We start from the raw sequence: 57,671 nt of genomic DNA, 5'->3' as shown, positions 1-57,671 counted from the left end.
ATGGTAAAGTAATCAACACCCTGTTCTGCTTGTTCAATCAAGGTATCGCGGAAAATCTCCCACGTTAGGTCTTCAGCCACACCGTTTACTTTTTCAAGCGCTTGGTAAATTGGTACGGTGCCAATTGGTACTGGTGAGTTACGTACCACCCACTCACGAGTTTCGTGAATATAGCGACCCGTTGATAAATCCATTACCGTGTCAGCGCCCCAACGAGTAGACCACACCATTTTTTCGACTTCTTCTTCGATTGATGAAGTCACAGACGAATTACCAATATTCGCGTTCACTTTAACTAAAAAGTTTCGGCCAATGATCATCGGCTCGGTTTCTGGGTGGTTAATATTGTTAGGAAGCACAGCGCGGCCTCGAGCAATTTCATCACGCACAAATTCAGGGGTAATAAAATCAGGAATGCTAGCACCAAACGATTCGCCTTTGTGCTGGGCTGCAAGTAACTCTTCACGAATTTTAGCGCGACCCATGTTTTCACGGATTGCCACATATTCCATTTCAGGCGTCACGATGCCTTGTCGCGCATAATGCATTTGCGTGACGTTTTTACCTGCTTTTGCACGGCGGATTTTTGGTAAGTGCTCAAAGCGGATATGATCTAATCCTTCATCAGCCATACGCTGTTGAGAAAATTGTGAAGTCACTGAGTCTAAAATTTCAGTATCGCCGCGGCTTTCAATCCACTTTTCACGGTATTTCTCAAGACCCTTGCGCACATCGAGTTTAAAATCCGGATCAGTGTATGGGCCTGATGTATCGTAAACACGAATTGGCGCGTTAGGCTCAAATACGGGATTCTCTTCAGTACCACCGATGAAGGTATCGCTGAGGGTGATTTCACGCATCCCTACTCGCACATTATCTTGCGTGCCTTCTACATAAACTTTATGAGAATTAGGAAACGGTTGGCCCGTTAAGTTATAAATATACTCTGATGCAGCCGCACGAACTTCGCGGCGAGATGGTTTCGTTGTTGTGTTTGACATGACTTACCTCATTGCTTTAAGGGTTGTCTTGTCAGATATTGCAAGTGCAATAGAGAGTGGCAAACGCCATTGGATCGTTAGTAAGTTAAATGCTTACCAGTGCAGCCTGTGCCGCTTATGCCCCAAAATTTGGCGCACAAGCGCCTAGTGAGGCAGCTTGTTCCCTACGCAGGTGTTAGCCTGATCAGGTTCACGGATCCCGCTTTCGCGATCTCAGCCTTGTTAAAGGCACTCCGACAAGTTTAAATTCGTTATTTTTTATTAACGCAATGAGTGTACGTTAGTTAAAAATTTGCTGCAAGCACATGCGCTTTAGTTTTTGGCAATAAAGGTAAAGCGATGCGTACCTTGCAAAGTCAGTTGCTCACCTTCAAGCTTAATGGCTGCACCTTCTCTTAACGCGGTTAACAAACTACGTTCGAGTTCATCGGCTTTCTCACCGCATGATTTACGTGTCATGCCTAGCTTGTTTACTACAATTGAATCATCGTCAGTTAGAACTGCTTCGCCAAAAAATTTATTACAGCCAGCAAAGCCATTTATTTGCATTGCTTCAATAAATCGCATTGATGCACTTTGCGACATATCAAGACTTAAGCCATTCACCTTTGATAGCTGCCACTGAGTATATTTTAATTGTTCACTTGTGACTGTACTGGTTGATGAACACCCTAAACAAAATAATACAAACAAAAGTGGTACGGCTAAACGCTTCATATTTTTTACAATTCAAATTCCAATACCATAATAGTAACAATATTTGACTGCTTTGATCGTTAAAAAAACATGTTTTATCTGTAAAAAATTGTTCTAAGCCCCATTTTTTTGAAACACTCTCGCTTACTTGAATAAGTTATCGACTTCTTCTGGTAAAAAAGGACGACCTTTTTCATTTACCGACGTACCAATCACTAACGCTTGTAGCATCACTTTATCGTCATGTTTGCGATACACCGTTTGCCTAAACGCAAACTTTAAACGGCTGATACGCTCAGGCTCAACGGCCACGTAAAATTCATCACCCGGCACAAGTGATGCCTTATAATCCATTTCGCTGCGAAGCACCACAAGGTTAACTTTTTCTCTTGCTAGCTTTGCAAAGTCGATACCTTGAGCATGTAAAAATTCATGGCGAGCATGTTCTAAGTAATTAAAATAAACACTGTTATTTACAATACCTTGTAAATCACACTCATAATCACGCACTTTAAAGTCGACTTTAAAGGTCATAGTCGTATTCCTAATCAATTTACGTATAATTGCCTGCGTTTATACCATAAAAATTGATTTTATAGCCATTTGGCTAGCTAGGTTGCTAGAATAGCAGTCCCGAAAATGGAGTTAAGAATCCACATGAAACGACGTTTATCATTATTATCTGCTGCCATCCTGCCTTTATTTGCAGCATCTTCGATTGCCTACGCTGAAGATGGTGAGTTGGAAACGATTGTAGTTACCGGTGATTTCAAAAAAGAAAGCATTCAAACATTAAGTGCCAGTGCTAGTTTGTTTTCAGACCATGAAATCAATCAACGCGGTGCAAAGTTTTTAGATGAGATGCTTGCTAGTGCAGCGAATGTAAACTTTACCTCAGGGGCTTCTCGTGGTCGTTTCGTGCAAATTCGTGGTGTAGGTTTACGCTCACAGTTTGTAGACCCAATTAATCCTTCGGTTGGCTTAGTGATCGACGGCATCAACTACTCTGGTTTAGGTGGCAGTTCACTGTTATTTGATATCGACCAGGTAGAGATTTATCGCGGCCCACAAGGAACTCGCTTTGGTGCTGATGCCTTAGCTGGCATGATTCAAATGGAATCTGCAACACCTACTCTTGACCCAAGTGTGAAAGTACAATTAGGTGCGGGCAACTACAACAGCTATGAAGCAGGTATTGCCGCAGGTACGGGTATTACCGACGACACAGCAGTACGCGCCAGTATTTATCAACGTGAGTCTGATGGCTATGTTGAAAACCGTTATTTAGGCGAAGATACCCAACAACAAGATGAGCTCGTTTCTCGCTTTAAATTACACAGCCAATTGACCGATCACCTACGTACTGAACTGAGCGTTCATTACATTGATATTAATAACGGCTATGATGCCTTCACCTTGGATAACAGCCGTTACAGTGTGGCTGATGAACCAGGCCAAGATAACCAAGAAAGCATTGCAGTTGGCCTTGCCAACATTTACACCGGCTTCGATTGGTTTGATGTTAGCCTAAACCTTTCAGGTATCGACAGCGAGCTGCTATACAGCTACGACGAAGACTGGGTGTGTAATGATGAAGATCAACCAGAGTTATGTGCTGCAGGCTTGCATGAATGGGGCTATAGCTCAACAGATGCTTACTTTCGCGATCGTCAAGATCAAGCAGCCGAGCTGCAATTTAGCGGTAAGTCTGGTGAGTGGGTTGCCGGTATTTACTACCAAGGCCGCGAAGTTGATTTAGAACGCCAATACACTTGGCTGGCGCAACCATTTACCTCAAATTATGAAACCAGTAATATTGCAGCGTATGGCCAACTAGCAACACCTATTGGTCCAAAAACAACCTTAATTACGGGTTTGCGTGTTGAGCAGTATCAAGGCGACTACACCGACAACAACGGTTTTATTGAAGAAACTGATGATGTCATGGTGGGCGGTAAGCTTGCACTTGAATACCAAGTGATTGATCGCACCATGATCTACACCAGCATTACTCGTGGCTATAAGGCCGGCGGTATTAATTCTGAAGCGTTAGCAAAAGCAAAAGATGAAGGCTTAAACCTAGATGCTGATTTCTTTGCTAATCACACATCATTTGCCCCTGAATACCTTTGGAGCGGTGAGTTTGGTGTGAAAGGAAGCTCTTTGGACGATAAGTTTGTGTTACGTCTTGCCGCTTTCTACATGTACCGCGAAGATATGCAGTTAAAATCGTGGCAGGTTGAAGGTCAAAAATTCACAGGCTATATCGATAATGCCAGCTCTGGTGAAAACTACGGTTTAGAAATTGAAGGTAGCTTCCAAGCCACTGACAATTTACTACTTACGGGTAGTGCAGGTTATTTACATACCGAAATCAATGACTTTGTTGCGCAATCAGGCCTTGATCAAGATGGCCGTGACCAAGCACAAGCACCTAAATACCAATATGCATTCACTGCGCGTTATAACTTTACACCAGCACTTTACGCATCAATTGGTGTAGAGGGCAAAGACGATTATTACTTCTCTGACAGCCATAACTCACAAGCACCAAGCACCAACTTGGTAAATGCTTCGTTTGGTTATGAAAGTGATAATTGGAGCATTAATGCATGGGCACGTAACTTATTTGATGAAGACGTACCAACTCGTGGCTTTGAGTTTGGTAACGACCCATTAGATGGTTACACCACTCATACTTACACCCAACTTGGCGAACCAATGGTTGCCGGTGTGACATTTATTTACGAGCTATAAGCAATTGAGTGCTAGGTTTTCACCTAGCACCCAGCACCTTGAGCCTTGAGCCTTGAGCCTTGAGCCTTGAGCCTTGAGCCTTGAGCCTTGAGCCTTGAGCCTTGAGCCTAGAGCCTAGAGTCTAGAGCCAAATCAGTTAAGCCCTTTCAACATCAAAGGCAAGTACGTCTTTAATCTTTTGCTTATTCGTTGCCAGCATAATGAGTCGATCAATACCCAATGCGACACCCGCACATTGTGGCAAACCATGCTCTAGAGCAGCTATTAAACGCTCATCCATTGGCACTTGCTTTAAGCCATTTGCTTCACGGTACTGATTATCTTCACTAAAACGAGCTGCTTGCTCTTTGCCATTGGTCAGCTCATTAAAGCCGTTTGCCAGTTCCATATTTTTAAAATATAACTCAAAGCGCCCTGCTACTCGCTCATCGTGCTGACAAATTTGTGCAAGAGCTGCTTGCGAAGCTGGAAAATGATAAACGAAACAAGGCTTTTCTTGGCCAATAGTTGGCTCTACCTTCATACAAAATAATAGCTGTAACAAGGTATCGCGATGTGTTTCATTCGCGGCAATATCGGCAAAGCCTTGCTCTGTTGCTAGTTGCTGCAATGTGCTGATATCAGCAGTTAAAGGGTCTACACCTAAGGCGTTCATAAAGGCTTGCTGATAAGTTAGTCGCTCTGCGCTTTCTACGCCAAGCACCAATTGCATAAGCTCATCCATTTCATCCATAAGCGCAAATTCATCAAAACCCGGACGATACCACTCAAGCATCGTAAATTCAGGGTTATGATGGCTACCCGCCTCTTCATTTCGAAAGGCTTTGCACAGCTGGAAAATAGCCCCAGAGCCCGCAGCAAGTAAACGCTTCATGGCAAACTCTGGTGACGTTTGCAAATACAGTGGTAAGCCACCAGCATGACCTGGGCCAACAAACTCGGTACTAAATGTCGCTAAATGCACGTCGGTTACACTGGCTGCACTTAGGCTTGGTGTTTCAACCTCCATAACATCTCGTGCATAAAAGAACTCGCGAATACGGCGAATGATGGCGGCACGGTGGCGTAAAGTTTCAATATCGGCGCTTGGTTGCCAAAGGGCTTTAGACATAAACTGTTTCTCAAAAAAAATCCCAGCAGAAGCTGGGATTTTATAATAAATTGCTTAACAAAGCCTATTACTTAACGCGGCTCACGTATTCACCGCTACGTGTATCAACCTTGATCACTTCACCGATTTGTACGAATAGAGGAACACGAACAACAGCACCAGTGCTTAATGTTGCTGGTTTACCGCCAGTACCTGCTGTATCACCTTTTAGACCTGGATCTGTGTCAGTGATTTCTAGTTCAACAAAGTTTGGTGGAGTAACGGCGATTGGGTTACCGTTCCAAAGCGTGATTGTACATACGTCATTTTCAACTAACCATTTAGCGTTGTCGCCAAGTGCTTTTTCGTCAGCAGCGATTTGCTCAAATGTTTCGTTGTTCATGAAATGCCAGAACTCACCGTCAGTATATAGATACGCTAAATCGGTATCCATTACGTCTGCACCTTCAACGGTCTCACCTGACTTGAACGTTTTTTCTAGTACTTTACCTGTGATAAGTTTACGAATACGAACACGGTTAAACGCCTGGCCTTTACCTGGTTTTACCATTTCATTTTCTAAGATGCTGCAAGGTTCGCCGTCTAACATAATTTTTAGGCCGCCCTTGAACTCATTGGTGCTATAATTCGCCATCGTTTCCTCTGTCTAAATAATTTCGAGTAATCTACGTGTCAATGATACAAAGAAATGAAGTAAATTTGCATAAAAACTGGCAAAAAGAATTGGCAAATGTTGTCACTTGTCCTGAACGCTTGCTAGAAATGCTAGGATTATCAAGCAAAGTAGACGAAAAAGACCTCAAAGCACGCAGTCTTTTTCCTGTCCGCGTGCCGCTGCCTTTTATCAAAAAAATGCGTTATGGCGACATAAACGACCCTCTTTTGCTGCAAGTGATGCCTCGCCATCAAGAATTTTTAGCAAAAACAGGTTACGACAAAGACCCCTTAAAAGAGCAAGATAACAACCAACCGGGTTTGTTACACAAGTATCGCTCTCGCGTTTTAGTGATGTTTAAAACCGGTTGTGCGGTAAATTGTCGCTATTGTTTTAGGCGCCATTTCCCGTATCAAGAAAACCAATTAAACAAACGCAGCTTGATTGATGCGCTGGCTTATATAAAAGCCGACAGCAATATTAACGAAGTCATTTTAAGTGGCGGCGACCCTTTAATGGCCAAAGACGATGCCGTTAGTTGGTTTATGGATGAGTTAGAGCAGCTACCGCAAATTAAACGCCTACGTATTCACAGCCGCTTACCTGTGGTGATCCCTGCAAGAATTACCGATGAGCTATGTGCACGCTTTGCTGCATCATCGTTAAAAGTGGTGTTTATAAACCATATCAATCACGCCAACGAAATTGATGATGACTTTAAAGCGGCTATGCAAAAATTAAAAGCTGTGGGTGTTACCTTATTAAATCAAGCGGTGTTACTAAAAGATGTGAATGACTCTGTTGAGTCGCAAGTTGCGCTAAGTGAGGCTCTGTTCGAGGCCGATATATTACCTTACTACTTACATCTACTAGATAAAGTGGAGGGTGCCAGCCACTTTGATATAGCTGAGAGTCAGGCACGAGAAATCGTTACGGCTATGCTGGCAGCATTGCCGGGGTTCTTGGTTCCTAAGCTGGTACGCGAGATCGGCGGCGAAAAAAGTAAAACGCCAATCGATCTAAGGGCGTGTTGACCTTTATTGATTGAAATTTGTTCACTCTAGGGGCGATTTAATCGCGGCGCGAGATTTGTAACCTAGTGGGCTAAGTAAAAATCGAGTAACAAAGAGTTAATCGCCCCTAGGAAGAACCCGAAGGGCAGCGCGTGTTTGGCATTAATGCTGCAAAATCAATCATAAAGGGTCAACACGCCCTATCTAGTTAAACGTATACGTTAACGTTATTACCTAGTGTCGCAGTTACCGACTTAGCAGGTGTTTGCGCTGCTGCACTCGATGTGGCTGCACCTTCGATTAGCGCTAGAGCTGCTGCACCTTCTGCTTTTTGCTGTTTTTTAGCAAGTGACGCGCTGTAAACTTCGGCGCTTTCGCCACCGCCACTCATCGCTGGTAAGCTTGATCCTGATATATTCATAGTTCATTACCTGACTTTTTAAGACAATCCACGTACTATATCGGCATTGCAGTCTAAAGCTTTAGGAAAAAAATGGATTCAATTATAGAACAGCTAAATGCTAACCTAAAAATCGTTTACCGTCAGGCACTTGATGCCGATAAAAAATTAGATGACTTACAGCAGCAAGGGCACGGCAAATTCACAGCCTTATTTGCAAAAGATGCTGGCTTTGATTTTGAAGCAAAACGTTTTAAACCTTACGTTCTCGATGTTGCTGCTGATGTAGAAAGCTTAAGCAACGACGGTATGGACGAAGAAAAACTGAAAAAAACCGTTATCAAACTGCAACAGCTATTACAACTGTTAGCGACGTTTAAGTAAACTAACGGAAAAGTGATAGTGGCTCTTTAGCCATAAGTTTAACAATGAGTATATTCATCGTTAAAACTCATATAGTTAATTTTGGCAGCGCTTTTATATCTTGTTAATTATGCAAACAAAAGCAAAAACACTCGATATAAAGTTGCTGCCATAAAAGCGTATTTATTCAGCTGAGTCAATTGACGGAAGCAGTTTATCCTCAAACCACTCGGCTATCAGTTTATTATCGTAATAGTATGAATCTTTGTAACGCATTACGATACCATCTAGATAGCTCATATCTTTAAGTTTCAAGTTGCTATCTTGGCTAACAACTTTTCCATCATTACTCTTAACTGTGTAATTTAAGGTAATTTTAGGTGAGTATGTAGATGACATTACGCGAGGTTCGGTACTATTGCCATTGCCATTACCTAACAGTACTTCACCAGCAAGATCTAAATCTGTTACCTCAACAGAAAAAACATAACCATCAGGTAATTTACTTGCTAATTTTCTAAACGTTTTTTCGTGGTTACGCTTAACGCTGTTATAGTAATTTTCTTTTTTCCAGTTACTCCCTGGGCGCACATCACTGTATTCATCAAAATTTTGCCATTTTACTTCGGCTTCACCAGAGTAGGCAAAAGCAGGTAAAAGTAAACAAGTTACAAGTAAAGCTTTATTGATCTTAATCATTCCATTTCTCCATAGGTTTCAAACTATTACATAATCAACATTTATAAAATGTATAGTGTAAACACCAAGTAAAAATCATGTAATAGAATAATAATATGGTTCAAAATGTAACCAAGATCAAGACTATGAATACTTTTAGTACTTTAGGTATTGAACGTTAAACGAATAAGCTAAAAGAAAAACTTATATACGGGTAGTCTCAATAAAATGAAATTTATAAGTTGTAGCAGCAGTTAAATATGTATTTAGTTGTACTATTTACTTACTGCTACAGCCACATAGTGACTAAGTTTATTCATCAAGGTTTAACGACGGTAATAGCTCATCTTCGAACCAATCAGTAATTAAACGTTTATCGTAATAATAAGCCTCGTCACGACCCATCTTCATACGATCCATGAATCCCATATCTTTGAGTTTTACATCGTTTGCTTCGCTTACGACCTTACCGTTTTTATCGGTAATTGAATAATTTAGGTCGATACGCGGAAAGTAAATTGGCTTGATAATACGTAGCTCATTCATGGTACCAAAACGCACATCACCAGCTAGATCTAGCTCTGTCACCTCAACATTAAAGGTATAACCTTCGGGTAGCTTTTCAGCTAGTTTGTTAAAGTGTTTTTCAAAATTATTTGCCACATTTTTATGAAATGCGCCTTTTGGTGAGTTATTCCCTGGGCGTACATCACGATAATCATTAAAGTCATGCCATTTAACTTTTGCTTCGCCTGCATGAGCAAAAGCCGGGAGCGTAACCATAAGCGCTAACGCAACTTTTTTTACTATATTCATTATATTCTCCAGTTAACAGGTGTAGCTAGTGCTTAAAAATTTAGCAGCTGACGATTAACTATAGCTTAATATGTAATCAGCTAGGTGTAACCAATATGGTATAAAGTGTAATCAAAAACAACTACCTCACCATGCCATACAGAATAATAATCACATTTTATTCATGTAATTTAACGAGAAATATGATGAAATAAGCCTAATTTAATCAGGTATAGTTTATGGAAATCTTATGACCATTTTAGTCACCGGCGGAGCCGGATATATCGGTTCACATACCGTTTTAGAATTATTACAACAGGGTAATGATGTTGTTGTACTTGATAATTTAAGCAATTCATCAAATGAGTCATTGGCTCGTGTTAAAAAAATCACGGGTAAAGATGTCACGTTTTACCAAGGTGATATTTTAGATAGAGCCTGTTTAGATAAAATCTTTAGTGAGCACTCAATCGACAGCGTTATCCACTTTGCAGGTTTAAAAGCAGTGGGCGAATCGGTTATTAAACCTATTGAGTATTACCAAAACAACGTACAAGGCACGTTAACGCTGGTTGATGCAATGCGCGACGCTGGTGTATTCAAATTAGTATTTAGCTCATCAGCAACAGTTTATGGCGACCCAGCAAGCTTACCAATTCGCGAAGACTTCCCTGTTGGTGGCACAACAAATCCATACGGTACATCTAAACTCATGGTTGAGATGATGCTACAAGATATTGCCAAATCGGATGAACGCTTTGCCTTTGTAATTTTACGTTACTTTAATCCTGTTGGTGCGCACGAGTCGGGGCTAATCGGTGAAGACCCTAATGGCATTCCTAATAACTTACTGCCGTATATTTCTCAGGTGGCAGTTGGCAAATTAGAAAAGCTAGGTGTGTTTGGTGATGACTACGATACGGTAGATGGCACAGGCGTGCGTGATTATATTCATGTTGTTGATTTAGCGCTTGGTCACTTAAAAGCGCTGAACCGCATTGCTAGTGATACAGGTGCGCACGTATTTAACCTTGGCACAGGCAATGGTTATTCGGTATTACAAATGGTTAATGCCTTTGAAAAAGCCAGCGGACAAGCTGTTCCTTACCAAATATCGCCGCGCCGAGCGGGTGATATTGCTGCATGTTACGCTGCCCCAGAAAAGGCGCTAAAGGAGCTTGGCTGGCAAGCTGAGCGCGGCATTGACGAGATGATGCAAGATACGTGGCGCTGGCAAAGTAAAAACCCTAACGGTTATAAATAAGCACTAGCCTTGGTGTTAGACAAATGGCTGTTCTCTGTGTCCTCTGTGGTTAGAAAAAGATCTTTAATTCACAAAGAGGACAAGAGGCGCTGCGCTTTAGAGAAAACAATAAACATAATTATCACTTCCTCATTCACTTCTCTTTGTGTAAAAAATATTTGAACCACAGAGAACACCGAGGCGCTTCGCGCTGCACAGAGAAACCAATATTTAAAAAAGTTAAGTCTCATCTTCTCTTCCTCTGTGCTCTCTGTGACCTCTGTGGTTAGAAAAAGATCTTTAATTCACAAAGAGGACAAGATGCGCTGCGCTTTAGAGGAAACAAAAAACGTAATTATCACTTCCTCATTCTATTCTCATTCACTTCTCTTTGTGTAAAAAATATTTGAACCACAGAGTACACAGAGGCGCTTCGCGCTACACAGAGAAACCACTATCAACAAAGAGATTTTGGTCTCTTCCTCTGTGCTCTCTGTGTCTTCTGTGGTTAGAAAAAGATCTTTAATTCACAAAGAGGGCAAGAGGCGCTGCGCTTTAGAGGAAAACAAAAAGCATAATTATCACTTCCTCATTCTCTTCTCATTCACTTCTCTTTGTGCAAATTTTTTAAAAACATATTGAACCACAGAGAACACCGAGGCGCTTCGCGCTACACAGAGAAACCAATATTTACTAAGAGATTTAGATCTCTTCCTCTGTGCTCTCTGTGTCCTCTGCGGTTAGAAAAAGAGCTTTAATTCACAAAGAGGATAAGAGGCGCTGCGCTTTAGAGAAAACAAAAAACATAATTATCACTTCCTCATTCTCTTCTCATTTACTTCTCTTTGTGTAAAACAATATTTGAACCACAGAGATCACAGAGGCGCTTCGCGCTACACAGAGAAACCAAATAATCACTAAGAGATTATGGGCACTCCGCGCTTCAGTGAATAACGATTTACAATCTACTATTCTCTTCCTCTGTGCTCTCTGTGTCCTCTGTGGTTAGAAAAAAGATCTTTAACTTACAAAGAGGACTAGAGGCGCTGCGCTTTAGAGGAAACAAAAAACGTAATTATCACTTCCTCATTCACTTCTCTTTGTGCAAATTTTTTAAAAATATATTGAACCACAGAGAACACCGAGGCGCTTCGCACTACATAGAGAAACCAAATATTTACTAAGAGATTTAGATCTCTTCCTCTGTGCTCTCTGTGTCCTCTGCGGTTAGAAAAAGAGCTTTAATTCACAAAGAGGATAAGAGGCGCTGCGCTTTAGAGAAAACAAAAAACATAATTATCACTTCCTCATTCTCTTCTCATTTACTTCTCTTTGTGTAAAACAATATTTGAACCACAGAGATCACAGAGGCGCTTCGCGCTACACAGAGAAACCAAATAATCACTAAGAGATTATGGGCACTCCGCGCTTCAGTGAATAACGATTTACAATCTACTATTCTCTTCCTCTGTGCTCTCTGTGTCCTCTGTGGTTAGAAAAAAGATCTTTAACTTACAAAGAGGACTAGAGGCGCTGCGCTTTAGAGGAAACAAAAAACGTAATTATCACTTCCTCATTCACTTCTCTTTGTGCAAATTTTTTAAAAATATATTGAACCACAGAGAACACCGAGGCGCTTCGCACTACATAGAGAAACCAAATATTTACTAAGAGATTTAGATCTCTTCCTCTGTGCTCTCTGTGTCCTCTGCGGTTAGAAAAAGAACTTTAATTCACAAAGAGGATAAGAGGCGCTGCGCTTTAGAGAAAACAAAAAACATAATTATCACTTCCTCATTCTCTTCTCATTTACTTCTCTTTGTGTAAAACAATATTTGAACCACAGAGATCACAGAGGCGCTTCGCGCTGCACAGAGAAACCAATATTTAAAAAAGTTAAGTCTCATCTTCTCTTCCTCTGTGCTCTCTGTGACCTCTGTGGTTAGAAAAAGATCTTTAATTCACAAAGAGGACAAGATGCGCTGCGCTTTAGAGAAAACAAAAAACGTAATTATCACTTCCTCATTCACTTCTCTTTGTGAAAATATTTTCGGCACTAAAGTACCTCCTACACGCATCTCCCACCAACAACACCGTTCGGCTTAAAGCTTACAGCTCAAACCTCTGCTTTATCTTTTCGATAATCTCAACATTCGCTGCTGGGAAGCTGTAATCATCAAGCTCGCTCAGTGCAACCCACTTACCTTGTTGGCCTTCTGCACCATGGGCAGTGCCTGTGAAATCATCAACAATGTGCACATCTAAGCGCACGCATTTATCGCCGTAGTCATGCTCGATAACCATTAGCTCTTCACTGCCGTTTACGGTTAGGTTTACTTCTTCTAACAGCTCACGCTGAAGTGCTGCAAACACACTTTCCCCCTGCTCTACTTTACCGCCAGGGAATTCCCACAAGCCGCCTTGGTGTTTATCGTCTGGGCGCTTACAAATAAATAACTGCTGATCTTTATAAATAACGCCAACAGCAACATGCACTACTTTTTTTGTCATTTGTTATTCCTCAATCATAAAAAAAGCGACGCAAGCGTCGCTTTTTATCAGCGTATTTTGGTTACTTTAATTTACCGCAACACTGTTTAAATTTATTACCTGAACCACATGGACAAGGCTCGTTACGGCCCACTTTTGGCTCTGCACGGTGAGTTACTGTAGCACCTTCTGGTGTTTCGCCACCGATGTGCTCAGCTTCTTCGTGTTGGTATTCACGTGGTGCATTTTCGCTACGACGATGTTGCTCTTCAACTTTCTCAACATCTTCTTCTGCGCGAACTTGCACTTTACTTAAAATACCAACAACGTCGATTTTTAAGTTCTCAAGCATTTCAGAGAATAGCTCGAACGACTCACGCTTGTACTCTTGCTTTGGATTCTTCTGTGCGTAACCACGTAAGTGGATACCTTGACGAAGGTGGTCCATCGCTGCCAAGTGATCTTTCCAGTGTTGGTCTAGGCTTTGTAGCATAATCGCTTTTTCGAATTGACGAAGTACAGACTCACCTACCATCTCTTCTTTTTGCTTGTATGCTTGCTCAACCGCTTCTTCGATACGCTCACGAAGTTTTTCTTCGTATAGTTTGCTATCGTCAGCTAACCATTGTGAAATTGGCAGCTCAATTAAGAAGTCTAGTTTTAAGCGCTCTTCAAGACCTGGAATATCCCACATTTCAGCTAAGCTTTGCGGTGCAATATATTGGTCAATCGTACTGTTAAGAACGTCGCTACGAATTGCAGTGATAGTTTCTGAAATATCGCCTTCTTCAAGTAGCTCGTTACGCTGTGAGTAAACAACACGACGTTGGTCGTTTGCTACATCATCGTACTCAAGTAGTTGCTTACGAACGTCGAAGTTGCGTGCTTCAACTTTACGTTGTGCGTTTTCGATTGCACGGTTTACCCAAGGGTGCTCAATCGCTTCGCCGCGTTGCATACCTAGTTTACGCATCATGTTAGTCATGCGCTCACCAGCGAAGATACGCATTAGCGCGTCGTCCATTGATAAATAGAAACGGCTTGAACCCGCATCACCTTGACGACCAGAACGACCACGTAACTGGTTATCGATACGACGAGACTCGTGACGCTCAGTACCAATGATGTGTAAACCACCCGCTTCGATTACTGCATCGTGACGTTTTTGCCACTCATCTTTAATCGCTTTGATTTGTTCATCAGTCGGGTTTTCTAGCTTTTCAACTTCGCTGTGCCAGTTACCACCTAACACGATATCGGTACCACGACCGGCCATGTTAGTTGCAATGGTTACTGTGCCAGGTAAACCTGCATCAGCAACAATGTCTGCTTCTTGCGCGTGGAACTTAGCATTAAGTACGTTGTGCTTAATTTTTTCTTTACGTAAGAACTGCGATAAGTACTCAGAACTTTCGATAGAAATCGTACCCACAAGTACCGGTTGACCGCGTTCTTGACAATCTTTGATATCAGCAAGAATTGCTTCGTACTTCTCTTCTTGTGTTAAATAGACAAGGTCAGCACGATCGTCACGGATCATCGGTTTGTTAGTTGGCATTACTACTGTGTCTAGACCATAGATAGACTGGAACTCAAACGCTTCGGTGTCTGCTGTACCTGTCATACCCGCTAATGTGTCGTATAAACGGAAGTAGTTTTGGAATGTGATTGATGCCAATGTTTGGTTTTCGTTTTGAATGCGCACACCTTCTTTTGCTTCAACAGCTTGGTGTAAACCTTCTGACCAACGACGACCTTCCATTGTACGGCCTGTATGCTCATCAACGATGATAACTTCGTTTTCTTTAACAACGTAATCAACGTCTTTTTGATACAGCTTGTGAGCTCGTAGCGCCGCATACACATGACTTAATAATGTGATGCTAGAAGCTGAGTAAAGTGAATCACCTTCTTCGATTAAGCCACGCTCAATTAATAGTTCTTCAACTTTGATTTGGCCACGTTCAGTTAAGTGAACTTGCTTAGATTTTTCGTCGATAGTGAAGTCGCCGTCACCTTCAACGCCTTCTTCATCTTCTTTTTCTTGTAGCTCAAGTTCTGGCACAATTTTGTTGATTTCGATGTAAAGCTCAGAGCTGTCTTCTGCAGGACCTGAGATAATAAGCGGCGTACGCGCTTCATCGATTAGGATTGAATCCACCTCATCCACTACAGCGTAGTAAAGTGGGCGTTGCACACGCTCTTCAATGCTAAATGCCATGTTATCGCGAAGATAATCAAAGCCAAATTCGTTATTCGTACCATAAGTAATGTCGGCAGCATAAGCGATTTTCTTTTGCTGTGGCATCATGCCTGGTACGTTGCAGCCTACTGTTAGGCCTAAGAATTCAAATAATGGACGGTTAGTTTCGGCGTCACGTTTTGCAAGGTAGTCATTCACTGTAATAACGTGAACACCTTTACCTGTTAAACCACGAAGGTATGCAGGTAATGTTGCAGTAAGTGTTTTACCTTCACCGGTACGCATCTCTGCGATACGACCTTGATGTAACACCATACCACCTAGTAGCTGTACGTCGAAGTGACGCATGCCATTTACACGCTTAGATGCTTCACGTACCACAGCAAATGCTTCTGGTAAGATATCATCTAGGCTTTGTCCGTTATCGTAACGCTCTCTAAATTCAGCTGTTTTTGCTTTTAAATCTTCATCAGAAAGCGCTTCTAATTGCTTTTCAAGCGCATTAATTAGAGCGACCGTCTTTCTTAGGTTTTTAATAGTGCGGTCATTGCGACTACCAAAAATCTTGGTAAATAAATTAGATATCATGATAAAACCGTTACAATATATTCTTTGTTAGCTAGTCATTAGCTAACCCACTTTCTTCAATTGATAATTAATATGCGCTTATGCTCATGATGTAGGGCATATTAATTAACAATTTATCAGTACGCTGTTCAAAACACCGCTTATTTCGTGCGCTATCATACCAGAGTCTGCGCAACATCAAACCTTCTGTGTGTGAAGATATGGAATTTCGGCAAGAAAATTTAAAAATCAGCCATAATCTTTGATCTAACCCCATAAAAAAGGTGAAAACAAGACCACTGAGTAGATATGGCGACAATTGAAATAAAATCAAGATCAGGGATGAAAAAAGGAGCTCAATTGTAGGCGCGATTTCATATCGCGAAACCAGCGAAAGTGAAAAATAATATTCACAAAGAGGATAAGAGGCGCTGCGCTTTAGAGGAAAACATATTGAACCACAGAGAACACCGAGGCGCTTCGCGCTACATAGAGAAACCACTATCAACAAAGAGATTATGGTCTCGCTTTCTCTTCCTCTGTGACCTCTGTGGCTAGAAAAAAGGATCTTTAACTTACAAAGAGGTTATGAGGCGCTGCGCTTTAGAGGAAGTAAAAAAATGAACCTGTGGTTACCTCATTCCTTTCTCATTCACTTCTCTTTGTGAGAAAGATATGACGCGCGAAATAAATTTCATGCCTACATCAAACGTAGGCGTCACGCTTGCTTGGCGCGCCTATCATACAACGCGAATCATGCGCATCAACACATAACCAACAGGCAATGCTGGGCAACTCAAAACTGACGGCTGAAAGCTGATGGCTTTACTTATTTTTTCCGCCCGTGTTGGGCTAAGCGCTCTAATTTTTCTTTTAACGATGGAGGGGCGTCAGCAGCAATAGCTGTTAAATAGTCCGCCGTTTGCTCACTCATATGGCGCTTTGCTTGCGGTTTTTTTTCAGCTTCTTTTGATGTAGATAAGCGCTGGGTAGCTTGTGGGTTGGCGGTAATTTTAATTTGTCCAAGCTCTACCATGCCAGCGGCACGAAAATGCGAGAGCATATCCATTTTTAAATAATTTAAACGCAGTGCAATCGGTGCAGAAACCGCTTCAATCATCAAAGTACCATCGCGGTAATTACTTACCCGGCATTTTTTGGAAAGCGTTTCACCTAAAAACTCGTCTAAAATCGTTTGTTGGCTCGAAAGGCCTTGGGTTTTACCAGCATAAGACGCTAAACGACCACTCAAGCCCGCCATAATATCGCCAAGAGCCTTTGGCGCATATCTATCTTTTGCCATTAAATCTTCTACCTAAAGGGGTTAATCACCACATAAGGAATATACCACCTACGTAAATATGAAGCTATCAGGTTTAAGGCACAATGTGCGAGATGCGATTTTGTTAATGTATGTCGTCATTTATGGCGACAAGATATTACGTACGTTTCATCAATGACGCGCTAAAGCACGACCTACAAGAAAGCGCGAAATAAATTTCACGCCTACATCAAAGACATCTAATCGCACAAAGAGGGTAAAAGGCGCTGCGCTTTAGAGGAAGTAAAATAATGATCTTGTGGTTCCCCATTTTCTTCTCATTATTTTCTCTTTGTGTAAAAACAATATTTGAACCACAGAGTACACAGAGGCGCTTCGCGCTACATAGAGAAACCACTATCAACAAAGAGATTATGGTCTCGCTTTCTCTTCCTCTGTGCTCTCTATGTACTCTGTGGTTAGAAAAAGATCTTTAGCTCACAAAGAGGATAAAAACCGCTGCGCTTTGAAGTAAAAATTTAATAAGTTCTTGGTTTACCTCTTTCTCTTCTCATTCTTTTCTCATTGTGCACATCGTATAAAAACATGTTTAACCACAGATCTCATTGTAAAAATATTTTCGGCACTAAAGTACCTCCTACATGCATCACCCATTCCGTTTAAAGCTTCTTGAATTCCTCAATCGTTTAAAATAATTCTTTGCGTTTGCTAGCTCGCAATAATATTTTTCCTTTGGGGTTTCTGGTACTCTTTTCCTTTATTTTTTAACTTATTCACACAATGACACAACACTCTCTTACTTTAATCGTATTAGCCGGTGGGCTTGGTAGTCGTTTTGGCGGAAACAAACAAATAGCAGAGATCCCAGGGTTGGGCTGCACCATAATGGAATTAAGCATTCGTGATGCAATAAAAGCGGGTGTAAGCCAAGCTGTTATTATCATAAATAAAAAAATCCGCGCCGAACTTGAAGCAACCATACTACCTCGCTTACCTAAATCACTTGAGGTTGTGCTTGTTGAACAAGAAATTAGTATGGTACCTGAGCAGTACAGCCATTTAACGAAAGATCGTATTAAGCCTTGGGGAACTGGGCATGCTCTATTATGTGCAAAGCCCTATGTAAAGAACCCCGCTATTGTCATCACTGCTGATGATTATTATGGGGCATCATCTTTTGAAATAATGGCCAAACACTTTAAAAATAATAACGATTGGGCCATGGTTGGTTACCCAATCAAAAACACACTTTCTGAACAAGGTGGTGTAAATCGTGGTGTTTGTGAAGTGAATGAACAGCAACAACTTACTAATGTGATTGAGTATTTAAATATAAAACTTGAAGATAAGACCTTGTATGGTGACAACCCTCAGGGTAAGCGCGAAGTAATTTCGAACGAAGCTCTAGGCTCTATGAGTTTTTGGGGAGTAACGCCAAACATATTCAACGAGTTAGAAATAGGCTTTGCGCAATTCCTAGAACATAATGACAACGGTGTCACAAAAGAGTATTATTTACCGGATCAAATCCAAACTGCTGTTAAAAACAATCAACAATCTGTCATGGTCTATCAAGCGCAATCAGCCTGGTATGGCGTCACTTACAGAGAAGAGCTAGAAAAGGTTTCGAAAAAGCTTTATGAATTACATCATGGACGAACAACCAGCAACCACAGCTGTTCAAACGCATTTTAAAAGTGAACTTTCTATGAAGTCTAACCCTGTCGCAGAACACTTATCAGAGTGTTTTGGCCTAAATAAAGTGGATATTAGCCTAAAACCGATTGGCAATGGCCATATAAATACCACCATGCTATTAAAAGCAGATGATCAAGCACTTGTGGTTCAAAAGTTAAATACAACCGTTTTTCCGAATCCTGAACAACTTGTTGAAAATGCTCGCTTAATTGAACAGCACTTAACTGAAAAGCACGACAATGGTGAATATAACCTCGACATTATTCGTCATGTGCCCACCATTCAAAATGACTTTTTAGTTGAGTGTGATCAAGGCGTGTGGCGCGCACTCGAATTTATTGGCGGCAGCTACAGTGAAGATGTGGTAGCAACCATATCGCAAGCACAAACTGCAGCCAATGCATTTGGACAATTTGCTTTAGCCTTACAAGATTTTCAGGCTGATCAGTTGCATCATGTTATCCCTGATTTTCATAATTTAGCAATGCGTTTTGACGCGTTCAAAAACGTGTTAGCAAAAGATCCAGCAAGCAGAGTAGCGCTATGCCAAGACGATATTGACTTTTGTTTAGCACAACAAGGTTTAGTAACTGAACTTAAAGAGCTTGAGGGTAAGATCCCACTTAGACCTTGCCATAATGATACTAAAATCAATAACATGCTGTTTTGCACACACTCTGACGATGCTAAAGCAGTGATTGACCTAGACACCTGTATGCCGGGTTATTGGCTATTTGATTTTGGCGATATGGTGCGCACCTTCTGCTCACCTGAGCAAGAAGATTCTACTAATTTGAGCAATGTTCGTGTTCGTGAAGAGATATTTGCAGCGATTGTAAAAGGTTATGTTGAGCCTTTAAAAGATGTGATCACCGACACTGAAAAAGAAAGCTTTTGGTTAGGCACAAAAGTAATGACCTTTATGATCGGCCTGCGCTTTTTAACAGACTTTATTGATGGCGATAATTACTTTGCTACCAAGCATGCAAACCATAACCTAGAGCGTGCCCGTAATCAGTTTGCTCTTTACCGTGATATTCTTGAAAAAGAACATACTTTAAAAGCGATTTTAGAGATAAATAAAGGTTAGAGTTGCTAGTTGCTAGTTGCTAGTTGCTAGTTGCTAGTTGCTAGTTGCTAGTTATCGTAGGCGCGATTTTACATCGCGCAGCACAACTGATATTCAACACCCTTCAAGAAAATGTATACAGTGCTAACAAACAACACTATTTCAGCTGAAAGCTTACGGCTATAGATGTTCTTCCTCTGTGCTCTCTGTGTCCTCTGTGGTTAGAAAAAAGATATTTAACTCACAAAGAGGATAAGAGGCGCTGCGCTTTAGAGGAAAACAAAAAACATAATTATCACTTCCTCATTCTCTTCTCTTTGTGCAAATCATGTAAAAACAATATTTGAACCATACAGCACACAGAGGCGCTTCGCGCTACACAGAGAAACCAAATAATTACAAAGAGATTATGTTCACTGCTGCGCTTGAGAAGAAAGAAAACTATGTAACCCATTGTTTTAAAATTTTTTATTTTTCTCTTTGTGAATAAAAAAACCAAACCATATAGTTCACTGATGCTCTTAACGCGCGTAGTGAAAACAATAGTGCCAACGGTAGGCTTTCACGGCACAGATCATCAGAGCAAGCTCAAGACGAGCTAAAAGTTCTTAAAAAGCAGACAAAAAAAAGCCGCTTAAAGCGGCTTTTTTCATGGCAGGGCTATTAAGCCCTAGGTATTACTAACAAATCTATTAGCTACCAGTTACTGTTTCACAAACCGCAGATAGTGCAATTGATTCGGCAGTACCGTCAGCTGTGATAGTTGTAGAGTCTTTCTTAGTTCCATTTGTTAACGGAATACGAGCATTAATTGAAACTTCGTAAGTGCTACCATCTACAAGGTCAGCAAGTGAGAATGTACCACCAGAGCCTGAGGCAACAACTTTCTTCTTGCCTGCAAGGCTATATTTAACTACAGCGCCACTCATGTCGATAGTTTGAGATGAATCGTTAGAACATGCAGCTGTTACAGTGAACTCTTCTGAAGTATAAGTAACTGGGTTAGCTAATACTACAGGTACCGCACCACATACATCCACTTCACCATCAGATTCAAACCAAACTTGGCCATTACCATCAGTAACGGTTACAGATGCTGTAGCAGAAGAAGAGATACCTTCTTTCTTAGCTTGACCTGGAGAAACAACTAAGTTGTTTGAGCTGTTTGAGCTAATTTTACCAATGTAGCTTGCATCTGAAGAATCTAGAGAAACCGTTAAACCTTTAGCTGGAACATCATCACCACTAACTGATACTGAGATACCTGAAGTACAAACATCTACTGGTGCAGTTGAAGCGAAGAACGTTAAGTGGCTTGTTTGGAAGCTACCAGTGTAAGTACCTGAAGTTGCATTTAATGCACCAACAGTAACCATGTTAGTTTCTGACTGCCATAAACCAGTGTCTTCATTATGAGACTTAAGACCTAGCATATCGCCAGTTTGAATAGCCTCACCATTGATCATAGTGTCAGCTGGAATCGCCATTGAAACAGTAATAGGGTTAGAGAATTTTTTAATTTTCTTACCTTCGCTGTTTGTCATTGTCACGTTAGCAACACCAACAGCTTTAACTGTTGTTTCTGCATCAGCATCATTAATATTTGCAGGAACAATAGATTGAGCTGCAGAAGATGTAGCATCAGCACCTGTTACGTTTAGAGTGATTTCACCAGAAACAGGTTCTTCGTTTTCATCTAGTAAAATTACACCAGCTGGCACAGTTGCAGATGCACTAGAAGCACCCTCTTCAGTAGCAGCTTCGATTGGTGCAGAAGTAGTACCACCCGCTTCTACAGTAGCTTCTGCAACTGTATCAGCAATACCTTCAGCTGTTTTAGAAGTAAGGGCTAAAACTTGATCAATTGAAGTTGCACCTTCTTCAGCCACTAGGCTAACAGCAAATGTTTTGCCTACATAGCCAGTTGCAGTTACATTGATAGTTACTTCTTCTAAAGTAACACCATCTTTGACTGAGAAAGTAACACTACCGTCTTCAGTAGTAGTTGTTGTTAATGCTTCACCATCAACATCAACGATGTTACTAGATACAACACCATTTTCTAAAAATGTTACGGTAGCATCAACCACATCAGTAGTAGCAGAATCAATTACACTAGTGTTAACAACTAGGCCTAGCTCTGCAGGTGCTTCAGGTGGAACAACTACTTCTGTAGGTGGATCAATCGGATCTGGTACGACCTCATTTTTGTCGTCATCACTCGAACAGCCTGAAAGAGCAAAAACAGATGCTACAGACATTGCTAGTAGCGTTTTTTTGTTAGTAAACATAGGGAGTCCTTTTATTCCTTTTTAAAATAAACGTATCAAATAAGGTCGAGATATAAGGGAGATCACTAGCTAAGCCCATAGCTAAAAGTATTATACAAAATGATTTCCCACTACTACCTAATAGGTTAAATAACAATCACAACATTTGCAACTATCATTTTACATAAAGAGCCTTTATTTTACTAAAAAAGACTCAATAAAAATTATAGATAATATTTACAGTCCAGCAATTAGAATTACAAAAAATAAATTATTGCATCGATTTTAGATTTTTCATTCCTAAAGCGGATACAAATGATTATTTGTATTCTAAGTAAACATCTCTCAAGCGGCTAAAATTAGCATATAAATATGCTTTAGATAACCTGCCTTGATTTAAAAACTTACGATCTAAGTTCAAATTATTAAGTGGCGTGTATGCACGGTTAAACACCACATTATTACGAGATTGACCAACTTGAGTATCGATTACATGCCGCCATGCTTGGTTACCTTTAACTTGCCCGTAGCGTGTCACCGACATGTCTTTACGTGGTGTAAGTGGAATACTAAATGCGAAGCCAATTTTTTTCACGCTCGTATCTTGTGCATAAACTGCAAGGTAGCTATCGCCAAACCAAAAACGACTTTCTACTTTAAAACCAGAGTCATCATAAAAGTAGTTACCCGCTTCAGCATGCAAGGTTATGTCTTGTTCAACCCAACTATACTGGTACGAGACCACCTGAAAATCTTTATGAGCATCAAAGTCTTGATAATCAAAATACCCAATATTGGCACTCACTTTATGACGGCCTTCAGGACTTAACCAAGTAGTTTCGTTTTGGATCCCTATATAATCTTGGTAATCTTTAAAGTATCCGACTTGAGTTTGGTTATAAATACCATAAGGCAATACAAATGTTTGATAAAGTGTTGCCCTGTCGAACTCAGACTCTTCACGATAATATCTAAACGGCGCATCTTTTTCGTAGTCATCACTGTCGGCAACGTGTACTTGGCCACCTAAATTAAGACCTGCGCCCTGCCATAATGGCACATCAACGTCTGCGCGGATCGCAAATGAAAAATCATATACTCCAAGCTCTGTCGCATAATTATTTCTAAGCACAGGGCTTAGTGACACTCTTGGTTTAAAATAAGGTGTGCTGGTATTCATTAAACCAACCCAAGTAAGCGCTCTTGGTAATGGCATAGCACCTTGATAAACAATTACTCCAGGATGCTTTTGCGAAAGAATAAACTCGCGATACTCGTCTACATTACCTTTTAGGCTAAGTTGAGGAATATCTTGCTTAGACATAAAAACATTAAACTCAATGCCTTCACTGCTTACATATTGCGAAATTCGGCCAAGTACTAAACCAATTGCATCAAGGTCATTACGATTAAAAGTAGAGTTTTCAAACTTAACGACAATTTGCTTATCGTTATTAAAGCCCACTTGCACACTTTCGAAGCCATCTTTAACTAAAGCATGCTTTAACGTTGCAGCTTGCCTTGTCATTTCTTTATTGCTTTCGAAATAGCGGTGCGCGTTAGGATCTTTTATAGTTACGGGTTCTTTATTTGCGTTAAGCTTAAAGTAGGCTAGTTCATCACTTTCAGATACCACAGGTTCTGGCGCACTTTCTATCGCCTCGTACTCAGGTTTTGTGAATAATGGCATTTTGAAGTTAACACCCCAAGATACGTCTTCTTCGCTGTAGTCTGTATTACTATGAAAACGGCTAGTGAATGTTAACTCACCGATATCGTATAACCACTCTTTAGGCACTGTGACTTTTGCGGCTGCATTAAATGCATCTGCGTCATGTTCTGCTTGCAGTGCAAACCAGTCAAATGGTTGCCATTCAATACCAGCAAAAGGGCCATCCATTTGGCCTGTTAAACGGTCACTTACTGCGTAACCTGCTGAAAATCTAAAATCCCATAGCTCTTTAGAGGCAACCGCGTAGTAAGTTTCATAGTTATTTGCTGCGCCGCCGATATCTTTTGCACCAATAGCAACAGTTAACCAGTCTTTTGGTATATAGGGTATTTGATACTTGGCATTGAAAGACAGATCTCTTAATTGACCCTTACCCTCAGTGTAAAAAAGGTTATCATTCATTGATTCTGCAGCTATTTGGCCACTAACTTCGAAACCTTCAAATAAACCAGCAGAAAAAATAAAGTTATGGCCATCAATATACTTCCGCCCTCTTAAATCAAGCATGTTGTTGTAACCAATATCAATATTGCCTACATCAATTACATTTGCGTTGGGGGTGTTTATAAGGCCAGTATAGCCAGTAAAAGATTGATAGTTATTAATTTTTTCTGAAGCTAGCACAGGAGCGCAAAGGGTTGCTAACCCGCTAATGAGTAAAGTGTTCGCCTTTAGCATAACTCGAATCCATGAAGAATTATTAGAATTTTTTGTTAACGCCAATATAGCATTAATTAACTAAATTAGTTAGTTGTTCATGTTTAAAAAGTTAATACAAAAATGAAATTTAAATGATAGAGAAAACTAAATAATCACTCAGAGATTATCAGAATAACTATTTAGAATCTGTCGTTCTCTTCCTCTGTGCTCTGTGACCTCTGTGGTTAAAAAAAGATCTTTAACTCACAAAGAGATTATGAGACGCTTCGCTTTAGAGGAACACAAATTAGCTAAGTTCTTGGTTTACCTCATTCTCTTCTCATTCACTTCTCTTTGTGCAAATTGTACAAAAAACATATTGAACCACAGAGCACACCGAGGCGCTACACAGAGAAACCAATATTTAAAAAGTTTGGTCTCTCCTTCTCTTCCTCTATGCTCTCTGTGACCTCTGTGGTTAGAAAAAAAGATCTTTAACTCACAAAGGCGCTACGCTTTAGAGGAAATAAAAATAATCTTGTAGTTTCCTCATTCTTTTCTCATGCACTTCTCTTTGTGCAAATTGTACAAAAAATCTCACGCGCGAAATAAATATAACGCCTACGGTATCGTATTCGACTTTAAAAGAATTTGCTCATCCAACTTAAAACTCAATATCTACAGCTTATGAACATTCCAACAATACATGTAGAACTTTGCTCGTTGCCGTTATAGTCAATAACCTCTATGCTGAACATATGCTTCAAAAATAAGGATATTATTATGCAAATAAAACACCACGGAGCAGTTAACGGTGTTACAGGGTCTTGCCACCAGCTTATTATTAACGACAACAACTCTATACTCATCGATTGCGGGCTGTTTCAGGGCGAAGACAGCCACGAAGATCTCAATATCGACTTTGACATATCAACCGTAAAAGCGCTTATTGTTACCCACTGCCATATTGATCACGTAGGCCGCATACCCTACCTTTTTGTAGCAGGGTTTAAAGGACCAATATACACATCTAAAGCAACCGCAAAACTACTACCACTCGTGATTGAAGACGCCTTAAAACTGGGTGTAACGCGTGATGAAGCCATAATAAACACCTGTTTAAGAAGACTAAAACAGCAAATAGTAAGTCTAGATTTTAATAAATGGTACTCCATCCCTGTAGGAGTGAGCTTTAGCCCCGACAAAGCAGCCTTGAGCCCCCAAAGCCAAGAATATGGCCGCCTACAACGCGCCGGCCATATTCTTGGCTCTGCCTATGTAGAAATTGAACTTGGCAAAAAGCCAAATAATCACAGAGTGGTATTTTCGGGAGATTTAGGAGCCCCTTATACACCGTTATTACCCTCACCTAAACCGCCATATCGTGCCGATACCTTAGTAATAGAATCGACCTATGGTGATAAAAACCATGATGGCCGAAAAACGCGTGTAAAAGGTTTAAAAAATATTATAGAACGGGCCGTTACGGATAACGGCGTGGTGCTTATTCCTGCGTTTAGTATTGGCCGAACGCAAGAGCTACTTTATGAGCTAGAACAAATAATTCACTCAGCCCGTAAAAATTCAATGTGGCATAAACTACAAGTAATTGTAGACTCGCCCATGGCCGCCAACTTTACTGCAGAGTACCAACAATTTAAAACCCTGTGGGATAACGAAGCAAAGAAGCGAGTTAACCAAGGGCGTCACCCGTTAGATTTTGACCAACTGCATACAATTGATACACACCAAGAGCACAAGGCATTAATTAACTTTTTAAGTTCAAAACAACAGCCAGCGATTATTATAGCTGCCAGCGGTATGTGCACTGGGGGGCGAATTGTTAATTACCTTGAGCAGTTTTTACCTGACAAAACAACCGATATTATTTTTGTTGGCTACCAGGGCAAAGGCACGCTAGGAAGAGATATTCAAACCTACGGCCCAAAAGCCGGTTATGTATATATTAATAATCAAAAGGTTTATATAAACGCGGCAGTTCATACCATCAGTGGCTACAGCGCCCACGCAGATCAAAAGGGACTAATTAGGTTTGTAACAGGTATGAAAAAGAAACCGAAGTTAATCAAAATTGTACACGGCGATGACGAAGCCAAAGCAACCTTGGCTAAAAAATACCAAGCCCTACTGGGCAATAAAACTAAGATTGAAATAGCTTCTGGCTAGTAACTATGACAGCCATTAAAGAAATTTATATCCACAAAGAGGATAAGAGACGCAGCACTTTAGAGAAGAACATTTAGGTTTGTTATTGGCTACCTCTTTGTCTTCTCATTCACTTCTCTTTGTGCAAAAGATCTTAGGTAATATTCACAAAGAGGCCAAGAGGCGCTGCGCTTAAGAGGTAAAACTAAGTAATTCTTAGATTCTCTCTTTGCGATATTAGCTATTATCGCAAAGAGACACGGAAGAAAAAATTAATATAAAAGGTGTAAGTATGGATACTGATCTGCTGACAAAAAAAGTTATTGGGTGCGCAATTGAAGTACATAAAGAACTGGGGCCTGGGTTATTAGAGTCGAGCTATGAGGCATGCCTTGCTTATGAACTTAATAAAGAGAAGCTTTTCACTGAAAGACAAATTGACCTCCCAATTAAATATAAGGATACGTTTATTGAAACTGGATACAGGCTAGATCTAATAATAGAAAAAAGACTCATAGTTGAGTTAAAGTCCGTTGAAAAACTGCTTCCAATTCATAGCGCTCAGTTATTAACATACTTGAAACTAACAAATATAAGCGCAGGCTTACTTATTAATTTTAACTCTCAGAAATTAATAAACGGGATAAAAAGGCTCAACTTGCATCTCTAAAAAAGCACATCTTAATAATACTCACAAAGAAGCTAAGAGATGCTGCACTTTAGAGATACCAACTTAAAAGATATATTGCTTTCCTCTTTCTCTTCTCATTCACTTCTCTTTGTGCAAAAAGGTCTCAGGTAATATTCACAAAGAGGACAAGGGGCGCTGAGCTTTAGAAAAAATCAAAAATAATCTTGTGGTTTCCTCTTTATCTTCTCATTCATTTCTCTTTGTGCAAAAAGGTCTCAGGTAATATTCACAAAGAGGACAAGGGGCGCTGAGCTTTAGAAAAAATCAAAAATAATCTTGTGGTTTCCTCTTTATCTTCTCATTCATTTCTCTTTGTGCAAAAAGGTCTCAGGTAATATTCACAAAGAGGACAAGGGGCGCTGAGCTTTAGAAAAAATCAAAAATAATCTTGTGGTTTCCTCTTTATCTTCTCATTCATTTCTCTTTGTGCAAAAAGGTCTCAGGTAATATTCACAAAGAGGACAAGGGGCGCTGAGCTTTAGAAAAAATCAAAAATAATCTTGTGGTTTCCTCTTTATCTTCTCATTCATTTCTCTTTGTGCAAAAAGGTCTCAGGTAATATTCACAAAGAGGACAAGGGGCGCTGAGCTTTAGAAAAAATCAAAAATAATCTTGTGGTTTCCTCTTTATCTTCTCATTCATTTCTCTTTGTGCAAAAAAATCCTAAGTAATATTCACAGGTATCAAATATCACTTTAGTAAAGAGTCTACACATTCACCTTAAGTCTATTAATTATCTCAATCTGTAATCCTCGCCCCCTTTGTGTTTAAAATTCTATCTAATAAACAAAAACGCCTACACAATGTGTAGGCGTTTGAATATTTCAGAAACTCAAAAAACTAGTTAAACCGCTTTTAGATGACTCACTTTAGGCGCAACAATATCGTTTAAAAACTCAGAGAACTCACCGCCTAGTTTTTCGTCACGGATACCATACTCAATGATCGCTTTTAAATAACCTAGCTTGTCGCCACAGTCGTGAGCACGGCCACTCATGTGGAACGCCTCAACAACCTCAGTTTTCATGAGTTCATCAATCGCATCGGTTAACTGAATTTCGCCACCCGCACCAGCAGGTGTTTTAGCAAGTAACGGCCAAATAGCTTTTGATAACACATAACGGCCAACTACCGCTAAGTTAGATGGTGCTTCTTCAGCTTTTGGCTTTTCAACCATCGTTTTAATTGGTGCGCTTTCGCCGGCTTTAATTTTAACGCCACCGATATCAGCAATTCCGTACTTGTGAACACTTTCTTGTGGTACAGGTTCAAGCATGATCTGGCTTGCTTTAACATCGTTAAAACGCTCGATCATCGCGGCAATGTTTTCGGTTTTTTGGTCTGCGGTGTAGCCATCTAAAATAACATCTGGCAGAACCACTACAAAGTTGTCATCGCCTACAATTGGTTTTGCACACAATACCGCATGGCCCAAGCCTTTAGCTTCGCCTTGGCGAACATGCATAATGGTTACATCTGGTGGGCAAATTGAGCGCACTTCTTCAAGCAACGTACGTTTAACGCGCTTTTCTAATGTTGCCTCAAGCTCAAAGCTGGTATCAAAATGGTTTTCAATAGCATTTTTAGAGCTGTGCGTAACTAGCACAATTTCTTTTATACCAGCTAAAACACATTCATTAACAATATACTGAATAAGCGGTTTATCAACTAAAGGTAACATTTCCTTTGGAATTGCTTTAGTCATTGGGAGCATACGGGTACCAAGGCCCGCAACTGGAATCACTGCTTTCATAATTAGTCCCTTATTTAATAATTAAATCTACAATAACACCAAACTAACAGTACCAAAGTAGATACAAGCTGAATGATTTTTAATTTTAATATTCGTAAATACTGATGTTTACAAAGAGTAAAAGAGATACGACTAACCAAAGAAAAGTTTCACAAAGAGGATAAGAGGCGCTTCGCTTAAGAGGAAACAACAAACATTATTATCACTTCCTCTTTCTCTTCTCGTTCACTTCTCTTTGTGCAAATATTTTCGCGCGAAATAAATTTCACGCCTACATTAACAAAGAGGCCAAGAGGCGCTACGCTTAAGAGGAAACAAAAAGCATTATTATCACTTCCTCATTCTTTTTTCATTCACTTCTCTTTGTGAAAATATTTTCGCGCGAAATAAATTTCACGCCTACGATGACGATAACCACCTCAGGCGCGAATATGCACATTCGGCTTAAAGCTGGCTTAATTTAATCACTTCCAAACAAATCGCGGGTATAAACCTTATCAGCTACATCTTGCAGCTCTTCGGCCATGCGGTTCGATACAATTACATCAGAGATACTTTTAAGCTCATCAAGGTTTTTAATTACACGCGAATTAAAAAATGCTTCGCCCTCAAAGGTTGGCTCGTAAACAACTACCTCAATCCCCTTAGCTTTAATGCGTTTCATAATGCCTTGAATGGCAGACGCTCTAAAGTTATCAGAGCCCGACTTCATCACTAAACGGTAAATACCAACCACCTTAGGGTTTTGTTTAATAATTGAATTTGCAATAAAATCTTTACGGGTCGTATTGGCATCTACAATCGCGCGGATCATATTGTTAGGCACATCTTGGTAGTTAGCTAGTAATTGCTTCGTATCTTTTGGTAAACAGTAACCACCATAGCCAAACGATGGATTGTTATAGTGCTTACCTATGCGTGGGTCTAACCCTACGCCCTCAATAATTTGCTTTGCATCTAGACCATGGCTCTCTGCATAGCTGTCCAGCTCATTAAAGTAAGCTACACGCATTGCTAAATAAGTATTCGAAAATAACTTAATCGCCTCGGCCTCTGTTGAGTTAGTAAATAAAATATCAATATCAGTTTTTACAGCGCCCTCTGCAAGTAAATTTGCAAATGTTTTTGCTCGTTCACTTTGCTCACCCACAATAATACGTGATGGGTGCAAGTTATCGTAAAGTGCTTTACCTTCACGCAAAAACTCTGGAGAGAAAATTATATTTTCTGTACCAAACTGCTCTTTAACCGATTTAGTGTAACCAACAGGCACGGTTGATTTAATCACCATTGTTGCTGTTGGGTTAATTGCTAATACATCACTAATTACCGACTCAACCGAGCGAGTGTTAAAGTAATTTGTGTCTGGGTCGTAGTCTGTCGGGGTAGCAATTACAACAAATTCAGCATTTAAAAGAGCTGACTCTTTGTTAGTGGTAGCAGTAAAGTTAAGCGATTTATTAACTAAAAAGTCGCTTATTTCAGGGTCAACAATCGGTGATTGCTTACCTTGTAATAAACTAACTTTTTTTTCGTCTATATCTAGGGCGACTACTTCGTTATGCTGCGCAAGCAACATTGCGTTCGACAAGCCAACATAACCAGTACCCACTACTGCTATTTTCATAAGGTTATCCATTAAAGCTGATTAAAAGTAGAGCCATTCAAGCTCTCAATATGAATAGCTCATACTTTACCACTTTTATGTTTATAACCACTAATATCCTTTAAAATTATGGTTAATAATTTCAAAGGATAACAATCTGGAGTTACCCCTTTAAATTAACGACTTTACTCATTGAAAGTTCATTAACTGTGTTCTGTTCTTTACTTTGTTTAGCGGTCCATACTAAATCACAAATACCATCGGTTGGGTTAAAACCAGTCGGTGCGTCTAATAACAGCTGGCGAATTGTTTCGTGATCAAAATTATGGCAAGCAATATCAAACGCTTCTAAAAATACGTTAATTTCGGCAAGCGGCAGCATTACTTCGTTAGCAGTCATAATTCGCTCGTGGCAAGTTTCGCCCACGTTATCGCCTATTAACAACTCTTCGTAAAGCTTTTCGCCCGGGCGTAAGCCTGTGCACTCTATTGCAATATCGCCATGTGGGTTGGCACTGTTTTTAACCTCAAAACCCGATAAGCGAATCATTTTTGTAGCAAGATCTTTAATTTTTACAGGTTCGCCCATGTCGAGTACAAAAACATCGCCACCTTTACCCATAGCACCGGCTTGTATAACCAATTGCGCAGCCTCTGGAATGGTCATAAAAAAGCGTGTTATATCTTGGTGAGTTAAGGTTATTGGCCCGCCCTCTTTAATTTGCCTACGGAACAATGGCACTACAGAGCCGCTAGAGCCAAGTACATTCCCAAACCGCACCATACAAAAACGGGTATTATGTTGCTTACCTTTATTTTGCGCTAAACCTTGTAAGCATAACTCGGCCATGCGCTTGGTAGCCCCCATAACATTGGTTGGGCGTACAGCTTTATCGGTAGATATAAGTACAAAGGTTTCGACTTTTGCATTCATAGCTGCTTTAGCTGCGTAGTAAGTACCAAATACGTTATTACGTACACCCTCAACCACATTGTGTTCAACTAAAGGCACATGTTTATAGGCGGCAGCATGGTAAACGGTGTGCACACCAAAGGTGATCATTACAGTCTCGATGCGGTTTATACGCTGAACAGAGCCCATAATTGGCACAAGCTCAATATTAAGGTCATTTGCTTGAATATATTCGCACAACTCTTTTTCGATTGAATATAAACCAAACTCGTTTACCTCAAACAAAATAAGCTTTTTAGGTTGCTGCTTAATAATTTGCCTACACAACTCAGAGCCAATAGAACCACCTGCCCCGGTAACCATAACTACTTTATTTGTTATATTAGCAGCCATTAACTCTGGTTTTGGCTCTACCGAATCGCGGCCTAATAAGTCTTCTATTTCGACTTCTCTAAATTCAGAAAGCTTAGCTTTACCACCTACAATATCGGCCATACCCGGGATCGACAAAATCTGTATTGCTAACGGCTCTAATTGCGCAAGTACCTCTTTACGGCGTGAGCGACTCTCGCTTGGCATAGCCAGCAATATTTTACCAATGTTGCGTTTATCAATTAGGGTATGTATATCGTTAAATGCATATACAGGTACACCTTGAATAATAGAGCCTTGCTTTGTTACATCGTCGTCTATAAATGCGCGTACATGGTACTCAGGGCCCGCTTCTAGTGCCGTTGCTAGTTGCCTACCTGATGAACCTGCACCATAAATAATAACTTGTTCTTTATGTGAGGTAGACATTTTGCCGATCATGGCGCGTACTACAATACGTGCCCCCCCAACTGTTAATAAACAAAGCCAAGCAAAAATAAAAGGCATAGAACGGGGCATCATCACCCCTAAAAAAAACGAGAATATAACCAGTGCTACAGTAGCTACTAAGGTACCAATAACAATCGCCCACAATGCTTGGGCGTTCATGTAGCGCAGTACCGCACGGTATAAACCAAGATTAACAAAAGTAATTAAAGAGGTAGGCAACAATAAGCCAAGTACAAACCAGTACTCAAGCACATATAAAGGAGCCAAGCTATCGAGCCGGACAACTAAGGCAAGCCAAAAGGCCGAAAAAATAAAAAAAGAATCAACAACGAGAGTTATAGCGCGCTTTTTAGAACGAGGCGCGTTAAAGATAGAGTCTATTATTTTGTCCACTTGAAATCCCTTTTGTATTAAGCTTGGATTATCAGTTGTCCTAACTGAGCAAAAGCTTAATGATTGTTATGCATCCCTATAATATAGCTAGTGAGAAAAAAAATCACTAAAAACTAATACATTTTCACTAATTATTGAATTTAAAAGAATTATAGGAGCTAGGAGCTAGGAGCTAGGAGCTAGGAGCTAGGAGCTAGGAGCTAGGAGCTAGGAGCTAGGAGCTGCCAACACCATAAATGAACTCTCGCTCTTTAACAAAACCCTTTCTTCGCTTTATTAACGAAGCAATGATAGCTGCAATTTCTTTAGCTTCGGATACTAGCTTTAATCCATGCTCTTTTTCTATAAATCCAATTTCAATGCCAATATAAAGCTGTGTAACTAACTCACCAGCAGAACCTTTAGCATAATACAAAAATTTAGATTCATAATTCACAGATTCACGCTCTATTCCCTCGGCTATATTAGAGGGGGCAGAAACAGCTGAACGCGTTACCTGATCTTTAAAGCCATAATCCTTACAATCTTTAGTCACTTTATAGATATCACAAGCTAAACGAGAAGCCCTTTTCCAAACATCCAGTTTTTCAAATTGCATAATTACCACCCTTAGCTCCCTAGACTTCTTCTAGAGCCTATTCACTTCCCTAGAACCTAGTAATCTTTCACTTAACCCTATCCCCACTACCACTACCTGTAACTGTCATAAGTATATACTTAAAGTAGTTACTCAAGTTAAGAGTATCGATCATCTCGCGATCCGTTTTTGCCAATAATTCAGGGGTCGACATATCTATTTCGTTAACTTGTGCAAGCCCTGTAATGCCAGGGCGCACCGCAAAAACATTCTTAGCATCGCGAGCCGCTGTTAGCTCTTCTTGGTTAAATAAACCAGGGCGAGGGCCAACCAAACTCATTTCGCCTTTTAGCACATTCCAAAGTTGAGGCAGTTCATCCAGTTTAGTTTTACGTAAAAAGCCACCAAAAGGAGTTATAGATGCAGTACTTGCTAAGTGGCTAGCTACTGATGCAGTATCAACCTTCATGGTTCTAAATTTAACCAAAGTAAAAGGCTTTTTATTACGGCCAACACGCTGTTGAGTAAAAATAGGCGAGCCAGTATCGAACAAACCAATAATGTATAAAACAACTAAAAACGGCAGGGCAAATAATAAACCAAATAAGGCAAATAAAAAGTCGAGTAAACGTATCATTAAAAGTTCCATATTTTATTTTTTGACAGCTAATTTAAAACCATGTTCAACAGAGTATGGTGGGGTCCAGTTTAAGATGTTTTTAGTATGGGTAATGTCTAGTTGTAGTGAGCCTGTTAATCTATCAATTACGTCTTTCTTGCCAAATAATTTACCAGCCAAGTTGAAACACCAAACAGGTACAGGCAATGCTAAATTACGTTTATTCTGCACTTTTGACATTAGCGCTACCATTTCAGCGGTAGATAAGTCATGATCATCACTTGCTAAAAACACTTGATTAGCAGCATTTGGGTGGTCAATACATACTTTAATCAAATCAACCAAATTATAAACAGAAACTAAGCTTCGTTTATTATTTTTAATTAGCCTAAACGGTAACGGTAAGCCTTTACCAACCAAACGCATCAGTGAGGCAAAATTAGCTTTAACTCCTTCACCATATACAAGTGGCGGGCGGATTATAACAATCTCCATACCTGTTTGCTTTCCTAACTCTAACAATTGCTGTTCAGCTTCAGCTTTTGATATACCGTAAGGATCTTCTGGTGCAGGATGGTCTGTCGCGTTAAATGGCAAGCTACCTGTCGTGCTCTCACCATTTACTTTTATGGAGCTAATAAAAATAAATCGTTTAACTCCTGCTTGCATGGCTTGATTAGCTAAATTAAGCGTTCCATAAGTATTAACAGCTTTAAACTCAGCTAAAGGATCTATAGAGTCATCATTCATAACATGGACTCGTGCCGCACTATGTATAACACAGTCAACACCTGTGAGTGCTTCAGAGAAATTTGCACTAGAATCAATATTACTTCTAAAAATGACTCCACAGTCAGAATCTTTACGGCCTAATAAATGGAGTTGATGTGTATTCTTTAACTCTTTACAGAGTAAACTACCAACAAAGCCTGAATAGCCTGTAACTAATATGTGGCTCATGCATCACCCACAATTGAAGTTATAGAGTGTGACAGCTTCTTCATGATATTAGAGCGTGTATATTTTGTAATAAAACTTTCTCTATCAGTAAACTCTAAGTTCAAATCATTCAATCGCTTAAAAGCTACAACATGGTCACCAGGATAAAAAACTCCAGCATTAATAACTTCTTCACTAGTAAATTTAGCTGCATAGCCATTTACACCTGCAAGGATCGGCTTTCCTGTCGCGGCATATTCGAAAATTTTTGAAGGAAGTACTTTCTCAAAGGCAGGGTAATCATTTAAATGCAAAAACAATATATCCGCCTGCTCATATTCGTTAAGAAGCTCTTCTCTATTTACTGGTGGGTGAAACGAAATATTTTCAATACCATTGCAACTCTCTACAAGAACGCTTTTACGCCCGCCATCACCTATTACTTTAAAGTGATACTTTGAACCAGCCAATCTTGCTAATTTAGGTAAAATAGTGTTTAACCCCTGCCCCTCACCAATATTCCCTGCATATAAGATAGTCTTAGTCTCATTTGCTCTACTTTCCACAGAACCAATACTTTTAAAACTTAAAAACTCTTTATCTATGCCATTAGTGAAAAAAGAATATTCTGGTTTTAGGTATCTAGTTGAAAAATAGCCTTCAAATCCTTTAGAAACAAGGTTTATATGATTCGCATTTGTAAAAGTATACTTTTCTACCATTGTTAGCAGAGGTTTCATTATGAATGCAATTTTATAGTTCAAAACATCTTTAATGGTATCAACAAAGATATCACGGATATCCAAGTAAATAGGCAGTTTCTTTTTCTTGGCAATGCGCGCACCTAAGAAAGCAGTAAATAATCTTGAACTAGTGGCAAACACAAGATCGTAACGCTCGTTTTTAACAAACTTTTTCGCTTGCTTATAAAAAACATAAAAAGATTTTATTTGATCTAACATACCACTCTTATGAGATGGTAAAGATATTCTGCGAATTGTTATATTATCTATTTTTTCAAGCTCAAGCGCCTTAGTTTCAAAACTTGAATAACGATTAGGCATTGTTGTGATGACTTCTATTTCAATCCCCTCAGTCTTCTTAAGCTCATCAATTAAAGCTGTAGTTCTGAATGAACCAGCGCATAGATCTGGCGAGTAATAAAAAGTTAAAACTAAAACTTTCAAAGCTATTCCTTTATGACTTTTATCTTTGTAATTAACTGACCATCATTGAACGGTATAGTTATTTTTTTATTTTCAACAGACTTACCAAACTCAGGGTGCCAGGTACTTTTTTCAACAAATATCTCATGAGAAGTTGTAAGTTCAACTGTTTGTGATGAATATTTAAGCGCAAGTGTTTTGTTATCTAATAGTTCAACCATAACATTTGGGTGAATATGTAAATTAAAAGTAGCCTCAGAATTATGTGACAAATTATCCGTAACTATAATTTCAGCTTTTTTAGCCTCGAGTGTACGTGTATGAACTACTTTAGGCTTTAAACGTTTATATCCATCATGACAAGCAGACAATACAATACTATCGGCATTTTGCTCTGTCTTTAACAGTTTTGCGTAAGCTCGTCTAGCTACACGAAAGCCTGACCAAACCTCAGAAGAGTTTTCATCACAAACAGTGACCGTATTATGTGCAGAGGTAGATCTTTGCCTTAAGCGTTCCTTACTTACTCCGTACAGGGATGTCCCTGAATTGACAAAAAATCGATGCAAACCAACTGAGAGCTCAAAACTTAAAGTATCGGCATGAGCATGCCCAGGAAGGTAGTCTGGCCCAACATTAGCATGGTCAAATAAAAGAGTATATTTGTCATTCTGAACACGGCTATAGCCACTTTCAGAGTTAGTTACTAAAGCTCTTTCTGCACTTAAATATTTAATACCAAGTTTATTGGCATAACTATAGATATCTTTTGGAGTTGCAGCAATACCTATAGCTGCATCGTTAAAAAAGCTGATTTCTTCATCAGGATGAAGCATTGAGTTCAGCCAGGAAAGTGCTTTCTCAGCAATGGCTGCCCAATTATTGAGGTGCAACATTAAACTATAGTTATTGCTCGTTTTTGCTAAATCAATAAGCTCTAGCAAATCCCATAATAAAATTTCATGGTACATAGGTGATAGCTCAAAGTGAGCACCGTCTGCTAAGAACTGCTCTTTTAACTCTTGATTTAATAACTTTAAACCTAGCTTTAAAAGACTAGCAGCAACTGCCCCCTCCAAGTAAGTACCAACAAAGACAAGTGCTTTTGCATTCGCAAAAAGGTGATTACCTAAGATATGATACTCAAGCTGCTGTTCTAAAACGAGAGCTTGTTCAAGCATACTTTTTAAAACATGCGGCTTAGGAGAGGACTGAACGCTGCACCACTTAACCCAATTAACTAAACGTAAAGAGGTTGGATAAGGTTCCCAGCCATTACCTGCGCATGGAGGGTTCTCATCAATCCATTTACTTATAAAATTATAGTGAATTTCAGTTCTATTTGTATAATCTTTGGAACTTAAATCATCGAAATAATGAAGATTATAAAGCCATAACTTTGTTTTTGTTTGGCAATTCCAATCTGAAGATTGTTCTAGTTTTCCTTCTTCATTAAGAAATACAACGGTGCTTTCATCAAGTATGCTTTGCTCATTCAGCCTAGGACCCTGCCATTTCCATTTTGCAAATCCAGAAGGGATACTCTCTATATGTTTTAGCTTATTTACTCTGTAATAAAGTTGATAAAAAAGCTGCTTAGGCTTAAGGTATTTCACAGTATGAAATACCTTAATAGTATTATCGACTAACTGGCTCATTGTTTTCTGAGCTGCTCAGCAATTTCGATAGAAACTTTAGCGACCTCAAAAATTTCCTTCTCGTCAATAGGTGAAGCTTTACCTTCACGAATTGACTCCAAGAATAACTTAGAGCATAAATTTTGGCCTTTGTCCTGCTTCCATAGATTCATTTTTTTGAAGCCCTTAAAACCAAAGCCTTTTAATTTTACAAAATTATCTAATTGGAGCACTTTACCTTCAACAAAAACTTCAACACGCTCTTTTGGAAAGCTCGCTGCGCCATTCGCATAATAATGAATTGTGCCAAATGAACCATCTGCAAAACCTAAAATAATAGCAGCTTTATCTTCGGTTATTTCAACCGAATCTGTGTCCCCCATTCTACGAGCCTGCACAGAAACAATCTCGCTACCGGTTAAATAGCGCATCAAATCTACAAAATGACAAGCTTCACCGATAATTCGGCCACCCCCAACATTTATATCTTGAGTCCAGTGATCTCCTGGGATAGCCCCTGCATTCATTGTCATAATGAATGATTTAGGCTCTTTAATTGGCTCTAACAGCTGTTTCATTTTTTGAACTTGTGGTGAAAACCGACGATTAAAGCCAACCATTAACTTAGGTGCACTTTCAGCCTTGATAGCTTCGTTATAAACCTCTTGTACTTCGCTAAGCTCCTCATGAGAGATCGCTAATGGTTTTTCAACAAAAACATTTTTACCCGCCTTAAGCGCTTCTTGTACAAAATAAGCATGGCTATTGTGACGTGTAACAATAGCAACAGTATTAATATTGGAATCATTAATCATGGCTTGAGTGTCAGTGGTTGCCTCACTAAACCCTACTTTTTCGCCATGGATAACACCATTTATACCGCCAGAAGTCGAAATACTATGGAATTTAGCACCCGCCTCTTTAAAAGCAGGTATCAACATACGAGATGCATAATTACCTGCACCAATAAAACCAACTACGGGCTCATTAGGCTCATATTTAGAAACCGTGTTTAACTTTACAGTTTTTGCATGGCGTAAATTAGGCTCAGATTCAAACTGTAATAAAATACCTAACGCACTTTTATCTGTGGTTAGTAATTCATAAGCATCACCCGCATCCTCAAATTTAAAACGATGAGTTATAAGTGGCTTAACATTTAACTGCCCACCTGCCATCATGTCTAAAATAGCCTCAAAATTACGCTGCTCTGTCCAACGAACAAATGCAAGTGGATAATCATTGCCTTGCTCTTCATAGCTTGGATCATAACGCCCTGGGCCATAAGAGCAGGATACTTGAAAAGTTAGTTCTTTCTCGTAAAAATCTGCTCGGCTTAATTCTAAACCTGTTACGCCAACTAAAATGATACGACCACGTTTACGACTCATTCGTGCTGCTTGTGTTACGGGGTCGTTAGATTTAGTTGAGGCGGTAATAATAACACCATCTACACCTACTCCACGGCTAAAAGCCATGCCAGCGGCGATAGGATCTTCTCCTTTACCCGGATTACATATTTCGGCACCAAACTGTTTTGCAAGGTCAAGCTTTGCCTGGTCAAAATCAACAGCTAATACTCTACAACCCTGCGCGCGTAGCATTTGCACTGTTAATAAACCAATTAAGCCAACACCTGTGACAACAAAACATTCACCCATTGTTGGATTGGCTAAACGAATACCTTGTAAACCAATACTAGCCACAACAGTAAAAGCAGCTTCTTCATCGCTCACATTTTCAGGTATTGTAGCAACTAAGTTTTTAGATACGCGAACTACATCAGCATGAGGGCCATTTGATACAACACGATCACCTTGTTTAAAGCTCTCAGCACCTTTTCCTACGCTTTCAACAACCCCAACATTACAATAACCGAGTGGTAAAGGCTGTGCTAACTTAGATTTTACGGCGTCAACTGTGGTCATTAATCCGTCTGTTTGTACTTTTTCAAGTACCATTTTTACTTTATCAGGTTGTGAGCGAGCTTTATCAATTAGGTTCGCTTTACCAAAATCAACTAACATACGTTCAGTCCCAGCTGAAATAAGTGTTGTAATGGTATTAATAACAACATGATTTTTTATAATTTGAGGCGCAGGGGCTTCAACAATGGCTGAGCCTCCTTTAGCCATATCTTGAAGTATTTGCTTCATTCTCTTTCCTTAATTACACGCGCTGGTGTACCTGCAACATAGCTAAATGCAGGAACATCTTTAGTAACAACACTACCGGCTGCCACAATCGCCCCTTCCCCAATCTTAACCCCTGGTAGTATTACACATGATGCACCAACCCAAACATCCTTTTCAATTATTACTTGGGCATGTTCGTGTCCTGAGTGAAATATCTTATTTGGTATTTTAGGAACTATATGATTTGATGATAAGATTTGGGTTCCGTAACCAATCAAGCTCCTAGAACCTATAGAAACACCCCCTGATGTTGTAATTAAAACCCCCCTAGCTAAATCGACATCATCACCGATATGTAGGTTACGGCCTGGAAAAATCCACAATCCTGGATAATAAATAACTCGCTTGCCTATTTTTGAATTTGGAAAGCAATTGAGGTACTTTGACTTAAGATAGTTAAGAGTCTTAAATCGTGGAAGCGAAAATAATAGCAGTGAAAAAGTTTCAACTAAAACAACAAAAAAGTATTTCATTTCAATAACTCATCAATTATTGCTCGTTTCTCTTCAATTGATGGTAATAAAGCTAATCGCTTTTTTCCTTCCTCTAACATTTTAGTCAAGCTCTCCCGATCTAAATTTAAAAAATGTATTATATTATCAGCAACTGAAGTTATGTCATGTGGTTCAAAATAGATTGCACTTCTACCACAAATATGTCTCGAAAAATCCCTATCAGAAGCTAGGATAGGTAAAGCAGATTTCCAACTTTCCATGTAATTATTAGAAAAGCTCTCTAAATCAGATAAATTAATTAAAGCTGATGCAGAATAATACAGGTCACCAATTTTATCCGGATTAACCCCCCCCAAGAAATTAAAGTACTTACTTAAAATAGTACTATCTATTTTAGTTCGGGACATTTTTAGCACATGCGAAATAAAATCACTTTCTGAGAATGAACAATAAAAAACAATATCAATGCCTTTTTTATTCAACTCACTGGCTACTGAGTAAAGGCGCCAATTGTTTTTGTGATAAGCCAACCCACCCAATACTAAAAGCCTTTTAACATCATGAGCTTTATCAAAGTAGTCTTCAACACTTATATTCTTAATGAAAGAAGTAACTACTGGAGGTGCTATGAAGTAAGACTGTTTTTTTCCTAAAACACTACTTAGTCTCTTTTTCATAACTTCAGTTTCACAAACAATAAGACTTGCATTTTTCAATCTATTTATTCTAAACCAATTAAAAAAAGATTTAATCACCTTTTCTTTATACGGCACATAGTGCCAATATTTACTATCTGGATAACAAACAATAGGATATGCTACACTGACAATATTTTTTAGGTCCAATGGTAAACCAGGCCCAAAAAAAGTATAAGACTTTGAAAAATGTCTTTTTTTAATCTCTCTCTTAAGAAAAGTATATTCCTTAATAAATCTATAAAAAGGGTTATTAGGCATTACAATATAATCACCGCCAATCCCTAAAGAGACCAAGTACTCATAAAGTGACTTAGAAACAACAAACGTATATGAACCAGAATTTTCAGAAATAAAATTCATTGAGAGCTGAAGCCCCCCTCCAGATTTTATTGAACTAAAATCTATTAGTGTCAATTCTTTACTCACTCCTAACCCCCATAAAATTAATAAAAAATGTGACATAGGGCATTATAATTAACATAACCAGACAGAAAATCATCATCCCTATATTCCCAGATGTAAAACACAAAGAAAATATTAATATAAACAAAATAGAAACTGGTATCTTTAAAGGGCTTGCAGACTTACTCAATTTAAAGAATATTAAGCCACATGAAAAAATATAACCAAAAGAAAGAATAAAAAACAAATACAGGTTATTAGATAACATCAATATTGAACCTAAAAGGCTTGGAGATGCAGAATGAGGTGCATCAGGGCTATAGCCTAATATATCCGTCGTGTACATTTTGGAGAAGTTTCTACCATCTAGTAAAACATCAAAAAAACCAAGATAACCAAAACTACTAATAAAATCATTAATTTGCATAACTGCATCAAAGCCTACAACTCTGATTACTAGATACAAAAAGACGATACTAGAGTTCTCAACAAAATCAAAACCTCCACTATCTGCCGACTGATTGTAATCAAGCGAGATATATTGAATAGCTAAAAAATGATCATAACCATTTTGAACATATATCCCTCTATAGAATTCAAAAAAACCATACAAAAAGAAAGCAACAAGCCAGTATAAACTTGTCATTTTAAATATCCTGTAAGTACTAAATTTATTCAAAAAAAGAACCATGGATACTGAAAAAGAAAAGAAAACAACATATCCTTTTGAGGTCATCAGGAATGCAGACATGAACGTATGAGTAAAGAATAAAAAAATTAAAGAGTTAAGTAAAATAAGATTATTACTCCTTTGATAGCTCAATAAAAAGATGAAAGCCAAAAAAAACAAAGGTATTATTAACAGGCGAGTATAAATTATTATTGCAGAAATTTTAAATGGCAAATCTTTACCTAAAAACCCGATCTCTAAATATACTTGTGCAAAGAAAGTAAAAATAGATAAGAGTATTACAAAAACAACCCAAACCAAAAAAACACTTCCCTCAATTTTAAAAACATGCAGTTCTTTATAATTAAAAACCTCTGAGAACTTAGCATTATTAAATATAAATAAACACACCAAAAAAGCACATTTAAATATAAAAACATATAATATAGTATTTAGATATAGCTCTCTATCTCCTACAAACCCTATCAACCTTTCAAGCTTGAAGTCGTAAAAATCTGACTGGTAATATATTAAGTAAATAAGAGATTTAAGATCAAAGCCAAGAAAAACCAAGAAAAACAAAACAAAGCACATGAAAGCTAATATCTTATTTTTAAGGTATATCTTTCTTATTAGAGAATAAAAGCAAAATGCATAAAAAACATTAAAGACCAAGTACAAAAAGAAGTATTCAACAAATTGCTTTCCGTATGATTCTTGATAATAAAAACCAAGAGCATAAAAAAACACCACAAGATAAAGAGCATACTTCACTTAAAATATCGCCTTTTCTTTCCAGTTGAACTGAGCTGAAACATCAACAGCCTCATTTCTGATTGTGTTAATATGTTCCAAAGAAAGTTGATTTAAAGCTTCTAATTGTTTTAAAAAATCCTCCCTATCCTCCGCAATAATACAATTTTTGTAGCTAATGATATTTTCCATAGAGTTAAATGCTGTTTTATCACCCAATACCAGTAAACCACAAGCTAAGGCCTCTGCAACTTTGTTAATAAACCCATAGTCTTTAAATATTGGCGCTACAAATACATCAAACCCCCTATACAGTTCAGCAACATTGTCAACAAAGTCATTTGAGTATGTAACATTTTTTGACGCTTTGATTAAACTATACAAACTATCACCAGGATTGATACCTTTGCCATGTATATGCAAAGTCGCTTCTGTATTTGAGTTGACGTATGGGTTCCATACATTCTCTATAAACCAAGCTAAACGCTCTTTATAGAAACCAGTAAAATTTGCTACAAATAAAAATCTATTTCTCATATCGAAACGTCTAGAAGTATTATAACAACTATCATCAACACCATTTGTTACAATTGTAACCTGTTTATTTTTAAGTCTAGATTCAATTGAAACTTTATCTAAATTACTTTGAACAAAGATTTCATCTACATTCTGAAGTGATTTTACTTCTAACTTCGAAATCAATTTAGATCTAATCTTTGAGAAAAAATTTCGCCCTCGTCCCAAAACCAATTCATAAGAATCATTAATAGCAGCTATATATTTTGGTTTATTAAAACCATTTTCTTCTATCTTTTTAACTATAAAATCGGAAGCTTCTAAGGCACTAACAGGTGTAGCTAAAACCATTGAGTAAGGTTTATTTAAAAAACCGTCATCTAGTAAAGATTTATCAAAGTAATAAGATGAATATGAAGCTTTTCTGAGGGTAAATTCATTTACAAGTCTTCTCAAATAACTATCCTTTTTAATTTTACATAAAAGCAATCGCCCAGAAATACTCTTCTTATTATTTTCCAAATCAACATCACTAGGATATTCAGAGCATAGATATACAATTGATACTGAATATTTTAATTCAAGTAACCTTATGTAGTTTGAAGAAGGTATTGTTATACCATTTCTAGAAGGAAAAGGGAGTTGGTCAACAACAACTATAACTTCACTCATTTCCAAATAACTCCTTTTTTAGATTTATTGCATAAGTGCTCCATGAAAAGTCAAAGTTTTCTTTCAAACAATTTTTTTTAATTTTAGCTAACTCGTTTTGATTTTCGATAAAATAAGTAACAGCACTATATAAATCATTAACTGACTTGCTTTTCACGACCACACCAACATTTGCGGAAGAAATAACCTCTGAAGCACCTACTGTATCAAATGTAACAACAGGTGTACCACTTCTTACTGACTCTAGTGTAACCATATTAAACGCATCATCTATTGAAGGACAAATTGTTAAACTAGCAGCCTGATACTCTAAAGCTAGCTGCCTCTGATTCATGGAATGTGTATACTTTACATAATCTAGTGAGAATATATCCTTATATTTATCAAAAATAAATTTACTGCAATTTGACACTATTAATACATTTATTTGAAAGCCACTTTTTTCCAATAACCTTACCAAATCTAGAAAGTACACCAACCCCTTAATAATGGGCTGAGAACCTACAAAAATTAATTTAAACTCTTTTTCAAAATTACTAACCTTTATATCAGAATTAAAAAAGTTAGCGCCCAAATATATTTTCTTTATTTTATCGGGTTGCAAACCTTCCATAACCATTGATTTTTTTGCATAGTTGGAGCACGTTAGTACAGAGTCAGCAATATCTAGCTCCTTTTTCATTCTAGGAAACTGATTTAAGTAAAACAAAAGTGAACTTGGAACAGGTTCATTTAAATAATCATACTCAGACAGAACTACTTTCCTTTGCCATAAAGGGTGCGAACCTGCTCTTTCAACATAGCTTTTAATGTGAAAAAACTTACACATCTTCAGACTGAAATAGCAATACAATGAATAGCCAATATATACTTTTATTTTCTTCCTATTAAGCAATATATATAAACAACAAAAAACATCATGCATTAGATAACAAAACTTATCGACATAATAAAAATTTAAATATCTTTTTGATAAGTTACCCCAAAGATGCAACAGGCTTAGAAGTTTACTCAGAATAAGAAACTCTGTACTATAATTAAATTTATTTAATAACAGCTGTTTATCAGAAATAAAACCTTTAACAGACACTTCCAATTCAGATAGAGCTTTGATTGTCTGTATTGAGTGAAACCTTCCATAGGATGATATCAGAACCATAAATAATAGACCTTTAAAACGCTAGACATAAAAAACCACCACATTACTTTAATTAAAAATCACTTTTTATATTTTTTACGCAAGTATATAAAGAAAAAAAGCAGTAACAAAAGCGAGTTAACGATAAAAAGATAATTAAGAGAATTTAAAGCATCTAGTTCAACTAAAAAACAAATTAACAAAAATGACGAAAAAACAAAAAAACTGAACAAATGGAAGCGATAAAGTTCCTGATTTAAGCCCTCTCCTCTCATAACCGAAAAAAACAGCATCTTTACATTTAATATATACCCCAAAAATCCAGCAATTAGAACATATTCCTCAGCTGGTGAATATGAGTCCCCAAAAACAAATGTAACTAAAGGTTTCAGAAAGCATGTAGAAATAGGGACGAATACAACACCAAAAAAAACAAACGCAATAAAAATATAAAAAAGCATCTTAACCGATGGTTTTAAATTTTTTATCTCAACTATCAAGTAATTGCTTAACGCTTGAAATAAAATCGTAATTGGCGTTACTATTATTGTTGATGCAATCATAAAATAAGCAAATGATTCACTGCTATAAATTGTAGAGATAAAAACCCGTTCAAACTGCATCAATATTGCTGAAACAAAAACAGAAATAAAGACCTGTAGAAAAACTGGTACTTCAATTACTAAGCGACTTTTTTCAATACTGGTTCTACTAATAAAAAAAAGAACTAAGAAATTCGCTAATAAATTAATAAAAAGTATAGAATTCAGACTGAATTCAAAATAAAAACCAAAAAGTAAAAATAAAAAGTAGAATAGTGGCATCATTGCCTTGTATTTACTGAACAATAAGAATTTAGATTGGCTTTGCAAATTTTGGAGATAGCATGTAGTTAAGATATTTAATATTGAAAATACAAATGCATACCACAAATATTCACTTTTTTGATTTAGAATAAGCAGAAGAAAACTTAACGCTACGGATAAAGAAATTGATAAAAGCAATAATTTAAAAGAAAAAAATGTATGATTGTTTTTTTGTGATAGGCAGTATTCTTTCAGTGTATCTCCAAAAACAGATACGCTTAAAGTAACCCAAAGATATACTGATGCAAGGACTCCCCGCTCTTCAACACTTAAAATTCGAGCAATAATTACACCTGTAATCACCGATATGATCATTACGCTTAAATTAGAAAGAATTAGGGCTTTTAAACCCTTGCCTAAACTTAACACAATATACCTTTATGCATTTAAAAAATTACATTTTATTTTTTCAAGAATAAAGTTAGCCAAGTCTGCAGCTATAATTTGATTACTTGCTTCAACATAACATCTTAATTCAGGAGCATTACCAGACATTCGTAAGTGGATCACTTTCTCACGAAAAATTATTCTTAAGCCATCAGTAACATCTAACTTTTCAAAGTTAGAACTACTTTCATCTAAAGAATTAATGAATTCATGAATGTTACTTTTTGCATAAGCTAAAATAAGCGAACCATTTTCGTTAGAACAATTACTAAGCTTAGAGCTTGCTGTATATCTTTTCGGTAAACTATTTACCTGCGTGGTGATTTTTTGGCTTTGAATTAACATTATAAAAGGCAGGATAGCATCTCTTGTTGGTAATGCTTTAATCAATTTTCCATTAATTATAATATCTGTTGCTAGTATGTATCCACCATTCGCCTCAAAACCAGCCACTCGAATATTGTGCTTCTTTAGTTTCAGTAACTCCTCGATGACATAAGGTGAGCCAATCTTTGTACGCTCAACTACTTTAAAGTTTTTTGACTTTTCTATTGCAGTATTACAACTTACTGGCACGGCAAGAGCTTCAATATTTAATAACTGGCTGCATAGCAAACCTAAAATATCACCACGTAACCAACTGCCATTTTCATCAGCAACTAGTGGGCGATCTCCATCACCATCCGTTGAGAAAATAGCATCAAAGCTAAACTCTTTTGACCAATCTAGTGCTCTTTGTTTATCCTCATCTGATACAGCCTCTGTATCAATTGGTACAAACTCATTGCTGCGGCCTAAGCTAACAACCTCAGCACCTAATTGCTCAAACAATACCTTATAAATATCCCGCCCTGCACTTGAATGCTCATAAATACCAATTTTCTTGCCCTTAAGCGTATCAGCACTAAAAAGTGATGTGTAACGCTGAATGTAAGACTCGCTAGCAGCAGTATCCAATGTGAGCTCTGCAAGGTTTTCTGGTAAAACGGTGAATACAGTATTGCTTGCGAGAATAGTTAGCTCATCAACTTTTGTGATCTCACCATCAGGGCGGTAAAACTTTAAGCCGTTTCGATCAAAGGGAATATGGCTACCTGTAACCATAATACATGGCATATTATCTTGCATTGCCTTGTAAGCAAGTGCTGGAGTCGGTACTACACCATAATAAACAACATTCAAGCCATGCTGTTTTAGTGCCTCAGCACATGCCTGTGCAATTGCATAACTACTTGGGCGGTTATCTATAGCAATTGCAACTGTGTCAAAATTAAATTCATTGTCTATCGCTGAAATAAAGGCTAAAGCAAACGCAGCATTTACATTAGGGGTAAAATCTTTAACAAGGCCTCGCGCTCCACTGGTACCAAAAACAATACCACTCTTTGCAATGACTTCAGAGCAAACTAACTGGCTATCCATAAAAAACCTATCTAATTAATTCTTCAATAAGTACACAGCTAGTGCAAAATAAGTTGTACTAGCTGTAAAACTGATAACTGACGGCTAAAAACCTGATAACAGCCATCTATTATGTTTATCTACATCTAATATCTCGAGTTTGACTTATTTCACTCGACCATAACGATCTTCAAAACGTACGATATCATCTTCGCCTAGGTACGAACCCGATTGTACTTCGATTAACTCTAAGTCAACTTTACCTGGGTTTTCTAAAGCATGAACAGCTGTGATTGGAATATACACAGATTCATTCTCTGTTACATATTGCTCAGTATCATCAATTTGTACTTTTGCTGTACCTGATACCACAATCCAATGCTCTGCGCGGTGGTGATGCATTTGTACCGACAACTTAGCACCAGGTTTTACGGTAATACGTTTTACTTGGAAGCGCTCACCATTATCAACTGAGTCATATTTTCCCCATGGTCGATACACTTCACGATGGAAAGTAACTTCAGAGCGCCCTTCAGCTTTTAGCTGGTTTACAATCGCTTTAACTTCTTGTGATTTATCTTTATGGGCAACTAAAACAGCATCTTTAGTGTTTACAATTACTAGGTCTTCAACACCAACTGTTGCTACAAGTTTGTCTTCACTAAATACAAGTGTATTTTTCGTATCCACCGCTTTTACATCACCTTTAAAGGCATTACGATTTTCATCTTGTGAAGACACTTCCCAAAGAGCTGCAAAACCACCAACATCACTCCAACCTGCGTCCATAGGCACTACAACAGCATCTTTAGTGTGCTCCATTACTGCATAGTCAATCGACTCATCAGGGCAGGCTTCAAAAGCAGTTTTATCCACGCGAATAAAGTCCATATCACTGTTTTGTACTGCAATAGCATTTTCGCATGCTGTATATATATCTGGGCGAAATGATTTTAACTCTTCTAAATAGCGGCTTGCTTTAAACAAGAACATACCGCTATTCCAATAATACTGACCACTTTCAATATATTGCTTAGCGGTTTCTAAATTTGGTTTTTCAACAAAGCTATCAACGTTATAACCATGCTCTACAGCATCGCCCCTTTTAATGTAGCCATAACCTGTTTCAGGGCTATTACCTACAATCCCAAAAGTCACTAATTTATCTTGGTTTGCTAATTCTACAGCCTTATTTACACTTACCTGGAATGCTGCAGGGTTTTCAATTATATGGTCTGCGGCTAGAACAAGTAACAGTGGGTCTTGCTCATTCTCAATTGCTTTAAAAGCAGCTAAAGCAATAGCTGGTGCAGTGTTACGGCCTACAGGCTCCAAAAAAATCCCACCGTGCTCTGCACCTAATTGGCGCACTTGCTCTGCTGCAATAAAACGGTGCTCTTCAGTACAAATTAACATGGCTGGTGAGTGCGCTAGACCAGTTAAACGAGTTAGCGTATCTTGAAGCATGGTTTGCTCACCGTTAAGCTTTAAAAATTGTTTTGGATAGTTGCCACGTGATAGCGGCCATAAGCGTGTGCCCGAGCCACCCGCCATGATTACTGGTAAGATCATTTCCAAATGCCCTTTGTATCAACCAAAAGTTCACTTTTAATTAAAGAGGTTTTAAAGCTTTTATGATCAACCAGAAGCAAATGTACATCAGCTTCATTTTTAGCTGTATCAAATGTTACTAAATTCAAATAATGTATACTTTCTGGTAATTGATTGATATTAGGTTCAACAACCAACACCCTTCCAGAGTGAAATTGAGCTATTTGCTTAGTAATATTTAGAGCAGGGCTTTCACGCAGATCATCAATATCTGGCTTAAATGCAAGGCCATAACAGGCAATAGTTACATCTTTTGCTGTTTTAGTTGGATTTGCTTGTAAAAAGTCAGATATTGCTAATTTTACTTTGTTAATTACCCACTGTGGTTTTGAGTCATTCACCTTACGTGCTGTATGTATAATTTGTGCTTCTTCAGGTGCCCTACTCACTATAAACCACGGGTCTACTGCAATACAGTGACCACCAACCCCGGGCCCAGGTTGTAAGATATTTATTCGAGGATGACGATTAGCTAACGAGATAAGCTCCCATACGTCGATATCTAACTTATCGCAAATAATCGATAACTCATTGGCAAAGGCTATTTGTACATCGCGGCAAGAATTTTCAGTTAGTTTAGCCATTTCAGCAGTACGTGCATTGGTAATTACACATTCACCTTTTACAAATGTTTTATATAACTCAACTGCTCTTTCTGAACACTGAGAGGTTATACCACCAATAACGCGATCGTTTTCGACAAGCTCTCGTACTACATGACCTGGTAAAACACGCTCAGGGCAATGTGCTACGTTAACATCAGCTACCTCACCAACGGTTTGCGGAAAGATCAAGTCAGGGCGAGCTTCTGCCAACCACTCCGCCATTTGCTCAGTAGCACCAACTGGTGAGGTAGATTCTAAAATAATTAGATCGCCTTTTTTAAGAACAGGTGCAATAGCCTCACTTGCTTTCTTAATATAACTCAAATCAGGTTCAGGGATCTCAGAGTCGTTATTCTTAAAGGGAGTAGGTACTGCAATCAAAAATGCATCTGCAGGCTCTGGTGTTAAAGTTGCTTTTAAAAAGCCCTCAGTTACAGCTGCATGTACGATCATGTCGAGGTCTGGCTCAACAATATGAATCTCACCGCGGTTAATTGTGTCTACCGCATATTGATTTACATCGACACCTATAACCTTTTTTTTACGTGATGCAAACATTGCTGCTGTTGGTAAGCCAATATAACCAAGGCCAATAACTGAAATGGTATTAAATGACATGATAATCCTTTTATTCACTTGTGTACTAGCTATAAGCTATATTATTCTTGATTTTATAAAGAGAAAGCATTTTATTCTCTCTTTATTTTTATAAAATTTATTGCGTTGAAAATAGCTGCTACAGATTAACTACTGGCTAAAATATCGCATATACGCAGGCATGCTTTACCATCACCATACGGGTTATGTGCACGGCTCATCTCTTTGTATGCTGCTTCATCTGTTAATAGCTGGTTTAGCTCAAGTGTAATCTTTTCTATATTCGTACCTACTAATTTCACCGTTCCCGCATCGACAGCTTCTGGCCGTTCAGTAGTATCGCGCATAACAAGTACAGGCTTACCCAAGCTAGGGGCTTCTTCCTGTATACCACCAGAGTCTGTTAAAATAATATGTGCTTGATTCATTAAGTATACAAAAGGTAAGTACTGCTGTGGCTCAATAAGGTGAACATTTTCAACATTACCTAAAATCCGGTTTACTGGTTCTTGTACATTAGGGTTTAAATGTACAGGGTAAAGTACTTGGCAATTAGGGTGAGTTTTAGCCGTTAGTGCTAATGCCTCACAAATACGCTCAAAGCCACCACCAAAACTTTCGCGTCGATGTCCTGTTACTAAAATTAATTTTTTATTAGTATCTAGCATTGGGAATTTTGCGGCTAATGCGCTTTTTAAATCACTATCGCTTTCTATTTGCTCTTTTATCATTAGCAGTGCATCAATAACCGTATTGCCTGTTACGCTTATATTTTCTGCTGCGTAGCTTTCCTTTAATAAGTTTTGCTTAGAAATTTCAGTGGGTGCAAAGTGGTACTTTGTTAATGCACCTGTTAGTTTTCGGTTAGCTTCTTCAGGCCAAGGCGAATATATATTACCAGTGCGCAAGCCTGCTTCAACATGGCCTACTGCAATTTGCTCATAATAAGCTGCTAAGCTTGCTGCAAACGTTGTTGCTGTATCGCCATGTACTAGCACTACATCTGGCTTAAATTTTTTTAAAACTGGTGTTAGCCCTAATAAAATACGGCTGGTTAACTCTGGTAAAGTTTGCCCTGCCTTCATTAGGTTTAAATCGTACTCGGGGGTAATTTTAAACAGCTCTAAAACTTGATCTAACATTTCCCGGTGCTGTGCAGTAACACATACTTTGGCAACAAAGCGGCTATCATTAGTCAATGCATCAACAAGTGGTGCCATTTTAATGGCCTCAGGGCGAGTACCGAATACAGTTAATACTTTCACTTTAAATCCTTTGTGAATAAATAATTAAATTATTGCTTTTAATAGCAGATTACTTAATCAGCATTGCGCCGCTATTTCAGAAAACTATTAATCCTTTTCATTTTAACTTCCTGATTTATATTCATAGTTGTAGTAGCCGTAATAACCATAGGCATTACTGGCTTTTTTGAGTATGCCGTTAAATACAACGCCCTTTACATCAATTCCATTTTGCTCAAAGCGATTACGAGTAAGCTCTATTTCGCGTACATGATTTTGACCAAAACGTGTTACGAGTAAAGTACTACCGGCATGGGCACTCACTATTGCAGGGTCTGTCACTGCTAAAATAGGGGGGGTATCTATAATTATTAGGTCGTAATGCTCTTTAATAGTATCTACTAGCTTTGAAAAACGCTCATGCATTAATAGCTCAGATGGGTTAGGCGGTACTTGGCCTCGGGTAATTAAATGTAAGTTTGGCACTTTAGTTTGTTTAATTACATTTTTAAGCTCTAAACGGCCCGATAAAAAATCACTTAAGCCGTTTTCCCACTTTTCGTTAAACGCTTTTTGTAAGTAGCCTTTGCGCATATCGGCATCAATTATTAGTACCTTTTTATCGCTTTGCGCTAATACTGTTGCTAGGTTAACCGATATAAATGACTTACCTACACCCGGGCTTGGGCCCGATATCGCAATAACGTTGTTTTTTGCCTCCATCATTGCAAAATGCAAGCTGGTACGCAGGCTACGGAGTGCCTCTATTGCTAAGTCAGCAGGGTTTTCAACCGCCAATATAGTATTGGCTTGGGTGGCTTTTCGGTTTTTTAGCTTACCAAACGATACTAACTGATCTTGATGGTCTGAATACGGCACACTGGCATAAACAGGTAGGCCCATGGCCTCAATTTCGCTTAGGTCTTCAATACCTTTATGTAGCGCTTTTTGCACTAATACAATAGCCACCGCAAGCATGCCACCTAGCATTGTTGCCATAACCACTATTAGCGCTTTTTTAGGTTTAACCGGCTTTGATGTATTTACCTCTGCGTGATCAATAATACGCACGTTACCTACGGTACCAGCACGCACAATATCGAGCTCTTGAGTCTTAGCCAGTAACATGGTGTATATCTGGTTACTTACCTCAACGTCGCGGGTTAAACGTAATAACTCTTGCTGGGTAGATGGTAAATTAGTTACTTCGCTGGTTAAGTCATCTTTTTGTTTTTGTACTGCTTTAATTTGCTCAAGTATGCCTTGGTATGCAGGGTGGCCTTTTTTAAATTTACGGCTAAGCTCCAAACGTTGCAATTCTAGCTCTTGCAGTTTTGTTTCTAGCTGCACAATCTGATCAAGCACGCCTTGTGTTTCTAGCGTAATGTTTACTGATTGCTGTTTAATTTGGTAATCGTTAAAGCGCTTTTCGGCATACTCGAGTTGTTTTTTAACCTCAGGTAATTGTACCTCTAAAAACTCAAGTGACTTTTGTGCCTCAGCGCTGTTGCGCTCTACATTTCGGCGCACATAAATACTTGCAACTTGCTCAAGTACTTTTTCGGCGTATTTAAAGTCTGTATTTTGCAAGGTTAAGTTAATAATACCCGAGTCTTTACCTTTTTCGCTGGCACCAATCGCTGCCTGCAAATCTAATATTGTATTTAGGCGGTCTCGCTTAGTAATAATAAACTCGGTACCAGGGCGTGCATTTAAGCTACGTACCGTTAGCTCAATAATACCGTTAGATAGCTCTTGTCCTACTTGCCCTGTTAATACAGATTCACCAGCTTCGTTTAGCAGCACTAATTGGTTATTTTGCTTTGCAATAATAATAAATTCAGTACCAATATTATAATTTGGTACATCAAACCTAAATACGTCTATGCTTTCGCCGCCCCACGCATACGAGCTTGCACCAAAACTCGGCTTAGCTAGCTCACCCGGTGAGCTTGGTTTAAAGCTACGGTATGCGCGGTTGCCGATTAGTGGGAATAATTTAGGTTTAACTACCGTATCTAGGTTTAGTTTATCGACCGCCTCACCAATAACAGAGCGCGATTTTAATAGCTCTATTTCGGTTACTGCAGCCGAGGTACTTTCGAACATGCCGCTCATGTCATCAAAGCCTGGAACTGTGGCGCTATTGTCTTCTACTTGTATCATGGCAGTGGCTTGGTAAACAGGTGCTGCATACAAGGCATAAATAACACCCAGCACCATAAACACGCCAGTAATGGCCATAATAAAAAACTTACGGTCAAGTAAAGCACCCAGTAGTGCCATTAAATCAATTTCTTGCGACTCTTGCTGGCTAGTTTGTGTTGTTCGGTTGCTATTATTTAGCGTTGAAGGCTGAGCATTCATTAATGCAGTTTCCTTATAAATACTTTTGCCAAGCGCTGCACGCGCTGTCGATTAGCTCATAAACATGGGTAAATGCTTCTAAGCTCTGACGATATGGGTCGGGGATCTCTGTGTCGTTCAACCATTTGCCTAACAGAAACGTTTTACCTCTTGCTTGAGGGTAACGTGCGCATAAGTCAGTTAAATGACGTTGTTCCATCACTAAAATAACGCTGTTGTGCTGTACTAATGCTGAATTTATTTGTTGGCCGCGGTGCTCAGACATGTTAATACCATGTTGCTCAGCAATTTGCTGAGCAGTGGCATCGGCTGGTTTACCTTCTAATGCGGTTAAACCAGCCGAAGTAACTGTAATCCCTTTGTTTTGTAACTTACTTTTAAGTACATACTCGGCAGTTGGGCTACGGCAAATATTGCCAGCACACACTACTAATACTGAGTCAAACATACTTATCCTTAGTTTGTATTAGCCAAATCGTTAATTGAATCAACCGTAGCAATAGACGGTAACAATAAGCTTATTACGCGGTTCCAGCGTGCAAGCGGTGCAGAAGTTACATACACAATATCATGTGGTTTTAACTCAAACTGCTCTGCTAATACGAGGGCTGCTACATTTTTAGCGTGTAATTGGTATACGTCTGCAATTACGCCATCTTTGGCTAAGTCGCGCTTACGTAATACAAAAATACCGTTTGCATCGGCAGTGGCTTCTCTAATACCACCGGTATCACTTAATGCTTGTGCTAGGTTTAAGCCGTAGCGGTCAATATCTACGGTGCCAGCTTTAATTACATCACCCAACACATACACTTGGTGTTTGTCGTTACGGCTAACATGCACAATATCGCCATGTTTTAATAAACGGTTTTGCGAAATATCACCGTGGCTATAAAAGTCATCTAGGCGGATTATTTCTGTTTTATTGCCCGACGTGTAGGTTACTTCTCGCCAATCAGCACGTTCGGTAATACCACCAGCGTTATTTAACACGTCTATAATTGTGAGTGGGATTTCTGTAATTGGGTAAACACCTGGGTTTTCTACTTCGCCCGTTACATAGGTTTTTTGGCTTCTAAAACCAACTATTTTTATATCAACTTGCGGGTTTTCAATAACACGACTTAAGCGCTTTACAAGGTCTTCGCGCACTTCGGCAACAGTGCGTCCAGCTGCTGGAATTTGAGGGGCATATGCATAGGTTATTGTGCCATCTTCTGCTACACGAAAACCATCAAACTCGGCTGTACGTTGTACAGCTGCAGGAATAGTTAACTCTGGATGGTCCCATACACCAATGGTTAATACATCACCCACCCCTAAACGGTATTGATAATCAGATGTATCAATGCCTTTTCGGTTAGTTGTATTAACCTGTTTAACTTCGCGTTTTTGGATATTTATTAAAGAAGAATCAATAACTTGAATATTGACTTTTTCGAGGTCTTTTTCTAAATTTTCTACTTGAGCGCCTGAATCAATACCTTCGTAATGACTACCCGGTATGATTGTACACGCACTTACAGAGAGGAGAGATAAAGTTGCTACAAGGAGTTTAAATTTGAACGCCATTCTTCTTCCTAAAAGATTATTATATAAGTTAATACTTACTTATTTTAAAGCTGATCAATTAAAGCATGACGGCTTGTTATACGCAAGTTAACAAGGCCCTAAACCTAGACCTTTGCCAACTATTAACCTATCTAAACTAAGCTATGCTAACCCCATGTAAATTAAAGGCTATTTAAAATTAAAACAACTTAGTTTAGCTAAGCTTTAGTACATTAATGGAGTTCTTTTTAGGAGTAATTAAAGTCGAAGGCTTAACTGACTTATTTATGTGTAATTTAGCAACTTTGCATTACTATCCATTTACATAGGAACATCCTTAAGTTTGGTGCATTATACAGGCAAGCCTGCATATTTCAAGCTAGAGTTCCTCTGTAAAACTGTTTTGAATTTTATGTAGTTTGGCAGTGTTTAAAAAACGCTTGTTGGTATAAGTAGTTATACCAACAAGCGAGCATTGTCTTACAGTAGGAATAGCTAAACTCTCAATCTGATATAGCTTAGTCTTAGGTGGTTACTTAGCAAATAACCCTTCAATAATGCGCTCGCATGCTTTTCCATCGCCATAAGGGTTATGTGCAAAGCTCATTTCTTTGTATGTTTCTTTATTTTCAATCAGCTCACTCACCGCGTTTATAATTTTATCGGTGTCTGTGCCTACTAATTTAACGGTGCCTGCAGCTACCGCTTCTGGGCGTTCTGTAGTATCACGCATTACTAACACAGGTTTGCCTAAACTTGGCGCTTCTTCTTGTACGCCACCTGAGTCTGTTAAAATTAAATACGCTTGATTCATTAAAAATACAAAAGGTAAGTAGTCTTGTGGATCGATAAGCTTTACATTGCTTTTATCTGCCAGTAAGCGTTTAACCGGTTCTTGTACATTTGGGTTTAAGTGCACAGGGTATACAAAGTTATAGTCAGGGTATTTTGAGGCCAGCGACGAAATTGATTGGCAAATTCGCTCAAACCCACCACCAAAGCTTTCGCGACGATGACCTGTGATGAGTACATAAGGTTTATCTAAAATTTCAGCGAACTTGTCAGTTAGCTGCTGCTGTACATCGTCTTTTGGCAATACGTTATTTTTAACTTGCAGTAATGCATCTATTACCGTGTTACCCGTTACAAAAATAGCGTTTTTTGATACGTGTTCACGTAATAAGTTATCTGCAGACGCTTGCGTAGGGGCAAAATGTTTTGCTGTTAATACGCCCGTTAATGTGCGGTTTGCTTCTTCTGGCCATGGGCTATACAAATTACCTGTACGTAAACCTGCTTCTACGTGTCCTACTTTAATTTGCTTGTAAAAAGCGGCCATTGACGCTGCAAATGTAGTGGTTGTATCACCATGCACAAGCACCCAATCTGGTTTAAACTCATCAAGCACATCACGTAAACCGAGTAAAATTTTACTGGTGATGTCGTATAGGTCTTGCCCTGCTTTCATTATGTTTAAATCATAATAAGGCGTAATTTGAAAAAGCTCCAATACTTGGTCAAGCATTTCTCGGTGTTGCGCTGTTACACACACTTTAGCTTCAATTCTTGCATCGTTTTCGAGCGCAAGAACTAACGGCG

General features: G+C 38.7%; 44 protein-coding genes and 1 riboswitch (2 of these 45 cut by a window edge). Of the genes, 8 read left to right on the top strand and 36 right to left on the bottom strand.

All coding sequences use genetic code 11. The features are described from left to right. From thiC to QL229_RS13115, 3 genes are all read right to left on the bottom strand, one after another. Positions 1 to 1,001 carry the 5' portion of a phosphomethylpyrimidine synthase ThiC gene (thiC, locus tag QL229_RS13125; RefSeq protein WP_235382410.1) on the bottom strand. The gene continues 952 nt to the left of window position 1, outside the view, so only the first 1,001 of its 1,953 coding nucleotides appear in the window; it begins with the start codon at positions 999 to 1,001; the stop codon falls past the left edge of the window. Between the two features lie 144 nt (positions 1,002 to 1,145). Continuing rightward, positions 1,146 to 1,247: riboswitch (TPP riboswitch) on the bottom strand. A 66-nt stretch (positions 1,248 to 1,313) separates the two neighbouring features. Next, positions 1,314 to 1,718, bottom strand: a complete 405-nt coding sequence (locus QL229_RS13120; protein ID WP_281547030.1) for an META domain-containing protein — start codon at positions 1,716 to 1,718, stop codon at positions 1,314 to 1,316. A 123-nt stretch (positions 1,719 to 1,841) separates the two neighbouring features. Beyond that, the gene (locus QL229_RS13115) at positions 1,842 to 2,231 is read right to left on the bottom strand and encodes an acyl-CoA thioesterase (RefSeq protein ID WP_054561129.1); all 390 of its coding nucleotides are present in this window, start codon (positions 2,229 to 2,231) and stop codon (positions 1,842 to 1,844) included. Positions 2,232 to 2,354: 123 nt separating this feature from the next. Here QL229_RS13115 and QL229_RS13110 point away from each other — a divergent pair, with 123 nt between their 5' ends. Beyond that, a complete protein-coding gene (locus tag QL229_RS13110; protein ID WP_281547029.1) occupies positions 2,355 to 4,454 on the top strand; it encodes a TonB-dependent receptor in 2,100 nt (699 codons plus the stop codon). 136 nt (positions 4,455 to 4,590) lie between these two features. Here QL229_RS13110 and epmA read toward each other — a convergent pair whose 3' ends face one another. Both epmA and efp read right to left on the bottom strand, forming a co-directional pair. Next, positions 4,591 to 5,565 carry an elongation factor P--(R)-beta-lysine ligase gene (gene epmA, locus QL229_RS13105; protein ID WP_281547028.1) on the bottom strand — a complete coding sequence of 325 codons (975 nt, stop codon included), beginning with the start codon at positions 5,563 to 5,565 and terminating at the stop codon, positions 4,591 to 4,593. Between the two features lie 67 nt (positions 5,566 to 5,632). Further along, positions 5,633 to 6,199: an elongation factor P gene (efp, locus tag QL229_RS13100; protein ID WP_135923400.1), complete on the bottom strand. Its 567-nt coding sequence runs from the start codon at positions 6,197 to 6,199 to the stop codon at positions 5,633 to 5,635. A 41-nt stretch (positions 6,200 to 6,240) separates the two neighbouring features. Between efp and epmB the strand changes: the two genes are divergently transcribed. Next, positions 6,241 to 7,254, top strand: coding sequence for an EF-P beta-lysylation protein EpmB (gene epmB, locus QL229_RS13095; protein WP_253039641.1), 1,014 nt, complete (start codon positions 6,241 to 6,243; stop codon positions 7,252 to 7,254). Positions 7,255 to 7,441: 187 nt separating this feature from the next. Here epmB and QL229_RS13090 read toward each other — a convergent pair whose 3' ends face one another. Further along, positions 7,442 to 7,654 (bottom strand): hypothetical protein, encoded by a 213-nt coding sequence (locus QL229_RS13090; protein ID WP_135923398.1) that lies wholly within the window; start codon positions 7,652 to 7,654, stop codon positions 7,442 to 7,444. A 72-nt stretch (positions 7,655 to 7,726) separates the two neighbouring features. Between QL229_RS13090 and QL229_RS13085 the strand changes: the two genes are divergently transcribed. Continuing rightward, positions 7,727 to 8,017, top strand: a complete 291-nt coding sequence (locus QL229_RS13085) for a hypothetical protein (protein WP_054561134.1) — start codon at positions 7,727 to 7,729, stop codon at positions 8,015 to 8,017. 162 nt (positions 8,018 to 8,179) lie between these two features. Here QL229_RS13085 and QL229_RS13080 read toward each other — a convergent pair whose 3' ends face one another. Next, complete coding sequence (locus QL229_RS13080) at positions 8,180 to 8,695, bottom strand: DUF3016 domain-containing protein (RefSeq protein ID WP_281547027.1); 516 nt, start codon at positions 8,693 to 8,695, stop codon at positions 8,180 to 8,182. Between the two features lie 291 nt (positions 8,696 to 8,986). Beyond that, entirely contained in the window at positions 8,987 to 9,490 is a 504-nt protein-coding gene (locus QL229_RS13075; protein ID WP_135923396.1) for a DUF3016 domain-containing protein, read from the bottom strand. Between the two features lie 229 nt (positions 9,491 to 9,719). On the opposite strand from QL229_RS13075, the gene galE reads away from it, so the two are divergent. Next, positions 9,720 to 10,733 carry a UDP-glucose 4-epimerase GalE gene (gene galE, locus QL229_RS13070; protein WP_135923395.1) on the top strand — a complete coding sequence of 338 codons (1,014 nt, stop codon included), beginning with the start codon at positions 9,720 to 9,722 and terminating at the stop codon, positions 10,731 to 10,733. Positions 10,734 to 12,821: 2,088 nt separating this feature from the next. On the opposite strand, the gene mutT is transcribed toward galE, so the two are convergent. The 3 genes from mutT to QL229_RS13055 form a co-directional block, all read right to left on the bottom strand. Then, on the bottom strand, positions 12,822 to 13,223 hold the full coding sequence (gene mutT / locus QL229_RS13065; protein ID WP_138558968.1) for an 8-oxo-dGTP diphosphatase MutT: 402 nt from the start codon (positions 13,221 to 13,223) through the stop codon (positions 12,822 to 12,824). Positions 13,224 to 13,284: 61 nt separating this feature from the next. Then, complete coding sequence (gene secA, locus QL229_RS13060) at positions 13,285 to 15,993, bottom strand: preprotein translocase subunit SecA (protein WP_135923393.1); 2,709 nt, start codon at positions 15,991 to 15,993, stop codon at positions 13,285 to 13,287. Positions 15,994 to 16,801: 808 nt separating this feature from the next. Next, on the bottom strand, positions 16,802 to 17,275 hold the full coding sequence (locus QL229_RS13055) for a DUF721 domain-containing protein (RefSeq protein ID WP_138558877.1): 474 nt from the start codon (positions 17,273 to 17,275) through the stop codon (positions 16,802 to 16,804). Positions 17,276 to 18,034: 759 nt separating this feature from the next. Between QL229_RS13055 and QL229_RS13050 the strand changes: the two genes are divergently transcribed. After that, entirely contained in the window at positions 18,035 to 18,949 is a 915-nt protein-coding gene (locus QL229_RS13050; RefSeq protein WP_281547026.1) for an NTP transferase domain-containing protein, read from the top strand. A gap of 13 nt (positions 18,950 to 18,962) precedes the next feature. Then, positions 18,963 to 20,042, top strand: coding sequence for an aminoglycoside phosphotransferase family protein (locus tag QL229_RS13045; protein WP_138558121.1), 1,080 nt, complete (start codon positions 18,963 to 18,965; stop codon positions 20,040 to 20,042). 671 nt (positions 20,043 to 20,713) lie between these two features. On the opposite strand, the gene QL229_RS13040 is transcribed toward QL229_RS13045, so the two are convergent. Both QL229_RS13040 and QL229_RS13035 read right to left on the bottom strand, forming a co-directional pair. Beyond that, complete coding sequence (locus QL229_RS13040; RefSeq protein ID WP_281547025.1) at positions 20,714 to 22,312, bottom strand: hypothetical protein; 1,599 nt, start codon at positions 22,310 to 22,312, stop codon at positions 20,714 to 20,716. 298 nt (positions 22,313 to 22,610) lie between these two features. Beyond that, entirely contained in the window at positions 22,611 to 24,701 is a 2,091-nt protein-coding gene (locus QL229_RS13035; RefSeq protein WP_281547024.1) for a YjbH domain-containing protein, read from the bottom strand. 744 nt (positions 24,702 to 25,445) lie between these two features. On the opposite strand from QL229_RS13035, the gene QL229_RS13030 reads away from it, so the two are divergent. After that, positions 25,446 to 26,849: an MBL fold metallo-hydrolase gene (locus QL229_RS13030; RefSeq protein ID WP_281547023.1), complete on the top strand. Its 1,404-nt coding sequence runs from the start codon at positions 25,446 to 25,448 to the stop codon at positions 26,847 to 26,849. A 271-nt stretch (positions 26,850 to 27,120) separates the two neighbouring features. Next, the gene (locus tag QL229_RS13025; protein WP_138558758.1) at positions 27,121 to 27,498 is read left to right on the top strand and encodes a GxxExxY protein; all 378 of its coding nucleotides are present in this window, start codon (positions 27,121 to 27,123) and stop codon (positions 27,496 to 27,498) included. An 865-nt stretch (positions 27,499 to 28,363) separates the two neighbouring features. On the opposite strand, the gene galU is transcribed toward QL229_RS13025, so the two are convergent. The 23 genes from galU to wecB (QL229_RS12910) form a co-directional block, all read right to left on the bottom strand. Then, positions 28,364 to 29,272 (bottom strand): UTP--glucose-1-phosphate uridylyltransferase GalU, encoded by a 909-nt coding sequence (galU, locus tag QL229_RS13020; RefSeq protein WP_281547022.1) that lies wholly within the window; start codon positions 29,270 to 29,272, stop codon positions 28,364 to 28,366. A 460-nt stretch (positions 29,273 to 29,732) separates the two neighbouring features. Next, the gene (locus QL229_RS13015) at positions 29,733 to 30,899 is read right to left on the bottom strand and encodes a nucleotide sugar dehydrogenase (RefSeq protein WP_281547021.1); all 1,167 of its coding nucleotides are present in this window, start codon (positions 30,897 to 30,899) and stop codon (positions 29,733 to 29,735) included. A 142-nt stretch (positions 30,900 to 31,041) separates the two neighbouring features. Beyond that, positions 31,042 to 33,006 (bottom strand): nucleoside-diphosphate sugar epimerase/dehydratase, encoded by a 1,965-nt coding sequence (locus QL229_RS13010; RefSeq protein WP_281547020.1) that lies wholly within the window; start codon positions 33,004 to 33,006, stop codon positions 31,042 to 31,044. A gap of 214 nt (positions 33,007 to 33,220) precedes the next feature. After that, positions 33,221 to 33,604 (bottom strand): four helix bundle protein, encoded by a 384-nt coding sequence (locus tag QL229_RS13005; protein WP_281547019.1) that lies wholly within the window; start codon positions 33,602 to 33,604, stop codon positions 33,221 to 33,223. A 67-nt stretch (positions 33,605 to 33,671) separates the two neighbouring features. Continuing rightward, the gene (locus tag QL229_RS13000) at positions 33,672 to 34,220 is read right to left on the bottom strand and encodes a sugar transferase (protein ID WP_281547018.1); all 549 of its coding nucleotides are present in this window, start codon (positions 34,218 to 34,220) and stop codon (positions 33,672 to 33,674) included. A gap of 15 nt (positions 34,221 to 34,235) precedes the next feature. Continuing rightward, on the bottom strand, positions 34,236 to 35,162 hold the full coding sequence (locus QL229_RS12995; RefSeq protein ID WP_281547017.1) for an SDR family oxidoreductase: 927 nt from the start codon (positions 35,160 to 35,162) through the stop codon (positions 34,236 to 34,238). Continuing rightward, entirely contained in the window at positions 35,159 to 36,328 is a 1,170-nt protein-coding gene (locus tag QL229_RS12990; RefSeq protein WP_281547016.1) for a glycosyltransferase family 4 protein, read from the bottom strand. The genes QL229_RS12995 and QL229_RS12990 overlap by 4 nt, the downstream gene beginning before the upstream one ends. A gap of 2 nt (positions 36,329 to 36,330) precedes the next feature. After that, positions 36,331 to 37,965, bottom strand: a complete 1,635-nt coding sequence (locus QL229_RS12985; protein WP_281547015.1) for an alginate lyase family protein — start codon at positions 37,963 to 37,965, stop codon at positions 36,331 to 36,333. Then, positions 37,962 to 40,100 (bottom strand): bi-domain-containing oxidoreductase, encoded by a 2,139-nt coding sequence (locus QL229_RS12980; protein ID WP_281547014.1) that lies wholly within the window; start codon positions 40,098 to 40,100, stop codon positions 37,962 to 37,964. The genes QL229_RS12985 and QL229_RS12980 overlap by 4 nt, the downstream gene beginning before the upstream one ends. Continuing rightward, on the bottom strand, positions 40,097 to 40,612 hold the full coding sequence (locus QL229_RS12975; RefSeq protein ID WP_281547013.1) for an acyltransferase: 516 nt from the start codon (positions 40,610 to 40,612) through the stop codon (positions 40,097 to 40,099). Before QL229_RS12975 ends, QL229_RS12980 begins: the two co-directional genes overlap by 4 nt. Next, complete coding sequence (locus QL229_RS12970) at positions 40,609 to 41,718, bottom strand: glycosyltransferase (RefSeq protein ID WP_281547012.1); 1,110 nt, start codon at positions 41,716 to 41,718, stop codon at positions 40,609 to 40,611. The genes QL229_RS12975 and QL229_RS12970 overlap by 4 nt, the downstream gene beginning before the upstream one ends. After that, positions 41,711 to 43,138, bottom strand: coding sequence for a hypothetical protein (locus tag QL229_RS12965; RefSeq protein ID WP_281547011.1), 1,428 nt, complete (start codon positions 43,136 to 43,138; stop codon positions 41,711 to 41,713). Before QL229_RS12965 ends, QL229_RS12970 begins: the two co-directional genes overlap by 8 nt. Then, complete coding sequence (locus QL229_RS12960; RefSeq protein WP_281547010.1) at positions 43,139 to 44,305, bottom strand: glycosyltransferase; 1,167 nt, start codon at positions 44,303 to 44,305, stop codon at positions 43,139 to 43,141. After that, entirely contained in the window at positions 44,298 to 45,464 is a 1,167-nt protein-coding gene (locus tag QL229_RS12955) for a glycosyltransferase (RefSeq protein WP_281547009.1), read from the bottom strand. The genes QL229_RS12960 and QL229_RS12955 overlap by 8 nt, the downstream gene beginning before the upstream one ends. Positions 45,465 to 45,523: 59 nt before the next feature. Further along, positions 45,524 to 46,678, bottom strand: a complete 1,155-nt coding sequence (locus QL229_RS12950; protein WP_281547008.1) for a hypothetical protein — start codon at positions 46,676 to 46,678, stop codon at positions 45,524 to 45,526. A 9-nt stretch (positions 46,679 to 46,687) separates the two neighbouring features. Continuing rightward, on the bottom strand, positions 46,688 to 48,118 hold the full coding sequence (locus QL229_RS12945) for a phosphomannomutase (RefSeq protein WP_281547007.1): 1,431 nt from the start codon (positions 48,116 to 48,118) through the stop codon (positions 46,688 to 46,690). 144 nt (positions 48,119 to 48,262) lie between these two features. After that, positions 48,263 to 49,669 (bottom strand): mannose-1-phosphate guanylyltransferase/mannose-6-phosphate isomerase, encoded by a 1,407-nt coding sequence (locus tag QL229_RS12940; RefSeq protein WP_281547006.1) that lies wholly within the window; start codon positions 49,667 to 49,669, stop codon positions 48,263 to 48,265. Then, positions 49,666 to 50,931: a UDP-N-acetyl-D-mannosamine dehydrogenase gene (wecC, locus tag QL229_RS12935; RefSeq protein WP_281547005.1), complete on the bottom strand. Its 1,266-nt coding sequence runs from the start codon at positions 50,929 to 50,931 to the stop codon at positions 49,666 to 49,668. The genes QL229_RS12940 and wecC overlap by 4 nt, the downstream gene beginning before the upstream one ends. Before the next feature lie 125 nt (positions 50,932 to 51,056). Further along, on the bottom strand, positions 51,057 to 52,175 hold the full coding sequence (wecB, locus tag QL229_RS12930; protein WP_281547004.1) for a UDP-N-acetylglucosamine 2-epimerase (non-hydrolyzing): 1,119 nt from the start codon (positions 52,173 to 52,175) through the stop codon (positions 51,057 to 51,059). A gap of 102 nt (positions 52,176 to 52,277) precedes the next feature. Continuing rightward, positions 52,278 to 54,521 carry a polysaccharide biosynthesis tyrosine autokinase gene (locus QL229_RS12925; protein WP_281547003.1) on the bottom strand — a complete coding sequence of 748 codons (2,244 nt, stop codon included), beginning with the start codon at positions 54,519 to 54,521 and terminating at the stop codon, positions 52,278 to 52,280. 13 nt (positions 54,522 to 54,534) lie between these two features. Then, positions 54,535 to 54,969, bottom strand: coding sequence for a low molecular weight protein-tyrosine-phosphatase (locus QL229_RS12920; protein WP_253039888.1), 435 nt, complete (start codon positions 54,967 to 54,969; stop codon positions 54,535 to 54,537). Positions 54,970 to 54,977: 8 nt separating this feature from the next. Beyond that, positions 54,978 to 56,093, bottom strand: coding sequence for a polysaccharide export protein (locus QL229_RS12915; RefSeq protein ID WP_281547002.1), 1,116 nt, complete (start codon positions 56,091 to 56,093; stop codon positions 54,978 to 54,980). 511 nt (positions 56,094 to 56,604) lie between these two features. After that, positions 56,605 to 57,671, bottom strand: the 3' portion of a protein-coding gene (gene wecB / locus QL229_RS12910) for a UDP-N-acetylglucosamine 2-epimerase (non-hydrolyzing) (RefSeq protein ID WP_281547001.1). 49 nt of this gene lie beyond the right edge of the window; 1,067 of the gene's 1,116 nt are visible here — the last part of the coding sequence; the start codon falls outside the window, past its right edge; the stop codon is at positions 56,605 to 56,607.

The sequence above is a fragment of the Pseudoalteromonas sp. PAR1 genome (assembly GCF_947311895.1).
Lineage (GTDB): Bacteria > Pseudomonadota > Gammaproteobacteria > Enterobacterales > Alteromonadaceae > Pseudoalteromonas > Pseudoalteromonas lipolytica_C.
This window is presented reverse-complemented; position numbering and strand designations above follow the sequence as displayed.

What these genes read in the sequence shown, in the direction of transcription:
- efp (WP_135923400.1), bottom strand. Translation starts at nt 6,199, where the DNA reads ATGGCGAATTATAGCACCAATGAGTTCAAGGGCGGCCTAAAAATTATG.
- QL229_RS12995 (WP_281547017.1), bottom strand. Translation starts at nt 35,162, where the DNA reads ATGAGCCACATATTAGTTACAGGCTATTCAGGCTTTGTTGGTAGTTTA.
- QL229_RS13085 (WP_054561134.1), top strand. Translation starts at nt 7,727, where the DNA reads ATGGATTCAATTATAGAACAGCTAAATGCTAACCTAAAAATCGTTTAC.
- QL229_RS13050 (WP_281547026.1), top strand. Translation starts at nt 18,035, where the DNA reads ATGACACAACACTCTCTTACTTTAATCGTATTAGCCGGTGGGCTTGGT.
- QL229_RS13025 (WP_138558758.1), top strand. Translation starts at nt 27,121, where the DNA reads ATGGATACTGATCTGCTGACAAAAAAAGTTATTGGGTGCGCAATTGAA.
- wecC (WP_281547005.1), bottom strand. Translation starts at nt 50,931, where the DNA reads ATGTCATTTAATACCATTTCAGTTATTGGCCTTGGTTATATTGGCTTA.
- galE (WP_135923395.1), top strand. Translation starts at nt 9,720, where the DNA reads ATGACCATTTTAGTCACCGGCGGAGCCGGATATATCGGTTCACATACC.
- secA (WP_135923393.1), bottom strand. Translation starts at nt 15,993, where the DNA reads ATGATATCTAATTTATTTACCAAGATTTTTGGTAGTCGCAATGACCGC.
- QL229_RS13000 (WP_281547018.1), bottom strand. Translation starts at nt 34,220, where the DNA reads ATGATACGTTTACTCGACTTTTTATTTGCCTTATTTGGTTTATTATTT.
- QL229_RS13015 (WP_281547021.1), bottom strand. Translation starts at nt 30,899, where the DNA reads ATGAAAATAGCAGTAGTGGGTACTGGTTATGTTGGCTTGTCGAACGCA.
- QL229_RS13005 (WP_281547019.1), bottom strand. Translation starts at nt 33,604, where the DNA reads ATGCAATTTGAAAAACTGGATGTTTGGAAAAGGGCTTCTCGTTTAGCT.
- QL229_RS13075 (WP_135923396.1), bottom strand. Translation starts at nt 9,490, where the DNA reads ATGAATATAGTAAAAAAAGTTGCGTTAGCGCTTATGGTTACGCTCCCG.
- QL229_RS13110 (WP_281547029.1), top strand. Translation starts at nt 2,355, where the DNA reads ATGAAACGACGTTTATCATTATTATCTGCTGCCATCCTGCCTTTATTT.
- QL229_RS12945 (WP_281547007.1), bottom strand. Translation starts at nt 48,118, where the DNA reads ATGGATAGCCAGTTAGTTTGCTCTGAAGTCATTGCAAAGAGTGGTATT.
- galU (WP_281547022.1), bottom strand. Translation starts at nt 29,272, where the DNA reads ATGAAAGCAGTGATTCCAGTTGCGGGCCTTGGTACCCGTATGCTCCCA.
- QL229_RS13055 (WP_138558877.1), bottom strand. Translation starts at nt 17,275, where the DNA reads ATGGCAAAAGATAGATATGCGCCAAAGGCTCTTGGCGATATTATGGCG.
- QL229_RS13120 (WP_281547030.1), bottom strand. Translation starts at nt 1,718, where the DNA reads ATGAAGCGTTTAGCCGTACCACTTTTGTTTGTATTATTTTGTTTAGGG.
- QL229_RS12955 (WP_281547009.1), bottom strand. Translation starts at nt 45,464, where the DNA reads ATGGTTCTGATATCATCCTATGGAAGGTTTCACTCAATACAGACAATC.
- QL229_RS13080 (WP_281547027.1), bottom strand. Translation starts at nt 8,695, where the DNA reads ATGATTAAGATCAATAAAGCTTTACTTGTAACTTGTTTACTTTTACCT.
- mutT (WP_138558968.1), bottom strand. Translation starts at nt 13,223, where the DNA reads ATGACAAAAAAAGTAGTGCATGTTGCTGTTGGCGTTATTTATAAAGAT.
- QL229_RS12975 (WP_281547013.1), bottom strand. Translation starts at nt 40,612, where the DNA reads ATGAAATACTTTTTTGTTGTTTTAGTTGAAACTTTTTCACTGCTATTA.
- QL229_RS13040 (WP_281547025.1), bottom strand. Translation starts at nt 22,312, where the DNA reads ATGTTTACTAACAAAAAAACGCTACTAGCAATGTCTGTAGCATCTGTT.
- epmA (WP_281547028.1), bottom strand. Translation starts at nt 5,565, where the DNA reads ATGTCTAAAGCCCTTTGGCAACCAAGCGCCGATATTGAAACTTTACGC.
- QL229_RS12940 (WP_281547006.1), bottom strand. Translation starts at nt 49,669, where the DNA reads ATGATCTTACCAGTAATCATGGCGGGTGGCTCGGGCACACGCTTATGG.
- QL229_RS12915 (WP_281547002.1), bottom strand. Translation starts at nt 56,093, where the DNA reads ATGGCGTTCAAATTTAAACTCCTTGTAGCAACTTTATCTCTCCTCTCT.
- QL229_RS13030 (WP_281547023.1), top strand. Translation starts at nt 25,446, where the DNA reads ATGCAAATAAAACACCACGGAGCAGTTAACGGTGTTACAGGGTCTTGC.
- QL229_RS12920 (WP_253039888.1), bottom strand. Translation starts at nt 54,969, where the DNA reads ATGTTTGACTCAGTATTAGTAGTGTGTGCTGGCAATATTTGCCGTAGC.
- QL229_RS13035 (WP_281547024.1), bottom strand. Translation starts at nt 24,701, where the DNA reads ATGCTAAAGGCGAACACTTTACTCATTAGCGGGTTAGCAACCCTTTGC.
- QL229_RS13115 (WP_054561129.1), bottom strand. Translation starts at nt 2,231, where the DNA reads ATGACCTTTAAAGTCGACTTTAAAGTGCGTGATTATGAGTGTGATTTA.
- epmB (WP_253039641.1), top strand. Translation starts at nt 6,241, where the DNA reads ATGATACAAAGAAATGAAGTAAATTTGCATAAAAACTGGCAAAAAGAA.
- QL229_RS12980 (WP_281547014.1), bottom strand. Translation starts at nt 40,100, where the DNA reads ATGAAGCAAATACTTCAAGATATGGCTAAAGGAGGCTCAGCCATTGTT.
- QL229_RS12960 (WP_281547010.1), bottom strand. Translation starts at nt 44,305, where the DNA reads ATGAGTGAAGTTATAGTTGTTGTTGACCAACTCCCTTTTCCTTCTAGA.
- QL229_RS13090 (WP_135923398.1), bottom strand. Translation starts at nt 7,654, where the DNA reads ATGAATATATCAGGATCAAGCTTACCAGCGATGAGTGGCGGTGGCGAA.
- QL229_RS12985 (WP_281547015.1), bottom strand. Translation starts at nt 37,965, where the DNA reads ATGAGCCAGTTAGTCGATAATACTATTAAGGTATTTCATACTGTGAAA.
- QL229_RS12925 (WP_281547003.1), bottom strand. Translation starts at nt 54,521, where the DNA reads ATGAATGCTCAGCCTTCAACGCTAAATAATAGCAACCGAACAACACAA.
- QL229_RS13045 (WP_138558121.1), top strand. Translation starts at nt 18,963, where the DNA reads ATGAAGTCTAACCCTGTCGCAGAACACTTATCAGAGTGTTTTGGCCTA.